We start from the raw sequence: 49,473 nt of genomic DNA, 5'->3' as shown, positions 1-49,473 counted from the left end.
AAGCGTCGGTCGACCAATGCACGATGGCAGTCTCGCTCAGTTCAATGCGCAGGCTACGTCCTGCCGCCATCACAGTCCGCTTGTCCGTCAGGCGCCAGGCGAAGGGCGCAATCGGCGGCTGACCGGCGACATAGCGGGCAACAGTCTGGGGTGGCATGTCGAAAATGACACCATCGCGGATCGAGCGCAGCAATTTGATGTGTTCAGCATGGGCCCAGACCAAGGGCATGGCGCTGCCGGAGGGGCGACCAAGAAAAAGCTCGCGTTCGGGCACGTCCTCGCTATCCCAAATCTGCTCTGGCAGTAAACCGCCGTCGCTTGCCGAGGCTTCCAGTGCCGCCAGCAGACGCCGCGCCTCGTCCGGTCGCCCTGCGGCGAGCTCATAATGCGCGCGTTCACCAGTCAGAAGCGGCCAGAGCCTGCCGACGCCGCTGCCGGCGAAGGGTGCGCCGTCGACGCGCTCGCCATAGCCGTCATCATTGTACCGATACCAGTAGGATCCTGCCGGAAGATCGCGCCTCAACTCGGCATCGATCGCCGCCACGGTACCGAGGATACGCGGATCGTCCGCGGATCGAAGTCCGAATCGGACAAGCGCAAGCGCATCGGTGCTGAGAAGCAGATCCGCTTCGATGATGGCCGCGCCGTCGTCGCGGTTGCGGATCGGGATGAAGTCGCGACCGAGCGAGGAGCTGCTGTCCGTCGCTGTGGCGATCCGCACATAGTAGCCATCGATGCCCAACCGGCGCGACAATTCCGTGTCGGAGGCGTAAGTCCATTCGTCGATCCGCTCGCTCCAGCCGTCGGCTACCTCGCGAAGGTATTGCGCCGCCGATAATCGTCCGGTCGCTTCCACCGCGTCGGCCGCCGCGAGCAACCCGGCGATCTCGACGGCGAGGGTAAAAGGGGAGTAACCGGCATCTTCCTCCCAACGATCCTGCTGGGTGGCGGGACCGTTTTTGACAATATAGGCCGCAGCTGCCTCGATCATCGGCAGGTATCGGCCAGCCGCCGACGCGTCGATCTCGCCGGCGCGCAGCAGCATGTCGTAAAGCAGGATGGGAAACGCCGTCTCGTCCATCTGGATGCCATGCCAGTAGGGGCGGCCGTCGAGCCAAGCATTCTGCACCCAATGGCCATCGGCTTCCTGGATCGCAGAAAGATAGTTGAGCACCGCACGCGCGTCGGTTCCCGCGCCCGCGGCAAGCAACCCGCCCGCCGTTTCCACCAGGTCGCGCGTCCAGACGAGATGGTAGCCGCCGAGGTCGTCGTCGCTCTTGTTGAAACCCCAAGGGATGGAAAGGCTCGCTATGATGGCGCCCGAGGCATCGTCACAGTGGGTGGCAAGCACACCTGTGCTGACGCGGTACCGGTTCAATTGGCCAGGTTCATGGGGCTCGTCGAGGGTAAGCAATCCCCCCTGCCAGTCCCGCCAGCCGTTGCGAAAATGCTTCAGCGCCGGCTCGACACCTTGTTCCAGGCTGAGTATGGCCCGAAAGGCAGCTTCCTCGGGTTGCGTGCCGAAGCCGATGGCGATCTGCACCCGCCCTTCAGTCGCCTCCATGTCGAGCGTCCCCGATAGCGCGACGTTGCCCGACGGCGCACAGTGGTATTCCTCCTTCAGCTCCTCCCCGCGCGACAAAGCCTGCCAGCCATCGGAGAAGCCGGCATAGCCCGCCGACCGCGCAAGCCAGGGGACAGAGGCAGCAATCGCAAGCGCCCTTCCCGAGCCTTCGGCGAAGAGCATGGGCCGACCCTTGAAATCACCACACCAGGCTGTGTTATCGGCGCCGCCGTTGACGAGATGCGGCGCAATAAGTGCATGCAGCCGGTAGTCGGAAAGCTTGCCGGCCAACGCCTCAAAACGGAGGTCCTGCAACACCACCTCGCGCTCAGGGTCTGAAAGGATGGTCTTGGAGATCCGATAGCGGCCGTCGTGGGCGGTGTTGACGAGACGAAACGCCGGAACACCGTCCTCGACCGCATGAACTTGATGATCAGCGTCGCGCTTCTCCTCGGAAAAATAGCCGTCCGCCGTCACGATGAAGCCGAAATCGCGGACGCAGGCCATATCGAGCCGCGGCGCGTAGATCTCGTTAAGGATTCCGTGGCTCGCCGTGAACCAAACGCGGCTGGCCACGCTAACGGCGGTGCCAACCGCGCTCTTGTCGCTGGAGGTCCAACGGGGCTCGATACCGGGTGCGCCTGGTGGGACAAGAGCACCGGGGGGCAATGTCGGAAAGGCCAACTGCTGATCCTCCGTTCAAAATGCACTCTTCTTCAGTGAGCCATCATCGGGTTGAAATCAAGCGACGCCGCATTGCCTTCTGGGACTTGACAGCCAGTCCTGATCTTGACCCCGATAGCGCAATGCGGGAGCAATTGTGGGCACGGCCCGTAGAGGAGTGCAGAACATGGCTGGGACGACTGTTACAATCGCAGCATCGCAAGAGCGCAAGCATGGCAAGCCCGAGGCGAGCACCGGACCGTCTGATCGCACTGTGCTTGCCATCGATATCGGCGGGTCACATGTGAAGGTTGAACTCAGCAGCGGCAGCGAACGGCGCGCGGTCGAATCCGGCCATCAGATGACAGCGGCCCAGATGGTAGCGGCATTGGGCAAGCTCACGGAAGACTGGCACTACGACCTTGTCGCGATGGGATATCCCGGACCGGTTATCGCCCACCGGGCCGCCGCCGATCCATTTAACCTCGGGCCGGGCTGGAAGAATTTTGATTTCGAAGCAGCGTTTGAACGACCAGTGCGGATGGTCAACGACGCACTCATGCAGGCGATCGGCAGTTACGAGGCGGGCCGCATGCTCTTTCTCGGCCTCGGCACTGGCCTCGGCTCGGCCATTATCGCCGAGAACGTTTGCATGCCTCTGGAACTGGCACACATGCCCTACCGAAAGGCGACATTCGAGGACTATGTCGGTGAACGCGGCCTGAAGCGTCGCGGCAAAAGCAAATGGCGAAAATCGGTATTCGACGTCGCCGACCGCTTGGGTGCTGCCCTGCTGCCGGACTACATCGTCATAGGCGGCGGCAATGTCGAACGGCTCAAGGAACTGCCACCGAATTGCCGCCGCGGCAACAATGACAACGCCTTCCGCGGCGGTTTTCGGGTCTGGTTGGACGACAGCCTGAGCATCTAAACTCGCCGCCTTTCACGAGAGTGGATGACCTATTTGGAACATCTGTAGGGCTCCGCCTAGTCCGGCGCGGAGGAGCTTCTGTGCAAATATCCGCAGTGTGAGAATTTGCGAGTTTTGTTGGTTGCGGGGCATGAAGCCACAGAGACTTGTAAATTGGATTGATCATCACTGATGATCGACCTGAGGCGTCTTAGTCGGGCTACCTTATTGCCATGCGTGCCTGCAATTTTTACGCGGCGTGCTTTCCAAAACCACACAAATGGCCGCGAACTTGCTGGACGCATGAGCTCGCAACCATCAGACTACCTTTCCCTAAGATACGCGACCGGGCGTCGAACTCCTATATGTAGTCTAAGGCGACCCGGAGCCAACACGCGGGCTATTTCGACGCCCTGACCCGATGAAGAATGCGATACAAGGGTCGGCCCCTCTCCCAGCAACGGAACCGCGAACAGCTTTCGCAGTGATCGGCGAGCCAGCTCAGTCACGGCCGACTTCACGACTGAGCCAGCCATTAGATTAAGCAGCGTCGGGACGGTGAAGTGTTTTCACCTCTAGAAAATCTTCCAATCCGAACACCCCGCCTTCGCGGCCGTTGCCCGACTGCTTGTAGCCACCGAACGGACTCCCATAGCGATGGGGCGCGCCGTTGATATGAACCATGCCGGCGCGCAGTCGTCCTGCCACACGCTCGGCGCGGGCTGGATCGCTGGTCTGCACGTATGCCGCCAGCCCGTAGCTGGTATCGTTGGCGCTTGCGATCGCCTCCTCTTCGGTCTCAAACGGCATGATAGCCAAGACCGGACCAAACACTTCCTCCCGGGCAATCCGCATGGAGTTGTTGACGTCAGCAAAAATCGTCGGCTTGACGAAATAGCCGGTTTCGAAGCCCGCCGGCTTGCCGGCACCACCGACGAGGAGGCGCGCGCCCTCCGCGATGCCGGCCTCGATCAATGCCTGCACGCGGCCATACTGGACGTCGCTGACAAGCGGCCCGATGTGGCCACCTTCCTCCGCAGGGCTTCCCACCGTGGCACTGCCGCCAACGCGCTGAGCGATCTCGACGGCCCTGTCGTAGACCGATTTCTGTACCAGTAGACGAGTTGGCGCGTCGCAGGATTGTCCCGAATTGTTGAAACATTCGAGGACGCTGCCAGTGACGCGGTCTTCGAGATCGGCGTCCTCAAAGACGAGGTTGGGAGACTTGCCGCCGAGTTCCAAGGTGACACGCTTGACGGTATCCGCTGCGTCCTTGCTGACGGCGATGCCAGCACGCGTCGATCCGGTGAAGGACATCATGTCGACGTCCCTGTGCCTCGAAAGGGCGGCGCCGGCATTAACACCGTCGCCATTGACGAGGTTGAGTGTGCCGGCTGGGAAGCCCGCCTCATGTACCATCTCCGCATAGAGCATGGCGTTGAGCGGAGTGAACTCGGAGGGCTTCAGCACGCAGGTCGAGCCTGTTGCCAACGCCGGAACCACCTTCAGCGCGATCTGGTTGATCGGCCAGTTCCAGGGGGTAATGAGGCCGCAGACACCGATCGGCTCCCGCAAGAGCACGTCGCCGTTCGACAACACGTCGCGCACCTTCAATTGCTTCAGTGCATCGATGAAGCCCTGCAGGTGACCTACGCCGACATCAGCCTGCTGCTCGCGGCTCATGGTGATCGGCGCGCCGAGTTCGAGCGTGATCGTCTGTGCCATCTCCTCGTAGCGGCGCTTGTAGATCTCAAGCAGCCTTTTGAGAAGCGCAAGTCGTTCCTCCACGCTCGTGCGACTGTACGTGGCAAAAGCAGTCTTCGCGGCAGCAACCGCACGATCGATATCGGCGGGTGTGCCCATGGAAATCACCGCGACCGGCTTCTCGGTCGCCGGATTGATAACCTCCAGATCGTTGGCAGCAAGCGGCGCTACCCATTCGCCATTGATATAGAATTTGCGCTTGTCGAGCATGTCGTCACTCCCGTCATACTTTGTTCTGTTTTGCGTTCAGCCAGTCCGTGACCAGGCGGCGATACTGCTCGCCGCTGAAACTTGGAAAATGGCCGCCGTGTACCGTTCTGGCCGGAATTCCCAGGAGCCGCTCCATCGATGCGAGGTAATCATCGGCGTTCGAGTGGTAGGTGTCCTCGATCAACGGCCCGTCGTAGAGGATGTCTCCCGAAAACAGCGTTTCTGTTTCGGCTTCCCACAACGCGATTCCGCCTGGTGAGTGACCCGGCGTGTGGATAACCTCGAACCTACGGTCGCCGAGATCGATCACATCGCCATCTTCCAGAATGCGCGTGGCCGGCGCCTTTTTCACGCCATAGCACTTCGAGCAATAGGGCTCAGGCGGCAGCGCGTCGAAGATATCGTCGGTCACGTAAGGATCAGCAAGCGTGTTTTGCCGGGTAGGGTCGGCGAGCAGATCGGCCTCCGCCGAATGGACGGCCCGGCATTCAAACTCGTGATGGCAACCGATATGGTCGAAATGGGTGTGGCTCGCGACGGCAATCAGATCCCGCTCGGTGACGAGCGGCACCCATTCGCGCAGGGAAACGACGCCCATGCCGCTGTCGACCAGCATATCCCGATCCCGTCCGCGCACATGCCAGACGTTGCAGCGATAGAACTCCTGGATGAAGGGCTCGGAAATCTGCGTGACATCGTCGGCCAGCCGCTTCAGCTCATACCATTTGTGCGCAGCGATCCGTTCCATCGTCTGCGCCTATGCCTGTTTCGACGGCAGGGCGACGATATCACCAACGTTGACCGCAAGCGTGAGCACTTGACCTTCGGCGACGACGGTTGATTGCGGCATATGCGCGACGATGTTGGTGTCAGGAGCGCCATTGGGCGCCAGATGGCATCGATAGTGGGTTCCGAAGAAGGCGCTGTTGGACACCGTGGCCTGCCCGAGCGCCGTAACGGCGCCATCGCCTTCGCCGGCACGGCGGAAATGTTCCGGCCGGATGCAGAGCATTGTCCCCTGCCCGGCGGACGGCGAGCCAGCGGTGAAGCAGGCTTTCGGCAATGTGACCTTCCCCAGCGCTGTTTCGACGACCGCCCCGGTGCCGTCGATATCTCTGATCTTGCCGGGAACGAAGTTGACCTCGCCCATAAAGCCTGCCGCAAACAACGAGCGTGGCCGCATGTAGATTTCCGACGGTGGTCCGAAGTCTTCGATTTTACCCTGGTTCATCACCACGATCCGATCGGCAATTGCCATGGCCTCTTCCTGATCGTGGGTTACGTGGACGAACGTCGTGCCGATACGCTTCTGGATGGCTTTCAGCTCATCCTGCATCTGCCGGCGAAGCTTGAGATCAAGCGCGCCGAGCGGTTCGTCGAGCAACAGGACGTCAGGGTCGACGGCGAGGGCCCGGGCAAGTGCAACACGCTGGCGTTGCCCACCCGAAAGCTCATGTGGTTTCTTGTCCGCCGAAGCCTTGAGCCCAACGAGGTCGAGAAAGCTCTTTGCGCGCTCCTCGCGCTCGGCCCTGCCGATGCCGCGCATTCTGAGGCCAAACCCGACATTGTCCTTTAGCTTCATGTGCGGGAACAGCGCGTAGTCCTGGAACATCGTCGTCGTTGGACGTCTTGCCGGTGGAACGTGGGTCATTTCCTTGCCACCGATGGCAATTCGACCGCTACTCGGCGACAGAAAGCCTCCGAGAATGGACAGAAGCGTGGTCTTGCCACAGCCGGAGGGTCCCAGCAGAACAATGAATTCGCCTGCAGCAATGTCGAGAGAAACATCGTCGAGAGCGGTGAAACTGCCGAAAGTCTTCGTCGCGTTTTCGATTAAAACCGGAGCGGTCATGATTTTTTCGTCCTTTTGAACAGGAACAGTTCCAGCATGATCAGCAAGGTGACAGAAACGAGGAACACCAGCGATCCGATGGCATTGGTCTTAGGGTTGAGGCCCGAACGAAGCAGGCTCCAGATTTCGACCGGGAGCGTGACGTCGAAGCGCGACAGCAGAAAAGCGATGATGAATTCATCCCAGCTAAATGTCATCGACAGGAAGAAGGAGGCGAGCAGCGACGGCAGCAGCATTGGCGCCGTCACCAGCACCATCACCTTGATATCGCTGGCGCCGAGATCGCGTGCGGCGCGTTCAATGTTGATGTGATGGTCCCCCATCGACGAGTAGATGATCGCAAAGCACAGCGGCAGATTAATCACCACGTGACCGATGCCGACCGTCCATAGCGATAGGCCAATTCCGAACGCGTTGAGGACGGTCAGGAGTCCGAGCGCAATGATGAGGTAGCTGACTGTCATTGGCGCGATCAGCAAGCCGCGCTGCCAGGCCGAGCCCGGCAGCTTGAAGCGGGCCAGCGCGTAGGCCGCCAGGAAGCCGAGGAGGCAGGCGACGAACGACGATATTGTCGCCACCAAGAAGGAGTGCAGCAGTGCCGACATCAGCTTGCGATCGGCAAAGACTGCTTCATACCATTGCAGGGAAAAGCCATTGAATGGCGGTACCGGCAGGCGCCCATCCTGGAACGAAAATAGCACCAGCACGATAACAGGCAAAAAGATGAAGCCGAAGATCAGAACCGCGTAGGCGCTGCAGGCGATACTGGTGATCTGGTTGCGTATCATCACGTTCTCTCAATCTTCAGCCAGCGCGCGCAAGCGACATAGGCTGCGGTGACCGCTAGCATCAGAATGATCGAGAGCGCCGCGGCCATCGGAAAGTCCGCGCGGCGACCAAGTTGCAGCATGATGATCTGAGGCAAGACAAGTTCGTTGTTGCCGCCCAGGATCTGCGGCGTGACATAGTCGCCGATGCAGAGCACGAAGGTGAGGAAGGCTCCCGTCATGATGCCCGGCATGGTCAGAGGCAAAATGACGTGCCAGAACGTCTGAAATGCATTTGCGCCGAGGTCGGCAGCAGCGCGGCGGTAATTTGGCGAGAGCTGCACAAGGTTTGCGTAGATCGTCAGCGTCAAAAGCATGACGAAGAAGTGGACGAAGCCGATAACGGTCGCCGTACGGTTGCTGGCAAGCTCCAGCGGCTCGCTGATCACGCCGATATTCATGAGTGTCTGATTGATGACGCCATTGCGCGACAGCACGAGCAGCCACGAATAGGAACGGACAACGTAAGAGGTCCAGAACGGCAGGACCGCAAGAATTAACGCCGTTCGCTGGAACCTTTGCGGCACCCGCTCTGCAATGATCCAGGCCAGGGGATAGGCGAGCAGGATGGAGAGAGCCGTCACGATCGCGGTGATCTCGAGGGAATTCGTCAACCCGCGGAACAACGCATCCTTCTCGAAGAAGGCGATGTAGTTGCCAAGGTTCCAAACGCGGACGATCGAGCCGCCCTGTTGCGCCCAGAGGCTCATTGCTGCCATGAACAGAAAAGGAGCAACGAAGAAGACGATCGTCCAGACGAGCGCCGGTGCCACGAAACCCCAGGCCTTTCGACGTTCGGCATCTTCAAGTGAATGAGCAGCCACAGGCAAGTCTCCGACCTCCCTCTCCCATCCACGGGGAGAGGGTCTTGTGATTCAGTATAGAAGGGTCGAAGCTGTCAGTTTTGCAGCATTTCGGTCCAGGCGTCCTGCATCTTTGCGTCCAGTTCCGCGCTTGGGATCGGGTAAAGCTGCGTGCGCTTGAGATAGTCGGCCTGCTCGTCCCAGCGTAAAGCGGTTTTCTGTTCGGCACTCAGCTTCTCGCCGGCCTTGGCATTTGCGGGCATCGCCCAATAGCAAGAGGACGTCGCAAGTCGCGCCTGCCCTTCCGGGCTTACAATGTACTGCACGAATTTGAGGGCGAGGTCCTTTTTCGTGGAGTCCTTCATAACGCCGATCGACTGTGCCCAGCGCACTGCGCCCTGCTCAGGGATGACCCACTCGAGGTTGGGTTTGTCTTTCACCAGACCGGCCGTCAGCCACTCGCCTCCGCCAAAGACGATATCAACCTCGCCCGTCGCAAGTGCCGTTTGCGACGAGACGACGTCGCTCACCTGCTTGGCGTTGGCCTTGAGAGCAAACAGCTTGTCCTTGATTGCCGGCAGGTCGGCCTCCGTCAGGCTCGCCGTTGCCTTGCCCAAATCGATACCGGTCAGGCCGATCATCGGCAGGTAGTAGTCATAGACCGCGATGCGGCCCTTGTACTTGTCGGACCAGAGCTTCGACATATCCTTCATGTCGGCCGGATCGACTTTTGTCTTGTCATAGGAAACCGTGTTGTAGCCGAACTTTTCGGTGACCGCATAGGTCTTGCCGTCGCGGGTGTTGTTGGGTTCCATGCGAACTTCAGGGAAGATATCTGCATTAGGAAGCGCGTCGGCCGGCATCTCAGCAAGAATGCCCTTGTCGACCGCGCGTTGCACGTCGACGCCATCGATAACGAGCACATCCCAGTCTCCCGGGCGCGACTGGTCGATGATGGAGAGACCCGCACCGGTACCCTCATATTCCTTCAAATTGACCTTTACGTTGTTCGCCTGCTCGAAGGGCTCGATCAGTGCGGGATCGGTGTGATCGCACCAGACAAGCGCATTCAATTCCTCCTGCGCCAGTACCGGCGCCGGGGTGATCGTTATTGTTGCGGCACCCAATGCGAGGATGGCAGCGGAGGCGAGGAGTCTGCGCGCAAAAGCGCCTTCAGTAATATCAATCATCATGTGGCCCTCTGTCGGTGACGCTCATTTCGGCGCCTTCATGAAAAAGATTGAATGAGTTCATTTTTTTAGTCAATATGATTTTTGAGGACATTCATTATTTGAGAGAGTCGCATATGACGGGACTGCGCGCCAAGCAGAAAGCCGATCGCAATCGCCGCATACTGGAGGCGGCGACGAGCCTTTTCCGGGAGGTCGGATATGACAGCGCCCGCATCGAAGACATTGCCGAGCGCGCGGAAGTGTCGGTTGGCACGTTCTACAACTACTACGAAAACAAGGGCGACATTCTCGTCGCCACCGTTTCGATGGAAGTCGAGGAAGTGTTGGCGTCCGGCAAGGACATCGTTGAAAATCCGCCGACCACTACGCTCGAAGCCCTGCAAGTACTGATCGACCAGTATTTTGACCATTCGCTGGTCTATCTCAGCAAGGAGATGTGGCGTACGGCCATGGCGATCTCCATCCAGCAACCCGAGAGCCCATTCAGCCGTCGATATACCGAACTCGACGGGCGCCTGTGCGATCAGGTTTCGACGCTGGTCCAGAAATTGCAGCTACGCGGCGCTGTCATGCCTGGGATCGATGCGATTGCGGTGGGCCAAATGGTCTTCAATAACCTCAACATGATGTTCCTTGAGTTCGTCAAAGACGAAGCGATGACGCTGGATAGGCTCAAGGAACGCGTAGCACGGCAGAACCGGCCGCTTGCCGTCTTAATCAGCAGCCCCAAAATTCAATAGCAGGGAACATCAGGGATGGAACACCAGCAACAAGCTGTGCTTGCCGCAGCGGATCGCCTCGTCGAAGCCTTTGGCAGGCATGATCGTGATAGCTACTTCGCGGCATTTGCGCCCGCCGCCACCTTCATATTTCACAATCTCGACCGCCGCCTTCATACGCGTGCGGAATATGAGGCCGAATGGGCATTGTGGGAAACGCGCGACGGATTTCGTGTGCGGGCCTGCCGTTCCAGTGACCAGGATGTCCAGATTGCCGGCTCCGTCGCCATATTCACTCATTCCGTCGAGACGGATCTTGCTTTCAACGGTGAGCCGTCGACAAGCACCGAGCGCGAGACGATCGTCTTCGAGAAGCAGGCGAGCGGAGAATGGCTGGCGATCCACGAGCACCTTTCGCCGCAGCCCTGAGGCGACGATCGGAACCGCCCACAACGCTTTTTGCCCAGGTCTGCGCCCCTTGGTCGTATTGCCGGGAAATTTCATAGGAAAAACAGAACGATGGTTGAGTTGAAGAAGCACCTTGAGGATCTACGCAAGAAGTTCGCCGATAGCGCCGAGTTCTTCGATCCGCGTTTCCGCCGTGTGGCCGAGAAGATCTTTAGGGGCGGCACACGCGCTGCACCTTATTCGGGCATTTCGACCTTCGCAGGCTTGCCCTACAGGGAGGTCAATTTCGCGGCCCCTGACTTCGGCGACCTGCAGGTCGCGGCAGTCGGCATTCCGATGGATCTCGGCGTCAGCAATCGGCCGGGTTCGCGATTTGGACCGAGGGCTGTGCGCGGCATCGAACGCATCGGTCCCTACAATCACGTGCTCGATTGCGCACCGGCCTATGATCTACGCGCTGCCGATATCGGTGATATCCCGTTCGGGAGCCGCTATCGGTTGGAGCAATGCCACGAGAATATTGAGGCAGCGATCCGCAAGATCGTCGAAGCCGGCGTCATTCCGCTCTCCGTCGGCGGCGACCATTCAATCACACACCCGATCCTCAAGGCAGTCGGCGCCAGAGAGCCCGTCGGCCTCATCCATATCGATGCCCACTGCGACACGGGGGGCCCGTTCGACCAGACGAAATTCCATCATGGCGGCCCGATGCGCAACGCCGTTCTGGACGGCGTCCTCGATCCGACCCGCACGATCCAGATCGGCATTAGGGGGCCTTCCGAATATCTCTGGGAGTTTTCCTACGAGTCCGGAATGACGGTCATCCACGCCGAAGAGGTCGGTGGCATGGGTATCCCCGCCATCATCCAGAAGGCCCGAAAGATCGTCGGAGATGGCCCGACCTATCTGTCCTTCGATATCGACAGTCTCGATCCTGCGTTCGCGCCGGGCACCGGGACGCCAGAAATTGGTGGCCTGACGAGCCGTGAGGCGCTGGAACTGCTGCGCGGCCTCAAAGGTCTCAATTTCGTCGGTGGCGATGTCGTGGAGGTGGCTCCGCAGTATGACAATACCACGAACACCGCACAGGCTGGTGCACAGGTATTGTTCGAGATCCTGAGCCTTTTGGTTTTCAGCCCGGCTGTCGCGAGCGTACGGTGAACGCCGTCGCCTCGGGCTGCTGCTTGACTTCCTTACTCACGGGTGACGGCCATCACGCCGTCACCCGCAATGCCACTGTTATGTCGTTTTGCCTTGCGGCCATCGCATGAAGAGACTCGACGGCGCGCCTGCCAGGTGCACTAAGCCCTATTTCCTCAATGCAACATCGACGCCCCACGATCAGAAAAGCATCGAGAAACTGCTCCAGACGAGCATGGCGCGGTTACCGAAAGACGTCTTGTGGTGCTGACGGACGGCGGATCACGATGACGCTTGTAACTGGCGGAGGGCTCAATCATGACGGCCGAGTATTAGCCAAAAGCTTCATCACCAGTTAACCTGACACCACAGTTCAGCGGCATGGGCGGATCGATGGTTTGAACACTCGCAAGTGCCCGCACGCCCTCGGAAATCTCGATGACCACGGCGGGAAGGCTCGCCCCCGATAGGGAGTGCCACATGGTTAAGGCACGCTCCCTACCGTCGCTTGTACAGTTGTGAGGGCGATGCCCTCACTGAGGGATACAAGCATCATATGACCAGTACGTGGGTTCCCACGGGTGCCCTGCCGTAGAGATGAAGAATGTCTTCATTGGTCATGCGAATGCAACCATTCGACACCGCCTGTCCGATCAGCCAGGGTTCGTTTGTGCCGTGGATCCGGAAGTACGTATCCTGTCCACCGCGGTAGAGATAAAGCGCAGCTGCACCGAGCGGATTGTTCTCCCCTCCTGGAACGCCTCCAGCGTACTCAGCCAACCGGGGCTTGCGTTCGATCATGCTGGCCGTCGGCGTCCACGATGGCCACTCGGCCTTGCGGCCAACGACCGCGTTTCCCTTCAGGGTAAGCCCTTCCTCCCCAACGGCGACGCCATAACGTATCGCGCGGCCTTCCGGCTCGACGTAGTAAAGGAATCGCTCGTAAGTGTTGACAACGATGCTCCCGGGCGCCTCACCGCCCGAATACGCAACCTCCCGTCGTTGAATAGGGGAAGTTCTTGAGGCATAGGGATTCCCGACTGAAGATATCGACGTGCTGCACGAGGTCGCCATCATCGCCAGACAGCCCAAGAGTAGGCTCCGGCGCGTAGTATGGTCTTTATCCATTGTTACCTGCTGATTGTGGTGTGCCCTGGTATTTTATTAGCAGTACCGCATGTTCATGCCAAGTCATTGCTCTCCCTATAGTTGCCAAGTCGTTCCGATCCGATCGATGGTTGGAATGCGTCCGAACGCATGAAGCTGGCGCAAATTTGTGGGCTCTGCCGCATAGACTTCATGAAGCGTCAGCATGCGAAGGGAAGCCTTCTTCACCTAGTTCAACACCACGCGCATGCATTCCCGGACACAGGTCCGCGAAGAGCATCGTGATAAGCTTAGACTCACTGCGCGGACGGAATATGCCGATGGCATGATCGAGCACGATGCCGTGGTGGGCGAGGTGCTAAAGTCGCTCGACATCGCGGACAACGCGATCGTCATCTGCACGATTGACAACGGCCCACACGAGAATTCCTAGCCTGACGCGAACTCACCGCAACGAGAAAACCCCGAACTGGGAAGGCGCTTTCCGGGTGCCGGCAATGATCCGCCAGTCTGGACATGTCAAGCCGGCGACACAGCTCAACGGCATCGTGTCCGGCCTCCACTGGTTTCCAACTGTCGCTTGCCAGTTAAAAGTGAGAATGTGGCTGTTTCGGCTTGGTTTAGCATTTAAAACTGAGAAATTGAGCGGCCGGATTCTCAAATTAACTGCAACTGCGAAGTAAAAGCGGTCGAATATAGTCTGCCCAACTGCATTGGGGACGGGTTGGTGGCATTCCCGCTGGCTGAAAGGGCGATTTTCAGACAGTGGCGTGAGAGGCGAGGTTGAGAGGTTCTCCGATCTCGCACTCGACGGCGTTGTTCGCCTACAGTTGTTCCATTGCGTTCCCACCTTTGGCAGGCGAGGCGACCCCGCCTTCCCGTGGCGGGCTTTCACGCGCCGCTAGGGTGCTGTATAGTAGGACAAGTACCTTGTTACGCTGCGCTCCACCCCTTCGGCCTTGGCTGTGCCGCTCGCGAAAATCGCAATTCTTATAATCGTGTTCGAAGGCGTAGGTGCTTCAGCCGAGAGGCGCAACCGGGACGTCCAAGCGAGAACGGCCCCAAGTGAGCGCTTTAGGGAATCCATCCCGCGCAGTTGTTTGAACCGCTCACGGTCTACTCCAGCTGAGGAAACACCCATGCGATATCGATCGGGATCCCCGTTTCAAAATGCCAGGCTGCTTACCGCTGCCTTGGCCCTCGCGGCGCTGGCCGGCGCGATGCCCGGCCACGCCGATGAAAAGCAGGCGAAGGACCTGCTGAAGGCCATGTCGGACTATATGGCGGCGCAAGAGGCAATGTCGTTCGAATATGACACGAGCCTGGAAGTCGTTACCAAGAAGCACCAAAAGCTGGCACTTGCGAGCTCCGGCACCGTGACGCTCAACAGGCCCGACAAGATACGCATTACGCGTCAGGGCGGCTTCGCCAATGTCGAAATGGTATTTGACGGAAAAACGCTGTCGGTGCTCGGCAAAGACGCCAACCTCTTTGCTCAGACCGAAGTGCCGGGAACGATTGATCACCTCATCGACGCATTGCGGGACAAATTCCACAGGCCGTTGCCGGCCGGGGACATCTTGATGTCTCAACCCTACGACGAGCTCATGCCCCATGTCGTCGATGTGAAGGATCTCGGGAGCGGCGTCATTCGGGGTGAGGAATGCGACCACCTCGCTTTTCGCACCGATGATGGGGTGGATTGGCAAATCTGGATTGCCCAGGGTCAGAGCCCGTATCCTTGCCGTTATGTCGTCACCAGCACGAAAGTGGCGGGCTTTCCACAATACACGATTGACATAAGGTCCTGGAAGGCAGGGTCGGACGCGGCGGCAGGCAACTTCAGCTTTAAAGCTCCCGATGGGGCCAAGGAGCGGAAGCTGAGCGACCTTCCCGACACCGACGAACTGCCCGAAATATTCTCCGTAAAATGATCAAACTCGAAGGAGGGACGACATGCTCAACCGGATCGCTATCATATTGCTGGCTTTGCTCGCAGGCGCTTCATGCATCGAAATTGGCGGCGGCCTCCCGGTCGAATTCAACTTCGTGTCAAACGCCGAGGCCAGAGTCGGGCGTCCGCTGACACCTGTCAGCGTCGCCGGCGTTGCTCGCAGGAGCGCGCGCCGATGCGCAGCTGGGGTCTATTATTGTTAGCTAAGGTGGCAGCCGAAGGCGAACAGCATCCATCTCCTCCTCTTCGGGGAAGCAAACTTCCTTCCTGAGGACGACGCGCTATCAGCCATGCGGAAAACCTTGCATCCAGGCATTTGCTGAAGCTTTGGTTACCTGTCCGGGCCTCCGCGCCACAGGCTGTGCCGCGGTTGACGATGGTGCTCGCTCTCGTTCTCGCCGTATTTCTCGGCGGCTGGTCTACACGGCAAATCGCGAGCCTTCTTAGGCGACAGATTGTCGTTTGTCAGGATTTGCAGCACCGCCGCCTCATCCATCGCCTGGTCATCGAACAGGGTCTTCGCCAGTGCATGGAAGATCGCCTTACGCCTCCTGAGGACCGCCGCCGCCCGGTCGAGCGCAGCCTCCATAGCGTGCAGCGAGAACCGCTCCCGGTGCATCTCGCCCCCCTGGTCGGAGAGCAAGGACCAGATCCTCCAACGATAGAAAGCACGACTGACGCCCAGACGAACAACGATGTCAAGGCGGACGTCTTCTGGTGGCCGAATTGCAAAGTTTGGTTGCGGGGGCCTGATGGCACGGAGACTTGCAATGTTTACCGGCAGAGGAAAACCTCACTTATGCGCCCGGAAGCAAGTTTCGCTCTCTTTCGTTTCACTGCGGATTGGGCAGACCGTAGCGGTCGCGTATCGTCTGCCCCTCGTATTGGCGGGGATACACGTTTCGATCCTGAAGGATCGGGATGATCTTGTCTACGAACTCAATGATGTCGTCCGGCGCCCGAGGCGGTTGCAGAGTGTAGCCATCGACCGTGCCGTCTTCCCAAAAGTCTATCATTTCGTTTGCTACCTCCTCCGGAGTGCCGAGCAAAAGCCGATGATGCCCCTCTGAACGACGTATGGCCTGCCGCGCAGTCAATTTCTCGTGGCGCAGCAGGTCGGATAGACCAAGCCCCATTCCCACCGCTTGCTGCCTGTTCGGGTCGGGGACGAAGCGTTCGTAGTCCAACACGGCATCCGGATCGAAACGGTCACGGTCCAAGCCATGCTCGCGCACAAAGCGTTCAAGCAGGCCATCTTCCGATCCGGTGCCGCTGTAAAGCTCATGCTTGCGAAGAGCCTCTTCCCGATTCGGCCCCAGGATGACAACAAGGCCCGGAACGATACGAATCCCGGATGGATCCCTGCCGAGCACAGCAGCTCTGCCGCGCACCTTGTCGCCGAAGGCTTTCCCTGCGGGTTTGGAAAGGATGTTGCAGTAGATGATCTCGCCGTGCCGCGCCGCAAGCTCGATGCCGCCGTCCGATGCGCCGGCCTGGGCAATCACGGGATGTCCCTGCGGTCCGCGCGGCACATTGAGCGGCCCGCGCACCTGAAAGAATTCGTCCTCGTGATTGATCGCGATTGCGCTGGCGCTATCCCAGAAGCGATCGGAGGCAACCTCACTCTCGCGGCGTGGGTCCCAGCTCGACCACAGCTTCTTCGCCACATCGAGAAATTCGGTCGCACGCGCATAGCGCTCGTTGCGTGGCGGAAGCGCCGCGCTGCCGAAATTGGCGGCGACGTTGGGATTGAACGACGAGACGATATTGACGATCAGGCGCCCGCCCGAAACGATATCGAGCGACTGGACGCGCCGCGCGAAGTTATAGGGCGAATTGTAGGTGGAGGAGACCGTGACGACAAAGCCGATATCAGGTACCTGAGCGGCTAGCGCCGTACACAGGATCAACGGATCGATCGTGTGGAAGGGGCGCCCGAGCGGTTCCGTCATCAACGCGGGATGGTCGGAAAAGAACACGGCGTCGAACAGCCCCTTGCGGGCGATTTCCGCCAAGCGCCGGTAATAGGCGGGATCGTTGATATCATGCCGACCACCGCTACGATATTTCCACGCATTAGCGAGATAGCCGGTGGAATTCAGCCCCACGTTTAGGTTCATGCGACGTTTTTCAATGCTCATGCGTCAGTCCGTTCTGCCTCTTCTTCTCTTGCAACGCCCACGCCCGCCTGCGGGCCCGGGATCGTACCGTTGACGGCGAAATCACCGACAATGCGATCATGGTAGATACGTGGATTGTGGGACGCGATCGTGCGGGCGTTGCGCCAGTGGCGGTCGAGACCGTGGCCGCGCCTGGCGGCGGATGCTCCCAACGCGTCGAACAGCACCGTGCTGGCGTCAAGGATCAGCGAGGTGACGACGGTCACGGACTGGCTGACCTCGAGTTCGGCATTGCGACCGGCCAGCGCGATCTGCTCCTGATCGCCGCCCTGGTTGGCCTCATAGGCCCGCTGCAGGGCCCTTGCCGCCTGCAGTACGATCGCACCGGCACAGTAGGCAGCGCCCCTCACCTTCCCCACGACCTGCTGGACCTGGGGGTCCTGTGCCGATCGGGACGCATTGCCACGGTTATAGACCCTTTTTCTCGCGGCGACATGCCGCGCCAGATCGTTTGCCGCAGCGCGACCGATGCCGGCGAGCGAGGCGAGGTGGACCAGTTGGAAGAACCCGCCGGAATAGCTGAATCGCACCGCGCTTGGCTTGATCAGATCGTCGGCGACCTCGACGTCGCGGAAACGGGCAGTGCCGCTCGCTGTCAGCGACTGGCCGAAGCCATCCCAGTCGTCGATGATTTCGACGCCCGGCGCCGATGTCGGCACCAGCGCGCCGATCGGCTGCCCTTCCCCGTCGATCGCACCGAGCGTGATCCAGTCCGCGTAAAGCGAGCCGGTGGTGTAGAATTTCTCGCCGTCGAGCCGCCAGTTGGCGCCATTGCGGACCAGTCGCGTCGAATAGCTGCCGAGCGGCGTGTCGCCGACTTCGGAGAATCCGCTTCCGATCGTCTCGCCCTGCCCAAGCCTCTTCAGCCAAGCATCGCGCCAGGCGCTTTCGGGTGCATTCAGCAGATCCTCGGTAAAGCCGAAGTGGCTCCGATAGGCATTGGTGAGGTTCGGATCGGCTGCCGCGAGCTCGATGATGAGGCCGAAGAGTTCCGGCAAGGTCGCGCCTAGGCCACCGTTCGCGACTGGTAGCCGTAATCGCGAAAAGCCGGAGGTTTTGAGCCACTCATAGGCATCGAATGGCAATTCGTGCGCGAGGTCACGATCGACCGCACGCTCGCCAATCCGGGCGAAAACCGACCTGAAGGTTTCTGCGAGCCGCTCGAAGCGTTCGCTGGGCGGCGCGCCCCAGGCCCCATTGATATCAGTCATGACGTTGTTTCCTATTCAAAGCCGCACTGCCGGCGGCTGACGACGGCGGTATCCGAGGCTCGGTTCCCGTTCCGGCCGAGGCGAGCCTCGCCTCAAGCGGCTGCCCGCTTCTCCGCCTCGAAATCGTGAAGCAGGATCGCGATTTCGAAGCCGCGGCGGGCCAGCCAGTGGGCAACGATGCGGGCACGCGATCCCAGCAGATCGTCGATCAACACGACGCGGGCGCCGCGAACGGCGATTGTCCTATAGGCCACGCCGAGAAGCTGTCCGCCCTCGGACGAGATCGATCCGGGAAGGCTCGCGCGCGCGAATTCCTCCGGCGTGCGAACATCGAGCAGGTAGGTCGTACGCGCAGGATCGGCGTTCCATCGCTCGGCAGTCTGTCGATCGATGAACGTCAGGCCGTCCTTTGCAGAAAGGCTATCACCGCGCTCAAGCGCAAATTGGCGCGCCTCTTCGCTTGGCTCACCGTAAGAGGCGGTGCGCCCGGTCTCCAGTTCGAAACCGGCATCCGTCCAGCCACGCGTGCCGTCGTCGAGATAGGAGACGGCATTGGCAACGCCGGCATCGATCAGCGTCTGGGCTCCGAGAATGGCGCGTGGCAAGCCGGCGCAGGAAACGACGACCTTTGTTTTCGCCGAGGGGACGAGGTCCTGGAAGCGCAGCAACAGTTCGGCTCCTGGAACGCCGACGGCGCCCGGCACATGAGCCTTCTCGTATTCGGCGAGCGTGCGCGTATCGAGGACGATGACGTCCTGACCCTGATCGCGCAGCGCTTTCAGTTCCACAGCGGACGTCACCGGCGTCTTCTTCTCCTCACGCACCCTGGTGACAAAGGGAACACCGGGAATATCGAATGTCGGAAGCTCTTCGCCGCCTTCCACCCAGGCGGGAATGCCCCCTTCCAAGAAGTGGATATCCGTCCAGCCCGCTTGCCGCAAACGGCTGACCGCCGCTTCGGCATTGCCGTCGCCGCCATCGGCCAGAACCGTGCGAACACTACGGCGCGGCACGAAGCGGTCGAGTTCGACGTCCAGGCGCTCGGCCGGCAGGTTCGTCGCAAACAGCGGCGACGCATAGCCGACGTCTTCGGCCGGGCGGATATCAAGCACCGCCAATTCCAGCTCATCGCCCAGCCAATCGATCAATGTGGCCTTGTCTATCAGATATTTAGACATGTTTCCTGCTCCTCGATATCAAGCGTTCGGATCCAGCCACAGATCGCCGAAGCTCCAGTTGAGGCCCTGCGATCCGGTGACGTAGTTCTTGACCCGCTTGTTGGCGACGATCTGGGCGCCGGCGGCGACGAGGTCGACAGAGGCGACTTCGTCGTGGATGAGGTGCTGGAACTTGCTCCAGACCTCCCAGCGCTTCTTCTCGTCGGGCTCGATCGCGGCCGCCTCGAGCAGCGCATCCGCCTCTGCATTCGCGTAGTGGCTGGCATTCGAGAACGGCAGCCCGATCTTGAAGTTCTTGCTCCAGTAGGCGCGCTGGATGCCGAGCGACGGATCGAAAGTGTTGGAAAGCGACTCCACGACGAGGTCGAAGGCGCGGTCGGTGTAGACTGTCTTCAGGAAGGTCGGCAGGTCGTATTTCTTGATCTCGATGCCGACACCGATCTTTTCCAGCTGGCTTTTCAGCACATCGGCATAGCCTTGCGGCAGGTACGAGTTGTAGGTCAGCCGGAGATCGAAGCGCTTGCCATCCGCCTTGCGGGGATAGCCCGCCTCATCCAGCAGCTTTTCGGCTGCGGCCGTATCGTAGGGATGGGCCACGACGCTCTTGTCGTACCACTGCGGCAAGGCCGTGCTCACTGGGCTGGGCGACACCTGCGCATAACCATAGAGCGCGACGTCGACGATTTCCTGCAGGTTGATGGCCTGTGCGATGGCAAGCCGGACCTCGCGCTTGGCAAACAGCGGATTGTCGTAGTTGAAGAACAGCTGCTGCTGCGGGCCGGAATAGGCGTAGGTGGTCGTGTCGACGATGAGATTGGGGACCTGCTTCAGCCGGTCGAGATCGGCAAGCGGCACCGGATTGTCGCCGATGTCGGCTTCACCTGTCTCCAGGGCCGCGGACCTGGCGGCCGGATCGGTGACGATGCGCAGGATGATGCGGTCGAGATAGGGCTTGCCCGCATCCCAATAGTCGGGATTGCGTTCGAAGATCAGATGGCTGCCGGCCACCCATTCCGTCAGCTTGAAGGGGCCTGTGCCGATCGCGGTCTGCAGCGTCTGCCCGTCGCCCGGCGCCAGTTTCTCGAAGATATGCTTCGGCACGATCGGCGATTCCGAGCTCGACTGCGCAGCAAGCAAGAACGGGGCAGGCTTTGACAACACGATAATCGCGGTGAGCGGATCCGGCGTCTCGACCGCCACCACGTTCTGATAGGTGATGCGACCGCGCGGATGCGCTTCCTTCAGTCGGAAGATCGAGAAGGCGACGTCATCGGAGGTGAAGTCCTTGCCGTCGTGCCACTTCACGCCCTTGCGAAGCTTGAATGTGTAGCGAAGATTGTCATCGGAGACCGCCCATTCCGTTGCCAGGAGCGGCTGCGGCCTGACATCGAGGTCGAAGGTGAGCAGGCCCTCAACGATCTTCGGGCCGATCGCCTGGCCGGTGCCCGACGACGTGTTGATGGCAAAGAGAGCATTGCCCGGATCCACCCGGTAGAGCCAGTTCAAGGTGCCGCCCGTCGCCGGTGCAGCGCCTTGTCCAAAGGAGATCGACGGGAGCAGGGTGCTGGCGCTTGCAAGCAACATCAGCTGGTTGAAACTGCGACGGTTGATGGACACGCGAAGAGCTCCTCTCGGGTTTGGATTGTGGTCCGCTGAGGGGAAGCTTCAGTTCTGTGCCTCGAAAGCCGAAGTGAAAGTTTCTTTTCGTCCGGGAAAGAATAATTGCGTCTGAACGATTGTTCGAAGTCGGCGCACCACAGAGGAACAGCTACTCAATTTCCGCGATTTGACGGGATGATGTTTTCGTCGATGAGCACCCCGACGAAACGCAGGAATTGAGCGCGCCGGCGAAAGAATTTCTTTCCGTGAAATCAAACAGATATTTCTGGACTTGAACCGCCGGCCAGCCAACCGTTGACGGGAAATAGAGGGGTGAACGCCCCTTTCACCGTCATTCCCGGAGGCAAAATGCCGTTCGAAACAAATGCTGACGACACGCTGCTGGCAAAAGCGGCCGAGCTGCGCCAGTCGTTCCACCGTGATGCCGTCGAGAGAGACAAACAGGGCGGCAGCCCCGTCGAGCAGATCAGGCTTCTGAAGGCTAGCGGCCTGCCCTCCGCGCAGATCGCCAGGGAATATGGCGGCCAGGGCGCCTCATGGCTGACGATCCTGCGTATCGTCCGGGAGTTTGCCAAGACCGACGGTTCGCTCGCGCACCTGTTCGGCTACCATCATCTGCCGCTCAACCTCATCCTGTTTCGCGGCTCGGCGGCGCAGAAAGAGAAATGGCTGACCGGCTCGGCGGCCGGCGGCTGGATCTGGAGCAATTCCGGGAACGCCTTGTCGAAGACGTCGAGCGGCGAACGGACGGCAACGGGCTGGATCATCAACGGCAGTCGCCCATTCTCCTCGGGCACGCATATCGCCGATTACATCCAGATCTCCTGGGAAAATGCCGACGGCGCCCGGCTGACCGCGGCCGTTCCCGCCGACCGGGAAGGCATTGTCATCGTGAATGACTGGGACGGCATCGGCCAGAGGCAGACCGGCAGCGGCACGGTCCGCTTCGTGAATCTTGAGGTTCACGACGACGAACTGATCAGCTCGCCCGACGTTCCGCTGACGCCCTACTCCTCCCTCACATCGCTCCTCCAGCAGAGCGTGCTCCTCAATGTCTTCGTCGGCAGCGCGCAGGGTATACTGGAGGAAGGCCGCGGCTATACGGCAACGAGTTCGCGGCCATGGGTCTATTCCGGCGTCGAGCGGCACACCGACGACCCCTGGGTCAAGCGCCAATATGGCGACCTCTACATTCGAACGCTGGCGGCAACGGAGCTGGCCGACAAGGCGGCGCGCAGCCTCGATGCTGCCTACGCCGAAGGGCCTTCGCTGACCGCCGCGGGCCGTGGCGCGGCGGCGATCGATGTCGCGACGGCCAACGTCTATGCCGGTGAAGTCGGACTTGCCGTCTCCAGCGAGATCTTCGAGGTGATGGGCGCCCGCTCCGCGACCAATGCCAACGGCTTCGACCGCTTCTGGCGCAACGTCAGAACGCACACGCTCCACAATCCCGCCGAGTACAAGAAGCGCACCGTCGGCACATGGCTGCTGACTGGTGAATTTCCCGTGCCGGCCATCTATCGCTGAAAGGGACCGCAATGGCGAGACGCAAGGACAAGATCAAACTCGGCGCATTTCTGCTCTTCACCGGGCATCACGTGGCCGCATGGCGTCATCCGAAAGCCTCCGTCGGCACCGAATTCGAGAACTATGTGGAACTGGCTAAGCTCGCCGAAGCGGCAAAGTTCGACACGATTTTCTTCGCAGACGGTGTCGCCGCGCGCATCAAGGATGTCGAGGCTGCGAGCCGAAAGGCTCACAGCGGTGTCTATCCCTTTGAGCCGATCACCCTGCTCTCCGCGCTGTCCTCCGTTACCCGCAATATCGGGCTGATCGCCACCGCATCCACCAGCTACTCCGATCCCTACAATCTCGCGCGGCAATTCGGCTCGCTCGACCGGCTGAGCGGCGGCCGGGCCGGCTGGAACCTCGTGACTTCCTCCGACCCTGACGCCGCCTTCAATTTCGGCCACGAGGCTCAGATCCTCCATTCCGACCGCTATGAACGAGCCGAGGAATTTGCTGATGTGGTGCTCGGCCTCTGGGACAGCTGGGAAGACGATGCTTTCTTGCGGGATCGCGAAAGCGGCCGCTATTTCGACCCGGCCAAGCTGCATCGCCTTGATCACAATGGAAAGCATTTCAAGGTCCGCGGCCCGCTCAACATTCCGCGCTCGCCACAGGGGCGACCGGTTGTCGTCCAGGCCGGCGCCTCCGAACCCGGCAAGGAGCTTGCCGCCCGCACGGCGGAAGCCATCTTTGCCGCCCAGATCACGCTGGAGGAAGCGACGAGCTTCTACGCCGACGTCAAGGGAAGGCTTGCCAAATACGGCCGCTCGCACGACGATCTGAAGATTCTACCCGGCATTTTCCCGGTCGTCGGCCGCACGCATGCGGAGGCCCAGGAAAAGTTCGAATCCCTTCAGGAACTCATTCAGCCGGAGGTCGGGTTGAACCTGATTTCCCAGCTATCCGGCGTCGACCTCAGGGATTATCCGCTCGATGGACCGGTGCCCGAAAATCCGCCTGCGACGAATGCCGGCAAGAGCCGTCAGGCGCTGGTTCTGGACCTCGCCCGGCGTGAGAACCTGACGATCCGGCAACTCTACCTTCGCATCGCCGGCGCACGCGGCCATTGGCAGGTCGTGGGAACGCCGACCGAGATTGCCGATACGCTGGAAGAGCGCTTCGAAAACTATGGCGCCGACGGCTTCAATATCATGGCGCCGATCATGCCGGGTGGCCTTGCGGATTTCATCGAGCTTGTGGTGCCGGAACTGCGCCGCCGCGGTCTTTTCCGCCATGAATATGAGGGCACGACGTTGCGCGAAAACCTCGGCCTCAAGCGCCCCGAAAACAGCCATGCTGTCAATCGCGGCGCAGTCGCGGCCGAGTAAGGGGAAACACATGAGCCGCGATACGCTTTTTCTCATCGCTCCCGGCTTCTCGGATCCGAAGCACCCCGGCCAGACCTTCGTCTGCCCCCATTGCAACGCGATCGAGGGCTTGCTTTCGAGCTTCCCCGAACTTGCCGCCCGCATCGAGGTGCGGAGAGTTCCCTTCCCTCGCCCGCGCACGCAGGTGATCGAGGCGGTGGGCGAGGAAAACCAGTCCTTGCCGGTGCTGGTCCTCGCATCCAACCCGCCACCCGATGCTGCGGACTGGAAAGGCAAGCGCTTCGTCTCCAAGACCAGCCGCATTCTCGAGCTGCTTGCCGAGCGGCATGGCTTTCCGCGACTTCACGACTGACGGAGATAAGACGATGACCGTAAAGCCCTCAGGCTTCGAACCAGCCCTGCTACCTCCCCTCCTCTTCGAGCCGGACCAGACCGATCCCTATCTCGCCAAGGCGGTCGAACTCAGGAACATCTTCGCTGTCGATGCCGTCGAGCGGGATCAACAGGGCGGGAGGCCGACGGAGCAGGTCCGGCTTCTCAAGGAGAGCGGCCTCGTCAATCTCCTCATTCCCACGGAATTCGGTGGCGAGGCACAACCCTATTCGACGGCTCTGCGCATCGTGCGCGAATTCGCCAAGGTCGACGGCTCGCTTGGCCACCTGTTCGGCTATCACTTCAGCCCGATCCAGAATGCCCTGACGGGGGTCAGCGACGAACGATCGGCCGCGATCCTGCGGCAATCAGCCGAGGGTCGGTGGTTCTGGGGCAATACAACGAACAGCTTCTCCAAAAGCCTCTTCGGCAAAAGGATAGAAGGTGGCGTCCTGTTGAATGGCTATCGGCCATTCGCCTCCGGCTCGCATGTCGCCGACTATTTGATGGTCGCATGGGAGGACGAGGAAACAAACGCCCGCAGCTTCGCCTACATTCCCGCCAATCGCGACGGCATAACGATAGCCGACGATTGGGATGGGATTGGCCAACGGCAGACCGGCAGCGGTCGCGTCCTCTACAAGGATGTGGCGGTGAAGGATGAAGAGATCCTGCCGGAACCCCCCAGGGATCCGGCTGCCCTTCTCATTCCGCAGCAACAGCAGAGCGTTCTCCTCAACGTCTTCATCGGCAGCGCGCAAGGCGCCCTGATCGCAGCGCGGGATTATACGATCACGAAGTCTCGGCCGTGGATCTACTCCGGAGTCGAACGCCATTCGGACGACCCGTGGATCAAGCGACAGTACGGTGAACTCTGGACCAAGGTGCAGGCCGCAACCGCGCTGGCCGACAGGGCCGCGGTCGCCATCGATACGGCCTATGCCAAGGGCCCGGCGCTCACGGCAGAGGAGCGCGGCGCCACCGCAATCGCCGTGGCCTCCGCCAATGTCCTGGCCGGCAAGGTGGCGCTCGACGTCACAAGCGAAATATTCGAGGTGATGGGTGCTCGCTCCGCCGTCCGGCCCTACGGCCTCGACCGTTTCTGGCGCAACGTCCGTATCCACACGCTTCACAATCCGGCCGAGTACAAAACCCGCAATGTCGGCTCCTGGTTCCTGACTGGCGACTATCCCGAGCCGGGGATATTCCAATGAGCCGACGGCAGCTTCATCTCAACATCAATATCCTGCACTCGGGGTTCTCCCCGGCAGCCTGGCGCATGGAAGGCAGCGACCCGCGCGCCTCCTTCGACATCAACCACTACATCAAGGTCGCTGGCATCGCGGAACGAGGCACCTTCGATGCCGTCTTCCTGGCCGACCAGGCGGCCATATCGGACCGCATCGACTTCCGCCCACTGACTTCGCTGGAACCGACGATCGTGCTTGCGATTATTGCGGCCAGCACGGAACGGATCGGGCTGATCGGCACGGCCTCCACCACCTACAACGAGCCCTACAATATCGCCCGGCGCTTCGCGACGCTCGACCATGCCAGCGGCGGGCGCGCGGGCTGGAACATCGTCACCAGCGCGGATCTGGCGCAAAGCCGGAATTTCGGCCTCGAAAAGCCCGTGGCCCATGCGAGCCGCTATGAGCGGGCCGGCGAATTTGCCTCCGTGGTCAAGGCGCTATGGGACAGCTGGGAGGAAGAGGCCTTCGTCGGCGACGTCGCGACGGGACGTTTCGTCGATCCCGGCCGCGTGCATCCGATCGCTCACAACGGCAAGCACTTCTCCGTGCATGGGCCGCACAATATCCCGCGCCCGCCACAGGGGCACCCGGTTCTCGTGCAGGCGGGCGGATCAGACGACGGGCGCGAGCTCGCCGCCGAACATGCCGAAGCCGTGTTCTCCGCCTCGCAATCCTTCGAAGAGTCGCTGGATTACGCCAGGGATTTGCGCCGTCGCGCCGCTCGTTACGGCCGCCCGGAAAACAGCATCCTTGTGCTTGCGGGCCTCGCCACCATCATCGGCAGCACCGAAGCGGAAGCAAGGCGCAGACAGGAAGAGCTGCGCGACCTTATTCCGCTGGAGTACAGCCTTGCCCGGCTGGCCGGCGTCCTGCAGGTCGATCAGAAGAAGCTCGAACTCGACAAGCCATTGCCTGAGGACATACCGCTGCCGGCTGACGGCGGGCACACGTTCTTCCACGCCACGTTGGCGCTGGCGCGGCGGCAGGGATTGACCGTTCGAGGCCTGATACGCGCGCTCAACGGCGGCACCGGGCATCGCACGATTGTCGGAACGCCGGCCGCGATCGCTGATGATATCGAGACATGGTTCACCGCCGGTGCGGCTGATGGTTTCAACCTCATGCCTGATGTGCTCCCGCATGGGCTTGAAGTCTTCGTCGATGAAGTGGTTCCGATCCTGCGTCGCCGCGGTCTGTTCAGGCACGAATACGCTGGCCGCACATTGCGCGATCACCTTGGCCTAACGCGACCACACAACCCCTACGCCAGCGCGGCGGAATAGCGACCCGGAAAGGACACTCCCATGACACCATCCCTTGCGGCAAAGCCAACCGGCACCGACCGGCTGGCGGCGCTATCAGCCGAACGCTATCGCCAGGTGCAGCACCTCGGCAGCGAATGGAACGAAGCGATCGATACGCTGCTCTCCCACCGTAGCGTGCGCAGCTATCTGCCGGATCCGGTTCCACACACCGCAGTCGAACTTGCCGTTGCCGCCGCACAATCGGCTGCCAGCTCCTCCAACCTGCAGGCATGGAGCGTTGTCGCCGTCGAGGACCCCGAGCGCCGTAACCGCCTGAACGCCGTTGCCGGCAACCAGCGCCAGATCGCCCAGGCACCTCTCCTGCTCGTCTGGCTCGCCGATCTTGCCCGGCCTCGGGCGATCGCTGTGGACGGCGGCTCGGCGGGAGAAGGTCTCGACTATATCGAGAGCTTTCTGCTTGGTGTGATCGATGCGGCTCTTGCAGCACAGAACGCGGTCGTTGCTTTTGAATCGCTCGGGCTCGGGACCTGCTACATCGGCGCGATCCGCAACGATCCGGAAACGGTGGCCCGGGAACTCGCCTTGCCGGACGGCGTCTTCCCGGTCTTCGGCCTTACGGTCGGCTTTCCCGATCCGGCGCAACCTGCCGGTGTAAAACCACGCCTGCCGCAGTCGACGATCCTGCATCGAGAACAATATGCGGATGGCGCCCGGGCGCGGGATCTTGCCGGCTACAACAAGGCATTGAGAAGCTTCCAGGCGGAGCAGGCGATGCCGGCGATCGACTGGACGGATCAGGTCGGCAATCGTATTGGCACGGTCGAGGCGCTGAAGGGCCGGCACGTGCTAGCCGCGGCCGCGCGCAGGCTGGGCTTCCCACTCAAGTAGAGGCAAGGCGTCCGGGACGACGTTACTCGGCCGCCATCATGTCGGCGGCCGGCCGGATGCGGCGCGCGATGATCTCGTCCATTGTCTGCAAGGCCCGCGCTTCGGCAAGCAACCACTCGCGAAACAGATCGACGCGCATCAGTCGCGCCGCATGCGCCGTGGTGGCGAAGAAGTAGGAGGAACTGACCGGCTGCGGTACGCCAAAGGGGCAGACCAGTCGCCCCGAGCGGATCTCTGCTTCCGCCAGCCTGATCTTGCCGAGCCCCAGCCCCTGCCCTGCCAGCGCGGCATCGAGTACAAGAGAGGAATGGTTGAGGCGGAACCCACCCTGCGACGGCAGGTAGGAAAGCCCGGCGGCGCGCAACCATCCACCCCAATCCGGGCAGGATTGATCATGCTCGGCGCCCTCCTCATGCAGCAGCGGCACATCTTCGATCGCCTGCGGATTGCCCCACAGCCCATGCGTATCGGCAAACTCCGGGCTGCAGACCGGCAGCACGGCCTCGGAAAAGAGATGATCGACGATGAGCCCCGGATATGGACCGCTGCCGTAGCGGATCACGCAATCGGCGTCGCCGGCATCGAGGTTTGTCAGCTTGGTCGACGCGTCGACCAGGACCTGAAGGCCCGGAGCTGCTCGCCGCAGCGCATCGAGGCGCGGGATCAGCCATTTGCTGGCGAAGGACGGGGCGACCGAAACGCGGATCGGCTGTTCATGATCGCTCTGCACGAAATGAGCCATGGCGGCCAGAACAGCATCGAAGGCACCGGTCAGTCCGGGCACCAATGCCAACCCGGCCGGCGTCAGATGCAACTGGCCACGCACCCGGTTGAAAAGCGGTTGGCCAAGGTAGTCCTCCAGCAGGCGGATCTGTTGACCGACCGCAGCCGACGTCACATGCAACTCTTCGGCAGCACGAACGAAATTCAGATGTCGCGCCGTCGCGACGAAGGCCCGCAGCGACGTCAACGGCGGCAGCCGCGCAAGCGTGGGTTGGATTGCTTTTCTGCGGGAGTCGGCAAAGGTGCTCATTGCGTGATTGCACCACAAACCGCCCCATGAAGACGAGAACCGGCTTTCCTTCCAACCCTGCCGGCGGAACATTTTCTTGCGCTGCAGACCTCGATCAGAGATGCAAAAACTCATTTTCGGAAATTGTCTATATTTTTAGTAGATTAAATGGATCGACTACCTGCCGACGCACTGGCGCGAAGTTTTCCTTTCCCGGACGCGGAGAAAAACATTCTTCCGGTTTTGCGCCACGCTGCCCGATGATTGCCGCGACGATGCTTCGACAGAGGCATTTTAATCGCAATTCAGGGGGTATTCATGGACATCAGCAGACGCCAGCTCAACAAGCTTCTTGCCGCGACAGGTCTTACAGCGTTCCTACCGCTTAACGCCTTCGCCGGGACTGCGGCACCGACAAAGGGCGGCACCTTGAACTTCATCGTCGAGCCGGAGCCGCCGACGATCCTGGCGCTGGCCCACACGGCTGGCGGTACCCAGAAAGTCAGCCCGAAGATCACCGAAGGTCTTTTGACCTACGACTTCGATCTGACACCGAAGCCACAGCTCGCCACGGAATGGTCAATCAGCGACGATGGACTGAACTACACCTTCAAGCTCCGCCCGAACGTGAAGTGGCATGACGGCAAGCCCTTCTCATCGGACGACGTTGCTTATTCCATCGAGCTTCTGAAGCAGGTCCACCCGCGTGGCCGCGGCACCTTCGCCAATGTCACGAAGGTCGAAACGCCCGATCCGCTGACCGCCGTGATCCGGCTTTCCAAACCGGCGCCCTATCTGCTGAGTGCTCTCTACGGGGCCGAGTCGCCGATCGTGCCCAAGCACGTCTATGACGGCGTCAAGATCGCTGACGTCCCAACCAATCCGAATGGCAGTGCCCCGATCGGCACGGGGCCATTCGTCTTCAAGGAGTGGGTACGCGGATCGCATATCATCCTCGAGCGCAATCCTGATTACTGGGACGCCGGCAAACCCTATCTCGACCAGGTCATTGTGCGCTTCGTGCCTGATGGCGCGGCCCGCGCCGCCGGTTTTGAGACCGGCGAATTCGATATCGGCGGCGACAATCCCATTCCGCTGAGCGATCTCGAACGTGTGAAGGCACTGCCGAACATTGCCGTCGATTCACGCGGCTACGAGACCAAGGGCGACCAGACGCAGCTGATCTTCAATCTCGACAACGAGTATCTGAAGAATGTCAGCGTTCGCCGCGCGATCGCCCACGCCATCGACCTCGACGTCATCCTGAACACCGTCTGGTACGGCTACGGCCATGTTTCGCCGACCCCGATCAGCACCTTCCTGCCGCGCTATCTCGACACCTCGATCAAGCCCTACGCCTTCGACCTGAAAGCCGCTGAACAGCTGCTCGACGAGGCCGGCTACAAGCGCGGAGCGGACGGCGTCCGCTTCAACCTGCGACTGACCCACAATTCCTACAACGAAGGCTTCAAGCGGGTCGCCGAATATCTGAAGCAGAACCTGACGCGCATCGGCATCAACGCCACGATCGATTCCTACGACTTCTCCACCTACATCAAGAAGGTCTACACCGACCGTGCCTTCGACGTGACGGCCGAATATCTCGGCAACCAGTTCGATCCAACGCTTGGCGTGCAGCGCATCTACTGGTCGAAGAATTTCAAGCTCGGCCTGCCGTTCTCGAACGCCAGTCACTACAACAACCCGGAGGTGGACAAGCTGCTCGAAGCCGCATCCGTCGAGATCGACGATGCGAAACGCAAGCAGCAATTCTTCGCCTTCGAGAAGATCGTTGCCGACGAAGTGCCGGTGGTGAACCTGATTTCACTGGAGAACGTCACCGTCTTCAACAAGCGGGTCAAAAACCACACGATCGGGGCCGAGGGTGTGCAGTCCAACTTCGCTGATGTCTACATCAAGGACGGCGAAGGCTGAGGTGCGGCGGCAGGACCTGCACAGGAAAGGGGCGCATCGTCGATGCGCCCCTTTTGCTTTTGGAGATGAGATCACGCGACGCGGACGGGCGTGAATTTCGTGAGGATACGATCGGCGAGTGCAATCGCCTGGGCGCGCTGCTCGGTGATCGAACTCGACTCCCATGCAACGCCCCGCAGCGGATGGCCGATGGCGCTGAGATTACGGTGGACGAGCCCCTCCTCGTTGATGAGATCACCCGCCGGCGTCGCATCAATGCCATAGCCGGTGCTGTGAGGGCGAACCTCGCCGCTCGCGAGCAGGCTCTTCACGAAGGGGTCGGATACCCGGCGCCAATCATGCAACTGATGGCCACGACAATCGATCACGCCGTCGAAGGGCACCGTCTCAACGCCTGTCGCTGTCTTCAGGCTGGCGGTGATCTCGCTGCCCTCAACGGCAAATCCAAGGATACGGGCGCGGCCATGCTCCAGCCGACCTTCCGAAATCACCCGCTCGATAATCGCGTGGCTTTCCGGCGCCGAGCGATGCGCGGTAACGTCCCAGAAGGCCCTGAGATGCCGGGTGAACCGCAGACGCTCACGATCGCTGGCCCCTTGCCACAGCGAGAGAATATGGGGGCGGATCGCCAAGGGCAGCCCTTGCCAGTCTGCACCCTCAGCCGAAATCGACCGTCGTTCCGCCTTGACGCGCGACAACAGTTCGCGCGCGGTTGATGGCAACGGGCCATCGGCCAGAAAGTCGCGCGCTGCGTCGACAGTCCTGCGACCCTCCACGAACTGGCCACGGCGCGATATCACGCGGTAGCGGCCGCGATAACCCCGCGCCTCCATGCTGGCCACGGCATCGACCATCGACAGGCTCGAACCTATCAGGAGAATTTCCTCGCAGCCTTTCAGACGGTCGAGCGCCAGTGCGTCCCACGGATTGGCTGCAAAACGCGGGTGACCGGCGAGTTGAGCCTCGGCGGCCGACAGGCGCGGTTGGAAAACGCCAAGGGCCAGCACGGCCTCATCCGCCTCCACAGAGGTACCGTCAGCCGTGGTAATGCGGATCCGGCTCGGCGTTGCCACCAGCCCGGATGCCGACGACCGGATATGCCTTAGCGTCGAACCGAGCCGCGCGTTCGCGACCGCACGCGCGAGCTCGTCACGGACATAGGTTCCATAGAGGTAACGCGGCGGGCTGCTTGTGCCCGCCTCGGCGGGAGGCGTCCAGCCGTAGGCCGGGCCATTCTCGACGAGCCAGCGCGAGAGATGGCCGGGATCCTCGGGATAGAGGGAGAAGATTTCAGCCGGGCCGTTCACCAGATGGGCCGGATCGGGTGTGCTGTAGGCAACACCCCGACCAAGCTCCTCTCGTCGCTCGATGATGGTGATCGCCAATTGCACTTCGGTCTGGTCGAGCAGCTTGAGCGCCGTCAGCGCCCCGCCGAAGCCCCCGCCGACAATGGCAACGGAGTGATGCGGAATACGATCGATGCGCAATAGACCTCCTCTCCCACCGGCGTCGGTGGAGCGTGATATGTCGGGATATGAGAACGGGCGGACGCCCTTATGCGATCAGCTTGTCGCGACTGCGATGGCGCCCATTCAGCAGTTCGAGGGCGTTTCGGCTGGCAATCAGCTCGGCTTCATGCTCGCCCAGTCCTGCCGCCGCAAAGGCTGCGGCCAGTCCGTCCTGCGTCGGATCGTGCCCAAGGATCGGCCAGTCGCTGCCGGTCAGAACATGGTCGGCGCCGACGAGACTGGTCACGAAGCGGATGAAGCGCGCTTCCGACGGCATGATGTCGATATAGAGGTGACGCCGCTTGCCCGCTGGCGCCTCCGCGAAAATGGACGGCAGTTCGCCGAAGGGGCCGGTCAGGGCGAGTGCCGAAATGCCGAGCGCGGTAATGACGACCCGAAGTTCCGGCAATTCGTCGAAGACGCCCGACGTCACCAGCGAGATCGCGGCGGCGGCGTTGATCGTGCCACGACTTAAGCGGGTCCCGAGCCTGCCGAGTCCGGACAGCTGCGTTGAAAGCGGCTCGGGGTTGATGGGATGCAGGAAGACGGGAACGCCGAGCTCCGCAGCAACCCTCAGGACGGGCCGGGCTTCCGGCGCATCGATCAACCTGTCACCTCTCGCGCTGTCGAGAAACAGGCCGGACAGATTGAGGTCGACGATGGCGCGCCGTGCCTCGAGCGCCGCCGCTTCTCCGCCGAAGGTGTCCACGGTCGCCAGCGCGAAAAGCCGATCGGGATGGCGCGCAACCATCGCTGCCAGGTCGTCGTTCAGCTTGCGGCTGACCGCGCCAAGATCGGCATCAGGCGCCGCGACGATCGACAGCGCGACCCCGATCACGCGGCGCGAGATACCGGCCGCATCGCTATCTGCGATCAGCGCATCGATATCGGAGATCTTCGCGCCGATCCGTGCCCACAGCGGATCGAGCGGGCGACCGGGCGCGCGGTAGACCTCCCAGCCTTCGGGCAGGAAATGCGTATGGAAATCGACGATATCGAGCTTGCTCATGGTGGCTCCGTGACGATCGCTGCGCGGCAGGGACTAGAAGACCTTACCTTCTTCCAGGTGTGTCGTGGTTCCGTTGATGTAGAAGTCACCGACCACCCTCGCCTTGTGCAGCAAGGGATTGTGATTGAGCACGGTGCGGATGTTGCGCCAGTGCCGATCGAGATTGAGATGGCGCGACGTCGCGGAGCCGCCGCCGAGTTCGAAGACGTTGGTTGCGGCCGCCAGTGCAATCTGCGAAGCCACGATCTGTGTGCGTGCAGTCGTCAGCGCGCTCTCGATCAACGCGGTCTCCAGCGCCTGCGGATCGGCTGCGGCGAACGCGGCGGCCGTCTTGTCGAGCGCACGCGCGCTTTCACGGATCAACGTGTCGACGGCAAAGGAGCCGGCGGCGACCTCACCGAGAATCTTCTGGACGAAGGGATCCGCACTGGCGGTTTCTGCCGCGCTATGGGCTGCCGAGCGGGCCTGGCGGCGCACATATTCCGTCCCTTCGGCGAGCGCGCCACGCACAGCGCCCGCCATTGACGCCGCAAGGTGCAACTGCCGCAAGGTCGAGGTGTGGCGTCCAACGAGCGTGTTGAGGCCGCGCGTGGAGATTTCATGCGGCAGTACCTCGACGTCTTCGAGCAGAACACCACCGCTCGCGGTCAGCCGCTGGCCCATGCCATCCCAGTCGTCGAGAATGGTGATGCCGGGACGATCGACCGGAAGCAAAACGCTCACGAACTCACCGTCATCGTTCTTCGCACTGAATGACGCGAAGTTCGAGAACGCCGTGCCCGTCGCATACCATTTGCGGCCGTTGAGACGGTAACTATCCTCCGATCTCGTCAAACGTGTCGTCACCTCGCCCGGCCGCTTGGTGCCCTGCTCCGTATGAGCTCCGCCGAAAAGCTTGCCCGAGAGAACGCGACTGAGCTGTGTTCGGTCGATAGCAGTGCTGGGGCTGAGGATCAGGCTTTCGGTGAAATTGAAATGGCTGCGCAGCGCGTGAGCGACATTCGAATCCGCCGCGCCGATCGCCATGATCGTTTCGATGTAGTCGGCAACGGATCCACCCGGTCCACCGAGCGCCACAGGAATGCGCAGCGCCCCAAGACCGGCCTCCTTGAACAGGCGGAAGGCCTCGAATGGAAGCTCCCTTTCCAGATCGCGTCTTGCCGCCTCCTTCGCGATTTCGGCCGCCAGATCAGGAACTTTTGCCAATAGCGTCGAGAGATCGTTCACCGCCTCCGCAGGTTTCGGGGTGGCGGACAGTGCTGAAGGAGCGGTATTCGGCATGCGGAAACCTTCTCGGCCGGAAAAAGAAAAGAAGGGACCCGCCATATCGGCGGATCCCTGAAGTCATGATCAGGCGACCGCGCGTGTCAGCGGCACGACATTGTCGGCACCGCCTGCGGCGTTACGCGGCACGCGACCTTCGACCGGATGGCTCGGATCGTTGAAGCCGGGCGTCGAGGGATGCCCCGTCGTGACAAGTCGGTCGACCAACGCCTCGTCCTCAGCGTCGAGCTTGACGTCGAGCGCGCGGATGTAGCTGTCCCAGTGCTCTTCCGTGCGCGGACCGGCGATGGCCGCCGAGATCAGCTTGTTGTTCAGCACCCAGGCGAGCGCGAACTCGGTCGGAGAGACGCCCTTGCGGGTAGCGTGGGCAGCGATCTCGGAGGCAATGGCGATCGATTCAGGACGCCATTCTGTCTCGAGGATACGCTTGTCGCCGCGACCGGCGCGGGTATCGGCGGCCGGTTCCTTGCCCGGCTCGTACTTGCCCGTCAGGACACCGCGGGCCAGCGGCGAATAGGAGACGACGCCGAGACCATAGTGATGGGCCGCCGGCAGCTGCTCGGCTTCGGCGGTGCGGTTGACGATGTTGTAGAGCGGCTGGCTTGCGACCGGACGATCGATGCCAAGTTCATCGGCCAACTGCGCGACTTCGGCGATGCGCCAGCCGCGGAAGTTGGAGACGCCGAAGTAGCGGAGCTTGCCGGCGCGGATCAGGTCAGCGATCGCGCGCACCGGCTCTTCCAGCGGCGCATCGAAGACAGCGCGGTGGAAATAGAGGATGTCGATATAGTCGGTGTTGAGACGGCGCAGCGAATTCTCGACGGTCTCGATGACCCACTTGCGGGAATGACCGCCGAGGTTCGGGCCCTTCTTATGCGAATTGACAAACTTCGTCGCCAGAACCCAGTGATCGCGATGCGCCTTAATGCCCTTGCCGACGACCTCTTCCGACTTGCCGTCGTGATAGACGTCGGCGGTGTCGATGAAGTTGATGCCCTGCTCGCGCGCCTTGTCGATGATGCGGAACGCGACGTCATCGGGCGTCGGGCCGCCGAACATCATGGTTCCCAGGCTGAGCGGTGACACCTTGAGCGCGCTGCGCCCGAGATAACGATAATCGACCATTGTATTCTCCTTCTTACTGAGCGTGATGGCAGGCGGCGGCGTGGCCGCTGCCGAACTGGCGGAATGCCGGATCTGCGGACCGGCAAATATCGGTGGCGAGCGGACAGCGCGTATGGAAGCGGCAGCCGGCCGGTGGATTGTGTGGGCTCGGCAGATCGCCTGATATGGGCGCGGCCTGCTTGCGCCGCGACGGATCGGGCACGGCGGCGAGCAGCGCTTGCGTATAGGGATGCTTGGCGCCCTTCCACAGCTCGCTCGTCGGAGCGCTCTCGACGATGCGGCCGAGATACATGACGAGCACGCGATCGGCGAAATAGCGAACCACCGAGAGATCGTGAGAGATGAAGAGATAGGAAAGCGATAGCTCCGTCTTCATCTCGACCAGCAAATTGAGGATCTGCGCCTGGATCGAGAGGTCAAGCGCCGAAACAGGTTCGTCGCAGATGACGAGTTCCGGCTGCAGGATGAGCGCACGGGCAATGCCGATACGCTGGCGCTGGCCGCCGGAGAACTCATGTGGATAGCGATCGAGCGAATCCGCCGGCAGGCCGACATGGGCCACCATCTGCGCGGCGATCGCCTCGCGCTGCTTGCGCTCGCCGATACCGTGAACCGCGAGAGGAGCCGTTAGGATGGTGCGTATCGTCTGCCGCGGGTTAAGCGAGGCAAACGGATCCTGGAAGATCATCTGGATGCTGCGCCGGACGGACTGCAGTTCCCGCCCTGCCATGGCGGTGACGTCCCTGCCCTTGAAAGTGACGCTCCCCGACGATGGATCAACGAGCCGCACCAGCGATTTGCCGAGAGTAGACTTGCCGCAGCCGGACTCGCCGACCAGCGCCACGGTCTCGCCTTCGGCGATATCAAGCGACACGCCATCGACGGCGCGCACGGTGCCAGCGGCTCCGGGATAATGGGTCGAAAGCCGATCAACCGACAGAAGCGACATGGGCGTTCTCCGCAATGGCTGGAACATAGGGGCACGCCACCTGCCGGCCGGCCGGCAGTGCGATAAGTTGCGGTACGACGGAGGCGCAGGAGGGCCGCGCGACCGGACAACGCGGACGGAACGAACAGCCCTTCTCGCCGGCAGCCGAAACGATCGAGCCCGGGATCTCCGAGAGCCGTCCGTCGCGGTAGTGATAGTCCGCCTTCAGGCGCGGCGAGGCTGATAGCAACCCATTCGTATAGGGATGATACGGCCTGTCGAACACCTCGCCCGGAAGTCCCTCCTCGATCTTGCGCCCGGCATACATGACGACGACGCGATCGGCCCATTGCGCGACGATGCCGAGATCGTGGGTAATCAAAATGACGGCCATGTTCAGCTGCACCCGAAGATTATCGAGCAGCTGCAGCACCTGCGCCTGGATCGTCACGTCGAGTGCGGTCGTCGCTTCATCGGCGATCAGCAGTTTCGGATTGCAGGCGACAGCGATGGCGATCATGACGCGCTGGCGCATGCCACCGGAAAGCTGGTGCGGATACTCGTCGATACGGCGGCGGGCTTCTGGAATGCTGACGAGATCCAACAGCGCAATGGCGCGCTCTCGGGCCTGACGCCGGTTGAGATCCTCATGAATGCGCAGCACTTCGATGATCTGGTCGCCGATCGTCAACACCGGATTGAGCGAGGTCATCGGCTCCTGAAAGATCATGGCGATGTCTCGGCCGCGGATGCGGCGCAGGTCCCGTTCCGGGAGACCGACAAGATCACGGCCGTCGAAGCGGATCTGCCCGCCAGCCTTTGCGTGCCGCGGCAACAGGCCCATCAGGCCGAGCGCCGTCAGCGACTTGCCCGAGCCGGATTCCCCGACGATCGCGAGCATCTCGCCCGGATTGGCCGAAAAGCTGACACCCTTCACAGGTTCGGCGGCCCCAAAACCCACCGAGAAGTCTGAAACCTCAAGGAGTTTCGTCATCAGCGATCCTCCGAAAAGCGCGGGTTGAGCGCGTCGTTCAGACCATCGCCGATCAGGTTGAGCGAAAGCACTGAGAAGACGATCGCAAGACCGGGAAGCGCCGTCAGGTACCAGGCGGTGCGAATGACATCGCGCCCTGCACCAATCATCGAGCCCCAGGAGACGCGGTTGGGATCGCCAAGCCCCATGAAGGAGAGCGCCGATTCCATCAGGATCGCGCTTGCCACCATGACCGAAGAGGTGACGATCAGTGGCGGCAGCGCATTGGGAAGGATCTCGCGGAAGATGATGCGGGAATGGCCGAAGCCGAGGCTGCGGGCAGCCTGCACATAGTCCTTCTCGCGAATGGTCCGGAATTCCGCGCGCGTCAGTCGCGCCACCGTCGGCCAAGAGACGATCGCGATGGCGATGGTCACGGTCGCTGTCGTCGGCTGGGCGATTGCCACGAGAACGACGAGCAGCACGAAGCTCGGAATGGTCTGGAAGATCTCGATAAACTTGACGAGGATATCGTCGATCAGACCACCGAAGTAGCCGGCGACGGCGCCGATGGCGATCCCCACAGTCAAGCCGAGCGCGGTGGCCGCCAGCCCGACGGTCAGCGATATACGGGCGCCGTGAACGATGCCGGCAAGCACATTGCGGCCCATGGAATCCGTACCAAGCGGATAGGCAGGGTTCTGCCCGGGCCACAGGAAGGGGCGCGCGACCATCTCGAGCGGGTCGCCGGGAAAGAGAAGCGGCGCCAGCAAGGCCGACAGGGCAACGAGCAGCAGAATGCCTGTACCAAAGAGTGCATTGTAGTTGCCGAGGAAGACTTTCAATTCCCGACGCATGCCGCGCCAGGCCGTACCCGAAACCGAGGCACGGACGTCGGGGGCGTGGATATGTGTCCAGCGCGGCTGCTTGGGCGCTTCCGGTGCTGGTTGATCGCGCTCGACCTTTTTCTGTGGCGCGAAGTCTATCGCCTGGCCGGCCAGTGTTCCAAGTTTTTGAGTATTCATCGGCTTGCTCCAATTCGGGGATCGATCCACGCCTGCAGCAGGTCGACAGCGGCATTGGCGACAATCACGAGGAAGGAAGACAGGAGGAGAATGCCGAGCAGCACGCTGAAATCGCGGGCCATGACCGCTTCGAACGCCAGCCGCCCGAGGCCGGGCCAGCTATAGACGGTCTCGACCACGACCGCACCGCCCAGCATCCCGCCAAAGTGCATGCCGGCCATGGTGGTGATCGGGATCAGGGCGTTGCGCAGGATGTGTCGCGTCGTCAACACGAAGGGCGAGACACCCTTGGCGCGCGCGGTTCGCACGAAATCCTGCGACTTGACTTCGAGCATCGAGGCGCGCGTCAGGCGGGCATAGATCGCCAGGTAAAAAAGCGCGAGCGAGGTTGCGGGCAGCACCATGTAGCGCGCCCTGTCGAGCAGCGCCGGGAACCCTGTCAGTCGCGAGCCAATCGTGCTGTCTCCGCCGCTCGGCAGCCATCCAAGCTTGACCGAGAAGAGCAGGATCAGCATCAGGCCGATCCAGAAGCCGGGAATCGAATAGAAGAGCAAAGAGACGACAGAAATTATACGATCGGGAAGGCGCCCGGAGAAGGCGGCCATCAGCGAACCGAGCAGCAGTCCGACGGCAATTGCAATCGCCAATGCCGCCAGCATCAGCACCAGCGTGCCCGGCAGCCGTTGGCCGATCAGATCGGCGACCGGCATGCCGTAGCGCGGCGAAAAGCCAAGGCTGAAATGCGCGAGGTTGTTCAGATAGTTGGCAAGCTGAACAAGGATCGGGTTATCAAGCCCGAAGCGCTCGCGCAGTGCCGCCATCGTCTCGACTGTGGCCGAGCCGGATTCCGCCGCCATCACGTCGGCCGCATCGCCAGGCGCCAGCTTCAGCAGGAAGAAATTGAGGATGACGATCCCGAGCATCGTGGGCACGGCCTGAATGATCGTCCTGCTGATCGTTCGACCGATCCGCCTTAAAGCCGACATGTGCCCCACCTCGCGATCTGAAAAGAATTCACCTCGTCTCGTCGCTAAGTAGTTGACTAATTCTGTGGGTTTTGTCAAATCCATATTGGTAAATAATTCCAACGATGTCGCCATTTGGCGCGCTTTTGGCAACATAATACCGCATATCGACACTGCGTAGGTTTTCATCCCACTTCAAAGCAGTCACGGGGCAAAAATCTCTAAAGCAGGCTCGATCCGCGGAATGACACTGAAGCGGGCCGTGACGGCCCCTGAATCACGAGGGTTGAACAAGATGTCACTTTTTCCCGCACCCACGCGCCGCAGCTTTCTTCTGGCCTCGGTCGCACTCGGCGTCACCGCGACAGCACGGCTTCCCGCCTTCGCAGCCGCCGCAACGCGCGGCGGCACGGCAACGCTTCTGCTGGCCGCCGAGCCGCCCGTCCTGACGACGATCGCCCATACGGCCTATAACGCGGTCTATGTCTCGCCAAAGACCACTGAAGGCCTTCTCACCTATGACTTCGACCTCAATCCGAAACCGCTGCTGGCCAAGGAGTGGACTGTCAGCCCCGATGGCCTGACCTACACCTTCAAGCTGCGCAACGGCGTGAAATGGCATGACGGACAGCCCTTCACCTCCGCCGATGTAGCCTTCTCGATCAAGACCCTGAAGGAAGTGCACCCGCGCGGCCGCAACACCTTCCTCAATCTCACCGACATCGAAACGCCCGATGCACAGACGGCCATCCTCAAGCTTTCCAAGCCCGCGCCCTATCTGATCACCGCACTTGCCGCCTCCGAAACGCCGATCGTGCCGCGCCATATCTATGAAGGCACCAAGGTTGCGGAAAATCCGGCCAATCTTGCGCCTATCGGAACCGGTCCTTTCAAGTTCAAGGAATGGGTGCGCGGCAGCCACATCGTCTACGAACGCAACCCCGATTACTGGGATCAGCCCCGCCCCTATCTCGACCAGCTGATCATCCGTTTCATTCCTGATGCCGCCGCCCGCTCGATCGCGATCGAGACCGGAGAAATCGATCTGGCGCCGTCGACACCCGTGCCGCTCAGCGACCTCGAACGGCTGCAGAGCGCCGAAGGGCTCGCCTTCGAGACCAAGGGCTACCAATACCAGAACGGCGTCAGCCGCATCGAATTCAACCTCGAGCGCCCGTTCTTCAAGGACGTGAGGGTGCGTCGCGCCTTTGCGCACGTCATTGATCGCAACGTCATTCTCAACACCATCAACTACGGCTACGGCGCCGCGATCCCCGGCCCGATCAATCCCAACCTCGCGAAATGGTTCGTGCCGGATCTCAAGACCTATCCGATCGATCTCGCCGCGGCCGAGAAGCTTCTCGATGAAGCAGGCTTCCCGCGCGGCGCAGACGGCATCCGTGCGCACATCAATCTCGACTTCGTGCCGAGTGGCGAAACCTATCCGCGTGGTTCGGAGTATATCCGCCAGGCGCTTGCCAAGGTGGGTATCGACGCCAAGGTCCGCAGCCAGGATTTCGCGACCTACACCAAGCGCATTTACACCGACCGCGATTTCGACTTCGCCTTCGAAGGCATGAGCAACCTGTTCGACCCGACGGTCGGCGTTCAGCGCCTCTACTGGAGCAAGAACTTCAAGCCTGGCGTCCCCTTCTCGAACGGCGCGGCCTACAGCAATCCCAAGGTCGATGAATTGCTCGAAGCCGCAGCGATCGAAGTCGATCCGGCAAAGCGTGTCGAGCAGTGGCGCGAGATCCAGCAAATCCTCGTCGACGACGTGCCCGCGATCGACATCGTCAGCCAGCCGGAACTGACGATCTACAACAAACGCATCTCCGATCACACCGTCGGCGGCGAAGGCATCGCAGGCAGCCTCGCCTTCGCCTACGTCGCAGCATCCTGACGCCAAACCAGCAGGAATATACTCATGACCATTCAACATCCCCCCGGATCGATCGTCGGCCTGCCGAAGTTTGCGGCACCCACCGACTTCCCGGAAAGCCCGCTATCCCAGGCGCTGAAACAGCCCGTTCTCCTCGGCCTCTTCTTGCCGATTCAGGCCGGGGGCTGGACGCAATCGACGCTCGAGCGATCGACCGACTGGCGCTTCGATTACAACAAGGCCTTGACGTTGAGGGCGGAAGAACTCGGCTTCGACCTCGTCTTCGCGCTGTCGCAATGGTTGCCGAAGGGCGGCTATGGCGGCGTCTTCGACGGCCAGGCGCTGGATAGCTTCGTGTCGACGGCGGCGCTGGCGGGCCTCACCAAGAAAATTATGCTCATCTCGACCATGCATGTCCTTTATGGTCCATGGCATCCGCTGCATCTGGCAAAGTTCGGCGCGACGCTCGACCATATCACCGGCGGCCGCTGGGGCATTAACGTGGTCACCGGCCATCGGGCGGTCGAGCACGAGATGTTCGGCTGGCCGCGCATCGAGCACGACAAGCGCTACGAACTGGCCGCCGAATTCCTCGAAGTCGTCCAGCGCCTCTGGAGCGACAGCGAGAACTTCTCCTTCGAAGGCGAAAGCAGCTGGAAGCTCGGCGGCGGCTTCGTCACGCCGAAGCCAAACTTCGGCCGCCCGATCCTCGTCAACGCCACCGGTTCGGATGCCGGAATTGCCTTTGCCGGTCGCTATTCGGATATCGTTTTCATCACCAGCCCGACCGGCGCCGACATCAACAGCGCACTGGAATCTCTGCCGGCGCATACGAAGCGGGTCAAGGATTCGGCAATCAGCGTCGGCCGTACTGTGCGCACGCTGCTCAATCCGATGGTGATCTGCCGGCCGACGGAGAAGGAGGCGTGGGAACTCGCCGACCGCATCGTCGCCCATGCCGACCAACGCTCGCCGCAAGGCTTCCAGTCGCTGAACTCGGACGCGCAGGCCTGGAAGGGCCGCGATCCGCAGGATCCATACCGCGCCATCGGCGGCAATATTCGCGTCATCGGCTCGCCCGAACAGGTGGTCGATCAGTTCGTCAAGCTGAAGGAGGCCGGCGTCGACGGCCTGCAGCTCAGCTTCTTCGACTTCCGCGACGATCTCGAATTCTTCGGCACCGACGTCCTGCCCCTGATGAAGCAAGCCGGACTGCGCCACTAGGAGGAACGCCATGACAAGCCCAGCTATAACAGGCAATGCCATTTCCGAAATCTGGTACACGCGCTGCCCGGTGCCGACGCCCGTCGGCCTTGCCGCGCAACTCGGCTATCTCGAGGAAAACTTCCGCAAGGACGGCGTGACGCTGAAATCGATCATCGATTCACCCGACCGCAACATCCGCCAGAGCCATTTCAACCACACGCTCGACTGGTCGTTCCGCCATGGCGGCAACGTTCCGCCGATCCGCGCGCGCTCCGAGGGACGCAAGACACGCCTCGTCGGCATCACCTGGACCGATGAATTCCAGGCGATCATCACCCTGCCGGAAACCGGCATCAAGACCACGAAGGACCTGAAGGGGCGCCGTTTCGGCATTGCCCGTCGCCCGGAAGGCATCGTCGATTTCATGCGCGCCACCGCGCTGAAGGGGCTGCTTTCGGCGCTGTCGCTTGACGGGCTGGCGCTCGACGCTGTGGAGATCATCGATATCGCGCTTTCCGATTCCGTGCTCTCGACGCAGGAAGGCCCTTCTCTCTTCGGGCTGAAGCGCAGGCAGCCCTATGGCGAGGAAGTTGCAGCCCTCATTCGCGGTGACGTCGACGCAATCTATGTGAAGGGCACGGCCGGCATCAATGTCGCCAACCTTATTGGCGCCGTTGAGGTGGCCGAGTTCGGCTTCCATCCCGATCCCAAGATCCGCATCAACTCTGGCTCGCCGCGCGTTTTGACGGTGGACGAGCTTCTGGCCGCCGATCGGCCGGATCTCGTCGCCCGCCTGCTGGAATCGATCTTCAAGGCCAGCGCATGGGCCGAAGCGCATCCCGAGGAAACGAGGCGCTTCGTCGCGCGGGAGGCCGGCGCCACCGAAGAGCAGGTTGTCGCCGCCAATGGCCTTGACATCCACAAGCACCTTGGCCTTGGCCTGCAGCCCGAACTGGTGGATGCGATCGGCCACTACAAGGACTTTCTGCGCGACTTCGGCTTCCTCGCCGCCGACTTCGACATCGCCGACTGGGTCGACCGCCGTCATATCGACAGCTTCAACAGGCGTGCCGTGGCCTGAACCGGGAGATTGAACAACCATGCTTCAGGAAAAAATCGATCCGGTGGACAAGGCACGACGGCTCGCCGTCGACTTCGCCGGACGCGCGGCGCATTACGACAAGACGGGAGATTTTCCATTCGAGAACTTCACCCGTCTCTTCGACGCCGGCCTGCTCGGACTGGTGACGGCGGCTGAGCACGGCGGCCATGGCGCCGGCCTTGCCGAGGCGCAGGCCGTCATCAGCGAGATCGCGCGCGGCGAACCTTCGACCGCGCTCGTGCTCGCCATGCACTACAATAGCCACTACAGCCTGCGCCGCTTCGCAAAGTGGCCGGACCACCTTGCCGAGCGGGTACTCACGGCCAATCGGCTTGGGCCGGCCCTGATCAATGCTGCCCAGGCCGAGCCGCGCATCGGCTCTCCCGCCCACGGCGCGCTGCCCGAGACCATCGCGCGCCGAGACGGTGACGTCTGGCGCATCAGCGGCCACAAGAGCTACGTGACAGGCATACCCGTGCTGAAATGGGTGTCGCTGCTGGCACTGACCGACGAGGAGGAGCCGCGACTGGCCTCCTTCCTCGTTCCGACCGACAGCCCCGGCCTGCAGATTGAAAAGGCATGGAATGCCGCCGGCATGCATGCGACAGCCAGCGACGATATCATCCTCGACAATGTCGCCGTTCCACTCGAAGACATCATCGAAGCCCAGCCGGCATCCGAACCGCTGCGCCGCGAAGAACATGCAACCGCCTTCTTCTTCTCGCTGATATCAGCGGTCTACCACGGCGTGGCGCTTTCCGCCCGCGACCGCGTGCTCGCCTTCGCCGCCCACCGTACGCCGGCAAGCCTCGGCGCTCCGCTATCGACGGTTCCGCGCATTCAGGATGGGCTGGGAGAGATCGAAGTCCGCCTTGCAACCAATGCCCGATTGCTGCGCTCGCTCGGCGAAGACGTCGACGCTGGCAGGGCCGTTGGAATGGACGGCATGCATGTCCGCCACGTCGTCATCGACAATGCGGTGGCGATCACCAGCCTCGCTCTCGAGCTCGCCGGAAACCCTGGCCTCAATCGTGATTTCCAGCTCGAGCGCCACCATCGAGACGCCATTACCGCCCGCTCCCATGCCCCGCAGAGCCACATGATCCGGACGATCGCCGCCCGCAACGCACTTGGTCGTCTCGCATCACGATAGCGGGACGCCGATCTCCGGTTTTACTATTTGATTTTCACAAGCGCAGGCCGACGATGAACAAAGACAGCGAATTCCTCTGGTACATACCGAACGACACGAGGCCGGGGCATCGCGGCGATTCCGTGGTTGAACATCACAACAGCCTGGCCACGTTGACGGAACACGCCAGGGCGCTCGAGGAGCATGGCTGGAAGGGTGCGCTGATCGGAACGGGTTGGGGCAGACCGGACACTTTTACCGTTGCCGCTGCACTTGCGGCACGCACGACGACGTTCGAACCGCTGATAGCGATCCGCCCGGGTTACTGGCGACCCGCGAACTTCGCCTCGGCCGCCGCCACCCTCGACCATCTCACTGGCGGGCGTGTCCGTGTCAACATCGTCTCCGGCCTCGACAATCTCTCGGCCTATGGCGACCGGGAGGGAGACCAGGCAGAGCGCTACGCTCGCACAAAGGAATTCATGCGGCTGGTGCGCAGGCTCTGGACGGAGGAAAACGTCAGCTATGACGGCGAATACTTCGGCGTCGCGGGTTCGACCGTCGTGCCGCGCATCGAGGCGCACGGCGATCGTCGCCACCCGAAGCTCTATTTCGGCGGCGCTTCCGAGGCGGCCGAGCGGGTCGCGGCCACCGAAGCGGATGTCCAGCTCTTCTGGGGAGAGCCGCTCGATGGTGTCCGCGAGCGCATCGCGCGCCTGCAGGCGCTAAGCCGGGAGCTTGATCGAGATCTGCCGCCACTCGAGTTCGGGCTCAGGATCACCACGCTGGTGCGCGACACCACCGAGCAGGCCTGGGCCGACGCCGAAGCAAAGGTGGTAGAGATGGCCAAGGGCAATGGCGCCGGCTGGAGCGATCATCGCAGGGCAGTCGCGGTCGGCCAGCAGCGACTGTTCGACCTGCATCGATCGGGAGACGTCCTCGACGACAACCTCTACACCGCCCCCGGCAAATACGGCGGTGGCGGCGCCGGCACGACCTGGCTGGTCGGCTCGGCGGCCGACGTCGCCAAGTCCCTGCGCAAGTACGCAGATCTGGGCATCACCCATTTCGTGCTCTCCGATACGCCCTACCTCGCGGAGATCAAACGCCAGGGTAACCAGTTGCTGCCGCTTCTACGCAGGTGAGCCCTAAGTGACCACTTCATTGCGGACGCTCGCGCAATCACGCAAGATCCTGCGCAACACCAGCTCGTTACGCAGGAGGCTGCCCATGCAGCAGAGGCGGGTGTGTCCTCTGCTCCCCACTTTGTATTCGGCGTACACATTGAGACCAATTGGGGGTCGAAGCGAAGATGAGATCGCATCTGCGACAAGTGAAGCACAGTGCAATATTAGCGGACGATGAATCGGGGTAAACCCCTATTTCGCCCGGTGCCGACCGGCATCCTCCCCTTATCCCCAAGGGGATTTGTCAAAGATTCGGGCTGACGGACGCGGCATGTCATAACGTCTGTGGCCACCGCTGATGGGCGTGCATGACGGTGATGATCTCAATATCTCGACTGACGCGGTACGCGATGATGTAGGGAATATCGGCCAACACCACTTCGCGGGTGCCGTTGATACGGCCGGGTCGCCCACTTGCGGGTAAGTCGGCGAGCATATCCACGGCCGTCACAATTCTGGCAATCACGCGCGCTGCCGCATCGGGATTGTCCTCCTCAAAAAGCGCCGATTTCATCAAGCCGCCGCAACGCCAGAAGCGTCCAGCGAACACGTTTCCGGCTCATGATTGGCGGGCAGACTTGACGTACTTCCCAACAACCTTCGCCACGTCTTCGGCGCTGGCGAATTCGCCGCGATCGGCCGCATCCAACCCGGCTTCGATCTCGGCAAGCTGCCACTCCTGCTGCTCAACGAAAGCCTCGATGGCCTCGGCAGCCATATAGGCGCGAGAGCGATCCAGCTTTTCCGCAATCTGATTAAGCTTGCTCGCGGTTTCATCCGAAACCCGCACGGTAAATGCAGCGGTCATGGCACCTGTCTTTCCCTGGTTCACTTTTATCGTCGGTGAACCACGATGGTTCGTCAAGGTTCTCGCCACACGTGTTTTCGGGCGATTATTAGGAATACGCGATGCCACCCTCCAGATTGAGCGGCGGCAATACATCGTTGTCGTTGAGTGGAATTTGGTTGCGGGGGCCTGATAGCACGGAGACTTGTAAAAGTGCCGGTCTTGATGGGATTCGAACAGAGATTTGCGCGTTAGATAAGAGATTACCGGTTCGGTACCTTCGTACGCGAAGGATCGACTGCGGCATACCCCCACTATTAAACACCTTCAGTCGTTTCTCACGCAAGCGCCGCCATCCGTTGGGTTCAACATGTCATTTGGCTTTTTACGTCGCGGCCGTGATCGCCAAAGCGACCTCGTTGATGCGGGTGCTAGGACTTTGGATAGACCGACGCGATAACTCGTGCTGTCGCGGCACCGGTTAAGAGGTAGGGCCTCGGCGGTGGCGATCCTCGCCCGGTTTCGATCGCCGCGCGTTCAGGCTCGACAGCATCGCTTTCGCCATCACTCAGCTTGCACTGCATCTACTGTCAGTCAGACCGTCTGGGCGATATCCCGCTCCCAGTACCAGGCAACATACATCGACTTTCGGTCATGCTTGCGGCTCTTGAGAAAACTGCGAATGGACCGGGCGTCTGCTTTTTCACAGGCAGCCCAGACGAAGGTGTCGCCACCGCAAGCAACGATCGCGGCTTTGGCCAGCTCGCAGCCATGGGATAATGCCTACGATGCAACCAGCGCGCCTTGAGCGTGCTCTCGGTCGGCACCGGCTGCTCCTCGCGGCCATCCTCCACTTCGATGATCGCCTCGATATCAGTCCCAGGCGCGGCTTCCGCGATGATGCGGGCGATCGCCGGCGGGGGCAGGATTTAATCATTACTTACGATCCCCTCGATCGTCGGCGACCGGCATGTCCGAACCGGGCAGGATCAGGGACAGCCGCTTGGCGTCGGTGAAGACTTCAGGTTATGCGCCTTGCTCTTGCTGTCGCGCTTCCGCCAGCGATGCGACGATTGCGGCGATGGAGCGAAACAGGACGAGCGGGTCGTCCTTCGAGGGCGTGAAGCCTCGGCGCTGCCAGAACTGCGCCGCTTCGTGATCGACGGCGTTGACCATCAACGCCCGCCCGCCGATCAGAGCGGCGGCCTGGACGCAACGCTCAAGAGCATGTTTCACCAGACCTGTGCCGATGCCTATCCCCGCCCATTCCGTGTCCGTGGCAAGCTGGCCGAGGAGAAGACAGGGAACCGGATCGGGCGGTTGCCCGGTGCGGATCGAGCGCGGGAGGATCGCAGGGACGACGGCGGTAGGCGCCAGGCCGTAATAGCCGACGACGCGCCCGCCCTCATGGACGACGAGAACCGCCGTGAAACCTTTCTCCTGATTGGAAAGCGCGCGCGTCTTCAGCCAATGATCGAGCGTCGGCTTGCCGCAGGAAAATTCGGAAACATCATGCGCCGCCGTAAGCGGTTCTGGAGCCGATAAGGCCACGGCTTATTGCTTCGGCTCGTAATCAACTTCCCACGGCGCGGGCCGCCTGACCAGTTCCACCATCTCCGGAACAGGAGCGACCGGTAGGGACAAGACACCCAGGAAATCGGCAAAGCCTTCAGGGCTCATGCGGATGAGCCCCTGCTCCATAACGACTTCCTCTGCGGCGCGCACGGCCGCCTCCCGCACAAAATCGGTGCGCGAGCGGCCGCGCAGGCTTGCCGCACGATCGATCATTGCAACATCTGCTTCAGGCAGACGCATCGAGATCGGATATTCCTTGCGTTCGACAGTGGCGGCCATGACATATCTCCTTTACGAGGAAAATAGCGATTTGTAGCGCCAAATGCAATACGAAACTATCAGTCTCGTTCACGGGTTCAGCGACTCTACGAGACGCTCGAGGACGATTCCGAGGAAAAGTGTATTGAAGCGGCGAACGTGATCCGTTCGCTGGTCAAGGACATCATCCTCACGCCGGTGAACGGAAAAATCGAGATCGACGTTCGCTTCGATCTAGCGGGGATCCTGACGCTTTCGGTCAAAAAGGAAAACCCCGCAGCGTGTGCAGCGGGGTCGCAAGTAAATTTGGTTGCGGGGGCAGGATTTGAACCTGCGGCCTTCAGGTTATGAGCCTGACGAGCTACCGGGCTGCTCCACCCCGCGCCAAGTGCAAAACCCTTTGGGTTTTGTCACGGTGCGTAAACTGCGAAGCAGTTTACGCTACTGCCCGAGCAAATTGCCGAAGGCGATTTGTCTCGTGTAAGGGACGCACTGCATGTTTCCGGACCCATTATAGCAGAAAGGCCGCTTTGTGGGCGGCCCTTTTGATCGGCTTGGGGCCGTTTTCGTGATGAGAAGATTATCTTTGTTTGTTGCGTTTA

The 49,473-nt window shown here is 61.4% G+C and carries 43 protein-coding genes, 1 tRNA gene and 2 pseudogenes; 18 read left to right on the top strand and 28 right to left on the bottom strand.

Going from position 1 to position 49,473, the window contains the following annotated elements; genetic code table 11:
• The coding region (locus tag C934_RS0126330; protein ID WP_018859540.1) for a glucan 1,4-alpha-glucosidase at window positions 1-2,248 on the bottom strand (2,248 nt) is incomplete at its 3' end.
• Between the two features lie 166 nt (window positions 2,249-2,414).
• On the opposite strand from C934_RS0126330, the gene C934_RS0126325 reads away from it, so the two are divergent.
• Window positions 2,415-3,158, top strand: coding sequence for an ROK family protein (locus C934_RS0126325; RefSeq protein ID WP_018859539.1), 744 nt, complete (start codon window positions 2,415-2,417; stop codon window positions 3,156-3,158).
• Between the two features lie 519 nt (window positions 3,159-3,677).
• On the opposite strand, the gene C934_RS0126320 is transcribed toward C934_RS0126325, so the two are convergent.
• The 6 genes from C934_RS0126320 to C934_RS0126295 all read right to left on the bottom strand — a co-directional run bounded on the left by C934_RS0126320 (window position 3,678) and on the right by C934_RS0126295 (window position 9,786).
• The gene (locus C934_RS0126320) at window positions 3,678-5,111 is read right to left on the bottom strand and encodes an aldehyde dehydrogenase family protein (protein WP_018859538.1); all 1,434 of its coding nucleotides are present in this window, start codon (window positions 5,109-5,111) and stop codon (window positions 3,678-3,680) included.
• 13 nt (window positions 5,112-5,124) lie between these two features.
• Window positions 5,125-5,859 carry an MBL fold metallo-hydrolase gene (locus C934_RS0126315; protein WP_018859537.1) on the bottom strand — a complete coding sequence of 245 codons (735 nt, stop codon included), beginning with the start codon at window positions 5,857-5,859 and terminating at the stop codon, window positions 5,125-5,127.
• 9 nt (window positions 5,860-5,868) lie between these two features.
• Window positions 5,869-6,963: an ATP-binding cassette domain-containing protein gene (locus C934_RS36520; RefSeq protein WP_018859536.1), complete on the bottom strand. Its 1,095-nt coding sequence runs from the start codon at window positions 6,961-6,963 to the stop codon at window positions 5,869-5,871.
• Complete coding sequence (locus C934_RS0126305; RefSeq protein WP_018859535.1) at window positions 6,960-7,751, bottom strand: ABC transporter permease; 792 nt, start codon at window positions 7,749-7,751, stop codon at window positions 6,960-6,962. Before C934_RS0126305 ends, C934_RS36520 begins: the two co-directional genes overlap by 4 nt.
• Window positions 7,751-8,614 (bottom strand): ABC transporter permease, encoded by an 864-nt coding sequence (locus C934_RS0126300; RefSeq protein WP_018859534.1) that lies wholly within the window; start codon window positions 8,612-8,614, stop codon window positions 7,751-7,753. Before C934_RS0126300 ends, C934_RS0126305 begins: the two co-directional genes overlap by 1 nt.
• A 74-nt stretch (window positions 8,615-8,688) precedes the next feature.
• A complete protein-coding gene (locus C934_RS0126295; RefSeq protein ID WP_018859533.1) occupies window positions 8,689-9,786 on the bottom strand; it encodes an extracellular solute-binding protein in 1,098 nt (365 codons plus the stop codon).
• 113 nt (window positions 9,787-9,899) lie between these two features.
• On the opposite strand from C934_RS0126295, the gene C934_RS0126290 reads away from it, so the two are divergent.
• From C934_RS0126290 to speB, 3 genes are all read left to right on the top strand, one after another.
• The gene (locus tag C934_RS0126290; RefSeq protein WP_026372095.1) at window positions 9,900-10,526 is read left to right on the top strand and encodes a TetR/AcrR family transcriptional regulator; all 627 of its coding nucleotides are present in this window, start codon (window positions 9,900-9,902) and stop codon (window positions 10,524-10,526) included.
• Between the two features lie 15 nt (window positions 10,527-10,541).
• Entirely contained in the window at window positions 10,542-10,934 is a 393-nt protein-coding gene (locus C934_RS0126285) for a YybH family protein (protein ID WP_018859531.1), read from the top strand.
• 90 nt (window positions 10,935-11,024) lie between these two features.
• Entirely contained in the window at window positions 11,025-12,074 is a 1,050-nt protein-coding gene (gene speB / locus C934_RS0126280) for an agmatinase (protein ID WP_018859530.1), read from the top strand.
• A gap of 531 nt (window positions 12,075-12,605) precedes the next feature.
• Here speB and C934_RS0126275 read toward each other — a convergent pair.
• Window positions 12,606-13,181, bottom strand: a complete 576-nt coding sequence (locus tag C934_RS0126275) for a L,D-transpeptidase (RefSeq protein WP_018859529.1) — start codon at window positions 13,179-13,181, stop codon at window positions 12,606-12,608.
• Window positions 13,182-14,299: 1,118 nt separating this feature from the next.
• On the opposite strand from C934_RS0126275, the gene C934_RS0126260 reads away from it, so the two are divergent.
• Both C934_RS0126260 and C934_RS35875 read left to right on the top strand, forming a co-directional pair.
• Window positions 14,300-15,094: a DUF2092 domain-containing protein gene (locus tag C934_RS0126260; RefSeq protein WP_018859527.1), complete on the top strand. Its 795-nt coding sequence runs from the start codon at window positions 14,300-14,302 to the stop codon at window positions 15,092-15,094.
• Between the two features lie 22 nt (window positions 15,095-15,116).
• Window positions 15,117-15,317, top strand: coding sequence for a hypothetical protein (locus tag C934_RS35875; protein WP_018859526.1), 201 nt, complete (start codon window positions 15,117-15,119; stop codon window positions 15,315-15,317).
• A gap of 128 nt (window positions 15,318-15,445) precedes the next feature.
• Here the strand turns inward: C934_RS35875 and C934_RS35295 are convergent, their stop codons facing one another.
• The 5 genes from C934_RS35295 to C934_RS0126230 all read right to left on the bottom strand — a co-directional run bounded on the left by C934_RS35295 (window position 15,446) and on the right by C934_RS0126230 (window position 21,300).
• Window positions 15,446-15,757: a hypothetical protein gene (locus tag C934_RS35295; RefSeq protein ID WP_018859525.1), complete on the bottom strand. Its 312-nt coding sequence runs from the start codon at window positions 15,755-15,757 to the stop codon at window positions 15,446-15,448.
• A 190-nt stretch (window positions 15,758-15,947) separates the two neighbouring features.
• Entirely contained in the window at window positions 15,948-17,255 is a 1,308-nt protein-coding gene (locus C934_RS0126245; RefSeq protein ID WP_026372094.1) for an NtaA/DmoA family FMN-dependent monooxygenase, read from the bottom strand.
• Entirely contained in the window at window positions 17,252-18,505 is a 1,254-nt protein-coding gene (locus C934_RS0126240) for an acyl-CoA dehydrogenase family protein (RefSeq protein ID WP_018859523.1), read from the bottom strand. The genes C934_RS0126245 and C934_RS0126240 overlap by 4 nt, the downstream gene beginning before the upstream one ends.
• 92 nt (window positions 18,506-18,597) lie before the next feature.
• Window positions 18,598-19,683: a rhodanese-like domain-containing protein gene (locus C934_RS0126235; RefSeq protein ID WP_018859522.1), complete on the bottom strand. Its 1,086-nt coding sequence runs from the start codon at window positions 19,681-19,683 to the stop codon at window positions 18,598-18,600.
• A gap of 18 nt (window positions 19,684-19,701) precedes the next feature.
• The gene (locus tag C934_RS0126230) at window positions 19,702-21,300 is read right to left on the bottom strand and encodes an ABC transporter substrate-binding protein (RefSeq protein ID WP_018859521.1); all 1,599 of its coding nucleotides are present in this window, start codon (window positions 21,298-21,300) and stop codon (window positions 19,702-19,704) included.
• Between the two features lie 351 nt (window positions 21,301-21,651).
• Here C934_RS0126230 and C934_RS0126225 point away from each other — a divergent pair, with 351 nt between their 5' ends.
• The 6 genes from C934_RS0126225 to C934_RS0126200 are packed head-to-tail and all read left to right on the top strand — an operon-like array spanning window position 21,652 to window position 27,978.
• Window positions 21,652-22,830 carry an acyl-CoA dehydrogenase family protein gene (locus C934_RS0126225; protein ID WP_018859520.1) on the top strand — a complete coding sequence of 393 codons (1,179 nt, stop codon included), beginning with the start codon at window positions 21,652-21,654 and terminating at the stop codon, window positions 22,828-22,830.
• Window positions 22,831-22,841: 11 nt separating this feature from the next.
• A complete protein-coding gene (locus C934_RS0126220) occupies window positions 22,842-24,200 on the top strand; it encodes an LLM class flavin-dependent oxidoreductase (protein WP_018859519.1) in 1,359 nt (452 codons plus the stop codon).
• A 10-nt stretch (window positions 24,201-24,210) separates the two neighbouring features.
• Entirely contained in the window at window positions 24,211-24,552 is a 342-nt protein-coding gene (locus C934_RS0126215) for a DUF3088 domain-containing protein (protein WP_018859518.1), read from the top strand.
• 13 nt (window positions 24,553-24,565) lie between these two features.
• A complete protein-coding gene (locus C934_RS0126210; protein ID WP_018859517.1) occupies window positions 24,566-25,786 on the top strand; it encodes an acyl-CoA dehydrogenase family protein in 1,221 nt (406 codons plus the stop codon).
• Window positions 25,783-27,108: an LLM class flavin-dependent oxidoreductase gene (locus tag C934_RS0126205; protein WP_018859516.1), complete on the top strand. Its 1,326-nt coding sequence runs from the start codon at window positions 25,783-25,785 to the stop codon at window positions 27,106-27,108. Before C934_RS0126210 ends, C934_RS0126205 begins: the two co-directional genes overlap by 4 nt.
• A gap of 21 nt (window positions 27,109-27,129) precedes the next feature.
• Entirely contained in the window at window positions 27,130-27,978 is an 849-nt protein-coding gene (locus C934_RS0126200) for an NADPH-dependent oxidoreductase (protein WP_018859515.1), read from the top strand.
• A gap of 22 nt (window positions 27,979-28,000) precedes the next feature.
• Here the strand turns inward: C934_RS0126200 and C934_RS0126195 are convergent, their stop codons facing one another.
• Window positions 28,001-29,011, bottom strand: coding sequence for a LysR substrate-binding domain-containing protein (locus C934_RS0126195; protein ID WP_018859514.1), 1,011 nt, complete (start codon window positions 29,009-29,011; stop codon window positions 28,001-28,003).
• A gap of 297 nt (window positions 29,012-29,308) precedes the next feature.
• On the opposite strand from C934_RS0126195, the gene C934_RS0126190 reads away from it, so the two are divergent.
• Window positions 29,309-30,925 (top strand): ABC transporter substrate-binding protein, encoded by a 1,617-nt coding sequence (locus tag C934_RS0126190; protein WP_018859513.1) that lies wholly within the window; start codon window positions 29,309-29,311, stop codon window positions 30,923-30,925.
• Window positions 30,926-30,996: 71 nt separating this feature from the next.
• Here C934_RS0126190 and C934_RS0126185 read toward each other — a convergent pair whose 3' ends face one another.
• From C934_RS0126185 to C934_RS0126150, 8 genes are all read right to left on the bottom strand, one after another.
• On the bottom strand, window positions 30,997-32,412 hold the full coding sequence (locus C934_RS0126185) for an FAD/NAD(P)-binding protein (protein WP_018859512.1): 1,416 nt from the start codon (window positions 32,410-32,412) through the stop codon (window positions 30,997-30,999).
• Window positions 32,413-32,479: 67 nt separating this feature from the next.
• Window positions 32,480-33,442 carry an amidohydrolase family protein gene (locus C934_RS0126180; RefSeq protein ID WP_018859511.1) on the bottom strand — a complete coding sequence of 321 codons (963 nt, stop codon included), beginning with the start codon at window positions 33,440-33,442 and terminating at the stop codon, window positions 32,480-32,482.
• Between the two features lie 33 nt (window positions 33,443-33,475).
• Window positions 33,476-34,723: an acyl-CoA dehydrogenase family protein gene (locus C934_RS0126175; protein WP_026372093.1), complete on the bottom strand. Its 1,248-nt coding sequence runs from the start codon at window positions 34,721-34,723 to the stop codon at window positions 33,476-33,478.
• 69 nt (window positions 34,724-34,792) lie between these two features.
• Window positions 34,793-35,851: an aldo/keto reductase gene (locus C934_RS0126170; protein ID WP_018859509.1), complete on the bottom strand. Its 1,059-nt coding sequence runs from the start codon at window positions 35,849-35,851 to the stop codon at window positions 34,793-34,795.
• Between the two features lie 13 nt (window positions 35,852-35,864).
• Window positions 35,865-36,800: an ABC transporter ATP-binding protein gene (locus tag C934_RS0126165; protein ID WP_018859508.1), complete on the bottom strand. Its 936-nt coding sequence runs from the start codon at window positions 36,798-36,800 to the stop codon at window positions 35,865-35,867.
• On the bottom strand, window positions 36,781-37,773 hold the full coding sequence (locus C934_RS0126160) for an ABC transporter ATP-binding protein (protein ID WP_018859507.1): 993 nt from the start codon (window positions 37,771-37,773) through the stop codon (window positions 36,781-36,783). The genes C934_RS0126165 and C934_RS0126160 overlap by 20 nt, the downstream gene beginning before the upstream one ends.
• Window positions 37,773-38,777, bottom strand: a complete 1,005-nt coding sequence (locus C934_RS0126155) for an ABC transporter permease (RefSeq protein ID WP_018859506.1) — start codon at window positions 38,775-38,777, stop codon at window positions 37,773-37,775. The genes C934_RS0126160 and C934_RS0126155 overlap by 1 nt, the downstream gene beginning before the upstream one ends.
• Window positions 38,774-39,763 carry an ABC transporter permease gene (locus C934_RS0126150; RefSeq protein ID WP_018859505.1) on the bottom strand — a complete coding sequence of 330 codons (990 nt, stop codon included), beginning with the start codon at window positions 39,761-39,763 and terminating at the stop codon, window positions 38,774-38,776. Before C934_RS0126150 ends, C934_RS0126155 begins: the two co-directional genes overlap by 4 nt.
• Before the next feature lie 274 nt (window positions 39,764-40,037).
• Here C934_RS0126150 and C934_RS0126145 point away from each other — a divergent pair, with 274 nt between their 5' ends.
• Genes C934_RS0126145 through C934_RS0126125 form a run of 5 tightly spaced genes read left to right on the top strand, consistent with a single transcriptional unit; the run spans window position 40,038 to window position 46,209 of the window.
• Window positions 40,038-41,645, top strand: a complete 1,608-nt coding sequence (locus tag C934_RS0126145; protein ID WP_018859504.1) for an ABC transporter substrate-binding protein — start codon at window positions 40,038-40,040, stop codon at window positions 41,643-41,645.
• 24 nt (window positions 41,646-41,669) lie between these two features.
• Complete coding sequence (locus C934_RS0126140) at window positions 41,670-42,848, top strand: LLM class flavin-dependent oxidoreductase (RefSeq protein ID WP_018859503.1); 1,179 nt, start codon at window positions 41,670-41,672, stop codon at window positions 42,846-42,848.
• A gap of 10 nt (window positions 42,849-42,858) precedes the next feature.
• Window positions 42,859-43,911, top strand: a complete 1,053-nt coding sequence (locus tag C934_RS0126135; RefSeq protein WP_018859502.1) for an ABC transporter substrate-binding protein — start codon at window positions 42,859-42,861, stop codon at window positions 43,909-43,911.
• A gap of 19 nt (window positions 43,912-43,930) precedes the next feature.
• The gene (locus C934_RS0126130; RefSeq protein ID WP_018859501.1) at window positions 43,931-45,085 is read left to right on the top strand and encodes an acyl-CoA dehydrogenase family protein; all 1,155 of its coding nucleotides are present in this window, start codon (window positions 43,931-43,933) and stop codon (window positions 45,083-45,085) included.
• A 53-nt stretch (window positions 45,086-45,138) separates the two neighbouring features.
• Entirely contained in the window at window positions 45,139-46,209 is a 1,071-nt protein-coding gene (locus C934_RS0126125) for an LLM class flavin-dependent oxidoreductase (RefSeq protein ID WP_018859500.1), read from the top strand.
• Between the two features lie 316 nt (window positions 46,210-46,525).
• On the opposite strand, the pseudogene C934_RS32570 reads toward C934_RS0126125, so the two are convergent.
• The 6 genes and pseudogenes from C934_RS32570 to C934_RS0126095 all read right to left on the bottom strand — a co-directional run bounded on the left by C934_RS32570 (window position 46,526) and on the right by C934_RS0126095 (window position 49,255).
• Window positions 46,526-46,814 (bottom strand): annotated as a pseudogene (locus tag C934_RS32570) (type II toxin-antitoxin system RelE/ParE family toxin).
• Window positions 46,811-47,059: a CopG family ribbon-helix-helix protein gene (locus tag C934_RS0126115; RefSeq protein ID WP_018859498.1), complete on the bottom strand. Its 249-nt coding sequence runs from the start codon at window positions 47,057-47,059 to the stop codon at window positions 46,811-46,813. The pseudogene C934_RS32570 and the gene C934_RS0126115 overlap by 4 nt, the downstream one beginning before the upstream one ends.
• 573 nt (window positions 47,060-47,632) lie before the next feature.
• Window positions 47,633-47,955 (bottom strand): annotated as a pseudogene (locus tag C934_RS36515) (SIP domain-containing protein); the annotation flags it as partial.
• A 109-nt stretch (window positions 47,956-48,064) separates the two neighbouring features.
• Entirely contained in the window at window positions 48,065-48,589 is a 525-nt protein-coding gene (locus C934_RS0126105) for a GNAT family N-acetyltransferase (RefSeq protein WP_018859496.1), read from the bottom strand.
• 3 nt (window positions 48,590-48,592) lie between these two features.
• Entirely contained in the window at window positions 48,593-48,892 is a 300-nt protein-coding gene (locus C934_RS0126100; RefSeq protein WP_018859495.1) for a type II toxin-antitoxin system TacA family antitoxin, read from the bottom strand.
• A gap of 286 nt (window positions 48,893-49,178) precedes the next feature.
• A tRNA-Met gene (locus tag C934_RS0126095) sits at window positions 49,179-49,255 on the bottom strand.
• Window positions 49,256-49,473: the final 218 nt, after the last annotated feature.

This window comes from Rhizobium sp. 42MFCr.1, assembly GCF_000377185.1.
Taxonomy (GTDB): Bacteria; Pseudomonadota; Alphaproteobacteria; order Rhizobiales; family Rhizobiaceae; genus Rhizobium; species Rhizobium altiplani.
This window is presented reverse-complemented; position numbering and strand designations above follow the sequence as displayed.

Coding starts and splice junctions, on each gene's coding strand:
- C934_RS0126325 (WP_018859539.1), top strand. CDS start 2,415: ATGGCTGGGACGACTGTTACAATCGCAGCATCGCAAGAGCGCAAGCAT.
- C934_RS0126320 (WP_018859538.1), bottom strand. CDS start 5,111: ATGCTCGACAAGCGCAAATTCTATATCAATGGCGAATGGGTAGCGCCG.
- C934_RS0126315 (WP_018859537.1), bottom strand. CDS start 5,859: ATGGAACGGATCGCTGCGCACAAATGGTATGAGCTGAAGCGGCTGGCC.
- C934_RS36520 (WP_018859536.1), bottom strand. CDS start 6,963: ATGACCGCTCCGGTTTTAATCGAAAACGCGACGAAGACTTTCGGCAGT.
- C934_RS0126305 (WP_018859535.1), bottom strand. CDS start 7,751: ATGATACGCAACCAGATCACCAGTATCGCCTGCAGCGCCTACGCGGTT.
- C934_RS0126295 (WP_018859533.1), bottom strand. CDS start 9,786: ATGATGATTGATATTACTGAAGGCGCTTTTGCGCGCAGACTCCTCGCC.
- C934_RS0126290 (WP_026372095.1), top strand. CDS start 9,900: ATGACGGGACTGCGCGCCAAGCAGAAAGCCGATCGCAATCGCCGCATA.
- C934_RS0126285 (WP_018859531.1), top strand. CDS start 10,542: ATGGAACACCAGCAACAAGCTGTGCTTGCCGCAGCGGATCGCCTCGTC.
- speB (WP_018859530.1), top strand. CDS start 11,025: ATGGTTGAGTTGAAGAAGCACCTTGAGGATCTACGCAAGAAGTTCGCC.
- C934_RS0126275 (WP_018859529.1), bottom strand. CDS start 13,181: ATGGATAAAGACCATACTACGCGCCGGAGCCTACTCTTGGGCTGTCTG.
- C934_RS0126260 (WP_018859527.1), top strand. CDS start 14,300: ATGCGATATCGATCGGGATCCCCGTTTCAAAATGCCAGGCTGCTTACC.
- C934_RS35875 (WP_018859526.1), top strand. CDS start 15,117: ATGCTCAACCGGATCGCTATCATATTGCTGGCTTTGCTCGCAGGCGCT.
- C934_RS0126245 (WP_026372094.1), bottom strand. CDS start 17,255: ATGAGCATTGAAAAACGTCGCATGAACCTAAACGTGGGGCTGAATTCC.
- C934_RS0126240 (WP_018859523.1), bottom strand. CDS start 18,505: ATGACTGATATCAATGGGGCCTGGGGCGCGCCGCCCAGCGAACGCTTC.
- C934_RS0126235 (WP_018859522.1), bottom strand. CDS start 19,683: ATGTCTAAATATCTGATAGACAAGGCCACATTGATCGATTGGCTGGGC.
- C934_RS0126225 (WP_018859520.1), top strand. CDS start 21,652: ATGCCGTTCGAAACAAATGCTGACGACACGCTGCTGGCAAAAGCGGCC.
- C934_RS0126220 (WP_018859519.1), top strand. CDS start 22,842: ATGGCGAGACGCAAGGACAAGATCAAACTCGGCGCATTTCTGCTCTTC.
- C934_RS0126215 (WP_018859518.1), top strand. CDS start 24,211: ATGAGCCGCGATACGCTTTTTCTCATCGCTCCCGGCTTCTCGGATCCG.
- C934_RS0126210 (WP_018859517.1), top strand. CDS start 24,566: ATGACCGTAAAGCCCTCAGGCTTCGAACCAGCCCTGCTACCTCCCCTC.
- C934_RS0126205 (WP_018859516.1), top strand. CDS start 25,783: ATGAGCCGACGGCAGCTTCATCTCAACATCAATATCCTGCACTCGGGG.
- C934_RS0126200 (WP_018859515.1), top strand. CDS start 27,130: ATGACACCATCCCTTGCGGCAAAGCCAACCGGCACCGACCGGCTGGCG.
- C934_RS0126195 (WP_018859514.1), bottom strand. CDS start 29,011: ATGAGCACCTTTGCCGACTCCCGCAGAAAAGCAATCCAACCCACGCTT.
- C934_RS0126190 (WP_018859513.1), top strand. CDS start 29,309: ATGGACATCAGCAGACGCCAGCTCAACAAGCTTCTTGCCGCGACAGGT.
- C934_RS0126180 (WP_018859511.1), bottom strand. CDS start 33,442: ATGAGCAAGCTCGATATCGTCGATTTCCATACGCATTTCCTGCCCGAA.
- C934_RS0126175 (WP_026372093.1), bottom strand. CDS start 34,723: ATGCCGAATACCGCTCCTTCAGCACTGTCCGCCACCCCGAAACCTGCG.
- C934_RS0126170 (WP_018859509.1), bottom strand. CDS start 35,851: ATGGTCGATTATCGTTATCTCGGGCGCAGCGCGCTCAAGGTGTCACCG.
- C934_RS0126165 (WP_018859508.1), bottom strand. CDS start 36,800: ATGTCGCTTCTGTCGGTTGATCGGCTTTCGACCCATTATCCCGGAGCC.
- C934_RS0126160 (WP_018859507.1), bottom strand. CDS start 37,773: ATGACGAAACTCCTTGAGGTTTCAGACTTCTCGGTGGGTTTTGGGGCC.
- C934_RS0126155 (WP_018859506.1), bottom strand. CDS start 38,777: ATGAATACTCAAAAACTTGGAACACTGGCCGGCCAGGCGATAGACTTC.
- C934_RS0126150 (WP_018859505.1), bottom strand. CDS start 39,763: ATGTCGGCTTTAAGGCGGATCGGTCGAACGATCAGCAGGACGATCATT.
- C934_RS0126145 (WP_018859504.1), top strand. CDS start 40,038: ATGTCACTTTTTCCCGCACCCACGCGCCGCAGCTTTCTTCTGGCCTCG.
- C934_RS0126140 (WP_018859503.1), top strand. CDS start 41,670: ATGACCATTCAACATCCCCCCGGATCGATCGTCGGCCTGCCGAAGTTT.
- C934_RS0126135 (WP_018859502.1), top strand. CDS start 42,859: ATGACAAGCCCAGCTATAACAGGCAATGCCATTTCCGAAATCTGGTAC.
- C934_RS0126130 (WP_018859501.1), top strand. CDS start 43,931: ATGCTTCAGGAAAAAATCGATCCGGTGGACAAGGCACGACGGCTCGCC.
- C934_RS0126125 (WP_018859500.1), top strand. CDS start 45,139: ATGAACAAAGACAGCGAATTCCTCTGGTACATACCGAACGACACGAGG.
- C934_RS0126115 (WP_018859498.1), bottom strand. CDS start 47,059: ATGACCGCTGCATTTACCGTGCGGGTTTCGGATGAAACCGCGAGCAAG.
- C934_RS0126100 (WP_018859495.1), bottom strand. CDS start 48,892: ATGGCCGCCACTGTCGAACGCAAGGAATATCCGATCTCGATGCGTCTG.